Here is a 57671-nt window from a genome sequence, read left to right as displayed (position 1 = left end):
TTAAACATGCCGCCCTCGCATCGTTCTGGATTGCGGCTCCAATAACACCGCAAACATCATCCAGACTGTGCTTTGTTCCCTGTCCGATAATGCCTACAATTATTTAAGTATTTCTGAATTATGGAATACAAGACCCACGCATGCTGATGCCAACTTAGTCCGTTAAGTACGCTTGCCGAAACGCTTTCCGACGCGGGCAAGCAGTATAACGGGCAAGATTCCGACCACCACAATGGCAAGCGCAGCTATGGATGCCTCCTCGTAAGTGCCACGTGCAGCTTCACCATAAAGATGCGTCGCAAAAGTTTCGACATTAAGCGGACGAAGCAAAAGTGTTGCCGGTAGTTCTTTCACACAATCAACGAATACCAGCAGGCCTGCCGCTACGATAGCTGTTCTCGATAATGGCAGATGAACGGCATAAAATGTTTGAGTCACACTACGTCCTAATGTGCGCGATGCATGATCCAAAGACAAGGGGATACGCTCCAGCCCGGAATCAATGCCCCCTGCGGAAATCGCGAGAAAACGGACGACATAGGCATAGACGACCGCAGCGCCTGTCCCAATCAACACAAGCCCGGAAGAATATCCGAAGACATGCGATGTGAACTGATTGAAAAGGCTATCAAAGCCACCGGCGACCACCAGAATACCGATAGCGATTACTGTACCCGGTGCTGCATATCCCATGGTCGATAGACGGTAAGACCAGCGCGAGATAGCACTTGGGAAGAGCCGGACGGCATATGCGACAAACATTCCGCATACCAGCACCAGAGCAGTCGCGATTGAAGCCAGAATAATGGTATTAAAAGCTTCGCCAATCAATCGTGGCGACAGACCGGCAAAGCGAATGCGTTTGAAAGCTTCCGAAACCAGATAAATCGCAGGCAAGACAAATCCAATAATCACTGGCAGCGAGCACAGACCGAACAGCCAGACAGCCTGACTCCTTCTTACTAGCAACGGCTCGAAGCCACGTGTATGGCGGATATTGGAAGCAAACCGCTGCTTGCGGCGCGCCCAGCGCTCTATAGAAACAAGGGCGACGACGAGAAACAGAAGGGCGAGGGCCAATTGGGCAGCCCCCGGTAAATCCGAGCGCGTTATCCAAGTGGTATAGATTGAAACCGTAAGTGTTCGAACACCCAGAAATTCAGCGGCCCCCACGTCATTTAACGTTTCCATCAGGGCCAAACTGACACCGACCGCTACAGCAGGCCGGGCAAGCGGCAATGCAACCCGCCAGAAAATGCCCTTACGACTTACGCCTAGCGTTCGTGCTGCCTCAATAAGGCTGGCGGACTGAGTGAGAAACATCGCCCGTGTAGGAATATAGACATAGGGATAGAGAACGAAACCCAGAAGAATGATACACCCGGTCATCGAACGGATATCAGGCAATCGAAACTGACGCGGGCTTTCGTATCCTAGCATAAAGCGCACCGCCCCTTGCACCGGACCGATGGGATGCAGGATATCGAGATAGGTGTAGGCAACTATATAGGTCGGAACAGCCAATGGCAGCAAAAGCGCCCATTCCAGTATACCCCGCCCACGAAAATCATAAGCAGTCACCAGCCATGCTGTCGATGTACCAATTACGGCCGCTATGATGCCCACACCCGTGAGCAGAATCACCGTTTCGAGGAAAGCCATCGGCAGGTTGGTGGTTAGCAGATGCTCCCAAAGACCGGCTGATCCCCGCATGGCCTCAATGGCAAGGGCGAGTACGGGAAGCAAAACCAGGATTGCGACCAATGCCGAGAACCACAGCCAGCTGCGCCCGGCCCTTGTGGGTTGCAAAACTCGTTTCCGCATCGCTGCAAAGGCTTCCGTTGGTCTATCTATAGTGCAACGCCGGCACGTGAACTGTACCGGCGTTCGTCTGCGTAGCTCATTCGGCTTTTAGTTATCAAAACCGACTTTGTCGACCAGTTCACTTGCCTGCTTGCGATGGCTGACAATTTCAGACAACGGAACGCTGTCGATCTTCAGTTCACCGAATGACTCCACGATAGGGTCGAGCGGTGCACCCGGCTTGACCGGGTATTCGAAATTGGCCTTGGCATAGATTTGCTGAGCTTCATCCGACACCAGATATTCAAGCAGCTTGACTGCTGCGTCCTTGTTCGGCGCGTTCTTGGCGATAGCTGCACCACTTATGTTGACCTGAGTTCCGCCATCCTTGAAGGTCGGCAGCAAGACCTTGATGCCCTCGCCCCAAGTCTTTTGCTCGTCGCCACCCTTGCCCGAACGCATCAGGCCGACATAGTAAGAATTTGCGACCGCGATGTCACAAATGCCACCAACGATATCCTTGGCGCCGTCACGGTCTCCACCGGCAGCTTTGCGTGCGAGATTGTCCTTGAGGCCCTTGAGCCATTCTTCGGTCTTCTCGGCACCATAATGCGCAATATAGTCTGCGAAGAGAGCCGTATTGTAAGGGTGCTGACCCGCACGAATACAGATTTTACCCTTCCACTTCGGATCGGAAAGGTCTTCGTAATTGATCTTGTCAAGCTCAAGATCCTTGGCCGCATAGACCACGCGAGCGCGCATGGAAAGCGCGAACCAGTTATCCTTAGCATCGCGAAGCTGTTCCGGGACAGCCTCTTTCAGCACCTTGGAATCGACAGGCTGCGTGAGGCCCTTGTCAACGAGATCCACCAGGTTACCGGCATCCACCGTCATAAGAATGTCGGCGGGCGAATTCGCACCTTCCGAGGCGACGCGCTCTGCCAGACCATCCTTTAGAAACACCGTATTGACCGTAATTCCAGTGGACGATTTGAAAGCATCGAGCAAGGGCTGAATGAGACCTGGCTCGCGTGTCGTGTAAATGTTCACTTCATCTGCGTGGGCAGCCCCTGCGAAAAGCGTTGTTGCGGCGAGAGCGAGACCATAACGCGCAAACTTGGACATTTTACCTCCGGATGGACCTGTTTCATTTTGAATTATGAGCAATACAATCAAGTTATACGGGGAGGCTCAATGTTGGTCAATTGCCCATCCAACTTTGATAGGGTATATTTTCTGTCACTTGGGGAAAATCAGCGCCTTATCCCAATGCGGGCATAAAGTAATATTAGTTGCTTCTGCCGGAAGCCGTAGTTCCGTACGCACACGCAGTCGGAGATTTACACCTACCACCTGCACGACAAGTTCTTCGACTTCACCGAGGAAAGTCCGTGATTCAATATGGCCACGCAACGAAGCTTCGCGGACCTCGCCCTCAGCAAGGATCGTAAAATCGCGCGGACGCAGATAGACAAACGCTTCCGCATTTGGTTCAAGCGTTTCGACCGCGACGATCCCTCCAAAGGGAGTGGTTAGCTCACCGTGCTCGATCCGCCCCGGTACCACATTGAAATCACAGAAGAAATCTGCCGCGTAACGGTTCAATGGCCGGTCATGAAGTTCGCATGCGGGGCCACTCTGAACTATTTTTCCAGAGCGCATCAGTACCACTCGATCCCCGGTCGACAATGCTTCTTCAGCCTCGTGGGTTACGATAATCGCCGTTGTGCCGAGTTCTCTCAACAAGGCGACAGTTTCGTGGCGAACTCTGGCACGCAAACCTCTATCGAGGTTCGAAAACGGTTCGTCCATCAACAGCAGATGCGGTTTCGGAGCGAGGGCACGGATAAGAGCAACACGCTGTTGCTCGCCGCCCGACAGCATATGCGGGTATCGGTCCGCCATGTGCGACAGCGACACTAGTTTGAGAAGCTCTTTTGCCCTCTCGTTCGCTTCGTTGCGGGACATTGTGCGCAAACCGAAAAGAATATTTTCTTTGACCGTCAAATGCGGAAACAAGGCGTAATCCTGAAAAACCACACCAACATTCCGCTTCTCGGGCTCAATGAAAACCGATGGGCCCACAAGCATCTTGCCCCCCATCACAAGCGTTCCACAGTCGGGAGCATCAATGCCTGCAATAATGCGCAACAGAGAAGTCTTACCGCAGCCGGAATGTCCAACCAGACAAATGACCTCTCCGGCATGAACATCAAGGGAGACATCGTCGAGAGCACTTATGGCCCCAAACTGGCGGCGAATACCGGACAGAGTCAATGCCGGACCCGAATGACCGGGAACCTGTCTTTCATCGTGCGGGTTGCGTGCGTCCATAAGCAAGAGTGCGTATCCAGATTGCAGTTCAAGCGGATATAGATGCACATTCTTCAGAAAGCTACTAAAACAGGACAGAATACCTCAGGAATATCGTAACTAACCATTCTTAGAGCGGCTTGTCTGGTTGATCACAAACGAAAAGCGCGCCATGTTCTCCATTCTTCCACATACCCAAATCATCCAGTCGCGTTGCAGGAGAATATTGAAATGGGGCCGGTCACGGATAAGGTGGCGACAGCCGAAAGCTTGCCGCAAGAAACCAAAGTTGCCATCATCGGTGGCGGCATCATTGGTGTTTCAACGGCTCTCTTTTTGGCCGAGCGAGGCATTCCCGTCACTCTCCTTGAAAAAGGCAAGATCGCAGGAGAACAGTCCAGTCGCAACTGGGGCTGGTGCCGACGCACTGGGCGCGACAGCCGCGAAATGCCACTTATAGTCGAGAGCATGCGGCTATGGAATGATATGAATAAGCGAACAGGGCGCGAAACCGGCTTCCGCGTTACCGGAATCGCCTATGCCGCTGAAAAAGAAGAGCAAATGGCTCTTTATGCCGAGTGGATCAATATTGCCCGCGAACACGGCATAGAGACCGAGCTGCTCAATGCTGGACAAGCCTCAGCACTTGCACCGGGTATAAATCGGCCTCTCGCCGGCGGTATGATTACACCGCTCGACGGTCGGGCCGAACCGCAAAAGGCAGTTCCGGCTATCGCGGCAAAAGCACAAGAAAATGGTGCCGTCATCCTACAAAATTGTGCTGTGCGCGGTATCGAAACAACCAATGGTCGGGTCACTGCGATTCTGACCGAAAAGGGCCGCTTACGCTGTGAGGCCCTTGTTGTCGCCGGCGGGGCATGGTCACGGCTTATTATTTCTGAATTAAATGCTTACCTGCCGCAATTGAAAGTCCGGTCTTCAGTCTTTCGTACAGCGCCTCTTGACGCCGGTGTGGAACCCGCGATCGCATTTTCAGACTTTGCCTTACGCAAGCGGCTGGATGGCGGCTATACGGTGGCGAGCCTAGGCGGCTCTATCGCCGACATTGTACCAGACAGCTTCCGGTTCTTCCGCGACTTCATACCATCGCTTTCGAGCGAGTGGCGGTCGTTGCGGTTCCGATTTGGCGAACGCTTTTTCGAAGAAGCATTCCAGTGGAAGCTTCGGCCTGCAGATCAGGTATCCGTTTTCGAGAAAATCCGTACACTCGATCCTGCTCCACACAAGGCGACCAATGCTCAGGTGCTTGCGAAGTTGAAGCAGGCAATCCCATCTTTCACATCTGCCACAATAGAACAGGAGTGGGCAGGCCTCATCGACACGATGCCGGATGTCATTCCCGTGATTTCACCGCTGCCGGGCGTCGAAGGATTGATCGTGGCAACAGGCTTTTCAGGCCATGGCTTCGGTATTGGTCCTGGCGCCGGCAAGCTTGTCGCGGATATGGTGACGGGTGAAACGCCGGTTGTTGATCCTGCGGCGTTTCACATATCGCGTTTTTCAGATGGCTCCAAAATCCACATCGAAAACTGGGGATAGGTTGTCGTTCCGGATTATTCGATCACACCGCAGGCCAAGCGTGCCCCACCACCGCCAAGCGGTTTGGGCTCATCGGAATAGTTGTCTCCGCCAACATGGACCATCAAAGCCCTGCCCTTGATTTCATCCAATGTCTTGAGGCGCGGAGCCGTGACGGTTTCCGTTACATTGCCGTCAGCATCGGCCTTGAGAAAAGGCAAGTCACCAAGATGACCCTCGCCTTCCGGCCCCATATGATGCTTGGAATGCGAGGGGTCGAAATGCCCACCGGCAGCCAGGGCCGGAACAATTTTTCCGTCCTGTTCACCGGGTGCACAACTTCCGTTCTCGTGCAGATGGAAGCCATGCTCACCGGCAGACAGGCCTTGCAAATCAGCTTTGAATTGCAATCCGCCAGCAGTTTGCGAAATCATAACGGTGCCGACCTCTTTCCCCGCCCCAGCCGGCCGCGCTTCGTAGAGTCTCACGCTCACATCCGCTGCAACGGCTGGAACTGTCAGAAGCATCATTGCTGAAGCAATCAATAATGGCTGCATTGTTTCCTCCTGATCGCGATATTCTTGACGAGAGAACAACGTACACCGTCAGAAATTGTTCGAAACAAAATGTCGAAAGGCGGGCAGCATGATAAACGATGATCACGCAGCCCGCTCAAAAACTATACCGTTACGAACTGTGCCATCATGCCCACATCCTCGTGTTCCAACACATGGCAATGGAACATGAATGGATGGCTTTTCACTGCCTTCCGATCAAAATGAACGAGGAGCTCAGCCTTTCCGTCGATCAGTGCGGTATCCTTCCACCCTGATTGATGCGCCGGAGGAGCTTTGCCATTCAGAGAAAGAATGCGGAATGATGCTCCATGGATATGGAAAGGATGCGGCATCTCTTTCGTTGTAAGATCCCAAATCTCCCACGAGCCTAGTTTGGCCTCAACATCAATCCGATCCATATCGAAAGGTTTACCCGCGATCGCCATTTCGACGCCCGACGTCAGAGCTTCAAGAGCCAACCCCGCATCGGCGGAACTTCTGGCGCCATGCATATCGTGATCCATTGCGCCGGGCTGCATTGAACCCATGTCCATATCGCCCATGTTATGCCCGGCTTGGGGACCTGTAGATGGCTTGGCCATCATCAGTTGCATATTCTCCGCCGTCCGCTCGTCGAAGAAAAATGAGCGGCGTTTTACGGAAAGTCTTTCATCCGGTGCATCGGGACCGTCAAGACTGCGTGGAAGCGTCGTGATTGTTGCTTTCAAGGCAGTGTCGACGACAAAGCGCATTATATGCAGATCGTCGCCACCACTGTCATTGCCGTAGGTCAGCAGATCAGCCCCCTCACCCTTGGAGAAATCAACAAGAACCTCGTAACGTTCACCAGGGCTGATTGTCAGCCTTTCGACAGGCTCGGGCTTTCCAATATATCCACCGTCTGATGCAATGACGAATAAAGGCCTCTTGTCACTCAGACGAACGTGAAAATTTCGCGCATTTGCACCATTCAGGAGACGCAGACGCACGATGGATGCTGGCACATTTGCTTCGGGTGACACCACACCGTTCACGATAAGCTTGTTACCTCGGAAACCATGCATCAAATCCATGATATCGGGTTGATAAACCTTGTCGCCCTCGATCACCCGGCGATCCTGAAGGACCAGTGGAATATCGTCCACACCGTAATCTTGAGGTAGCCCGCGCTCACTATCCCTGCCATCGGTAACCACCATCAAACCGGCGATACCCATATGCGCCTGACGAGCGGTATTTCCATGTAAGTGCGGATGGAACCAGTTGAACGAAGCGGGCTGATTAACCGTGATTTTCGGATTCCACTCCGTGCCCGCTGCAATCAGATTATGAGGCCCACCGTCGAGAACGGATGGAACAAATAGTCCATGCCAATGGAGGGTGGTTTCTTCATCCATGCCATTTTCCACGGAAAGGGTGACCGTTTCCCCGTTCTTCAAGCGCACGAGCGGGCCAAGATAGGCTCCATTGACACCCGCAGATGCCGCTTCGCTCCCTTCTTCAAAACTATGCCGCCCCGTCTGTACTTTCAGTTTAACGACACCTGCCGCATCGGGTTCGATCAGAGGCGGCAAGGGCAAAGGGCGACTGGTGCGAGCAGTTGATGGGGTGGCGGCTCCGTGCCCCATATGTTGATGAGCACCTTGTGCCCGGATGTCAAAAGGGCGAATGGCAGCAATAAAGGCTGCCCCTGCCCCAAGGGCCAGCAGGCGGCGGCGTGTAATTCCAGACATGGTAAGTCTCCAGACATAGTCGTAATGGCCGTCAAACCTTTGACGGCGATTTCCAGATCAGGCCGGAATCGCTATGGGAGGTCGCAAATCCCTATTCGGAAACTTGCCGCTCAACACCGCAACAAGCGGCGGCAAGCCGAAATCCTGTGAGGAACCAGACGCGCGCAAGTTCGTTGCCAGTTGAACTACAAAGCCACATGTCATCATGATACAAGTATTGGGTGCTTTGGCACCGTGATCCATCGGTGCAGCCTTGCCCTTTTCTACCGATATAGACGATCCTTCCATGTGATGCGGCATATTCACATGACTTTCGGCAACAACCTGCACAGACTGCGTGTCATGCGCCATCGTGTAACAAAGCTGCGCGGAAACCAGAAACAAGAACGAGAGCAAAGTCACGAGTACACGAGAAGGCAAACGCAAGACCGCACGGCTTCGCTTTATACTCCTAACCCTGAAATCGTACTTTGCCCGATGCATCTTTGTTTCCAAACAGACGACAAGGGAAATCTAGTCGGACGTCACGGCAATTGAAAGACCAGGCTGATCAATGACACGAATTTTATTCGCTTTCGCTTTTCTTTCCAAAACAGCTCATCCGAAATCATAAAATTGCTTAAAAGCCTTTTTCTGCTTGCGATTCCATACTCTGCGGTTCTAAAGAAGCCGCATCTTGGGCTTCCCCCCTAATTTAGACGGCCCACAAATATTGGATCTGAAATAATGACTGTCGCTATAGCGGTTTCCCCGCAGAAAAATTCCGCGCGCCGCGTTCTGGCCGCGAGCATGATCGGCACAACGATCGAATTCTTCGATTTCTATATTTATGCAACTGCTGCGGTGATCGTATTCCCGCATCTGTTCTTCCCTGCGAGCGACGGCAATTCCGCTCTTCTCCAGTCTCTTGCAACCTTTGCGATTGCCTTCTTCGCCCGCCCGATCGGCGGTGCGCTGTTTGGCCACTTTGGAGACAAGGTCGGACGGAAAGCGACGCTGGTTGCTGCGCTTATGACCATGGGGATCTCCACAGTCGCCATTGGCTTCCTGCCAACCTACGACTCGATCGGTGTCTGGGCAGCTCTTCTGCTGGCTATCTGCCGCCTGGGTCAGGGACTCGGCCTCGGTGGAGAATGGGGAGGTGCAGTGCTGCTTGCAACCGAGAATGCACCGGAAGGCAAGCGCACCTGGTACGGCATGTTCCCGCAGCTCGGCGCTCCGGTTGGTTTCATTCTGGCAACGGGCATCTTCCTCGTACTGGCTGAGGCCCTCACTGAAGAACAGTTCTTCGAGTTCGGCTGGCGCATCCCATTTATAGCCAGTGCTCTTCTGGTCGGTGTTGGGTTATTCATCCGACTGAAAATCGCTGAGACGCCAGAGTTCCAGAAAGCAATCGACAAGGCTGAACGCGTCGAAGTGCCGGTCGCAACCCTGTTCACACAGCATAAGATGAGCCTTTTCCTCGGCACCATCGGTGCGGTTGCCACGTTCGTCCTGTTCTATCTGATGACCGTCTTTTCGCTCGGTTGGGGCACGCGCGCGCTTGGTTACAGCCGGGAAGAATTTCTTATCTTGCAGATGATCGGCGTGATCTTCTTCGGACTCATGATCCCGGTGGCAGCTTTGCTTTCTGACCGCTTCGGCATGCGGCCGGTCATGATTATCGTCACCGTTCTGATCGGGCTCTATGGCTTCATCATGGCGCCGTTGTTCATGGCTGGCACGGCTGGCGTTCTCGCGTTCCTCATTATTGGCTTCGGCTTGATGGGCCTTACCTACGGTCCAATCGGCGCCGCTCTGGCCGAGCCGTTCCCAACTTCGGTCCGCTATACCGGCGCTTCACTAACCTTCAATCTGGCGGGTATCCTTGGTGCTTCGGTTGCGCCCTATATCGCGACATGGCTCGCAACGCATTATAGCTTCGAGTATGTCGGTTATTACATGTCTGCCGCAGCGGTCATCTCGCTGATCGGCTTTGCATTCATCTCGTTCAAGCGCGGCGAATAAGAACCCATACCAAACAAAAAGCCCGCATGAATCGATCCATGCGGGCTTTTCTGTTTAAGGAATTTGCCGCTCTTATTCGGTGTCTGCAGCTTCCAGCGCAATCGCTACCGACTGAATGATCGATGCAAAACGCACGGCGGTCTGGACGGTTTCTGACATCACGTTTGCCTTGCGCAGGACATCCTCATGCGCATCAATGCACATGCCACAGCCATTGATCGCAGACACAGCCAGCGACCAGAGCTCAAAGTCGACCTTGTCGACACCCGGATTACCAATCACATTCATACGCAGCTTTGCTGGCATGGTGCGATAGTCCTTATTGGTCGCAAGATGCACAAAACGATAATAGACGTTGTTCATGCCCATGATCGACGCAGCAGACTTTGCCGCCTGAATAACGGAAGCATCAACCTTGGCGGCCGCTTCGGCGACAAGTGCCTTACGTACATCGGCATTGCGGGAGGCAATACCACAGGCGACGAACAAGCCATACTTCTGTTGCGGCGTCAGAGTTTCATCACTTGCCATGGACGAAAGATTGAGACGAACGTCCTTGGCAAAATCCGGGATCTTGGACTTCAGATCATCAATGGACATGGAACCCTCTTTATGTGTCATTTGGATATCAGATAGAAGAAAGGCGGGCCTTGACCCGCCTTTCTGCAAACCAATCAGGGCTTATCAGGCAGCCTTGAGCGTCTCGCCACCGACTTCACGGTTGCATGGGCAGAGCTCATCGGTCTGCAGCGCATCGAGAACGCGCAGCGTATCTTTTGGAGCGCGACCAACATTGAGGTTGGTTGCGTAAACATGCTGGATCGTGTTGTCCGGATCGACAACAAAGGTGTAGCGGTATGCGACGCCGTCCGGCGAACGAACACCGAGGCCATCGACCAGCGAACCGTTGGTGTCGGCAAACGACCAGATCGGCAGCTTGTCGAGGTCCTTGTGATCGCGACGCCATGCGAGCTTTACAAACTCATTGTCAGTCGAGCCGCCAAGAACGACTGCGTCACGGTCTTCGAAATCCGAAGCAAGGCGCGCAAACTCAGCGATTTCAGTCGGGCAAACAAAGGTGAAATCTTTCGGGTAGAAGAAGATAACCTTCCACTTGCCCGCGAAGCTTGCTTCGGTGATTTCTTCAAATGCCGAAACGCCGTTTTCTTCGTGATGGTTGAAACCGGGCTTTACGCCGGTGACCTTGAAGGAGGGAAGCTTGTCGCCGATACCGAGCATTTTATACCTGCCTGTAAATTCAACTGTGGTGCGGAATTTTCTGAATTTTCAGAATTTTCCATCTGCAAATCCTATATAGAGATTCTTGTTAAATCGGTCAAAGCGATTATAACGATCAAATCCATCGATTTTACCGATGATGAGGCGTCGACAAATTCAATGCTCAACATAAGCGTCCGTCAGCTCCATTACTTTATGGCCCTCGTCAAAGCAGGATCGTTTTCGCGTGCAGCGGAGGCCGCTGGGGTTACCCAGTCAACATTGAGCGCAGCGATTCAGGCACTCGAGACAGAGCTTGGCGTAATACTGATTGATCGCTCGGGCAGACGAATGCAACTTTTGCCTGCCGGTGAAGATTTTCTGGTCCGCGCTCGCGCGATCATAGCCCTCATAGAAGAACTGCCCGAACACGCACGGCAGGCTGAGCGCCCGCTGACGACCAGACTGCGAATGGGCGTCATCCCGTCGATAGCGCCTTTTCTGCTGCCTAAAGTCCTACCTGCAACTGCAAATGCCTTTCCCGAATTGCAATTGACCATTCGCGAAGGTCTTACGCGCTCATTGCTCGACAGCTTGCGTTCAGGTTCACTAGATGTAGCCCTCGTTGCCCACCCCTACGATCTCGGTGAATTTGAGTTAGCCGAACTTGGTCGCGACATCTTCTATCTGGCGGTACGACGCGATCATGCGCTGGCCAACCGCGACCAGGTCGATGCGGAAGACTTGCAGGACCAACCGTTTCTTTTGCTGGAAACCGGACACTGCCTTCGCGAACACGTTATGGCCGCAATTGGCTCGACTCCGGCGCAAGCGAGCGGCGACGTTCACGCCACATCCATTATGACCTTGGTACAGCTTGTCAATTTCGGGATGGGGGTTACACTATTGCCGGAAGTGGCGGTCAAAGCCGGAGTTGCAGGCGGAACGGAGCTAAGTATCGTTCCGTATGAGGGCAAAAGCAATTACCGTTCACTGGTTCTCGTCTGGCGATCCAATGCCGCCCGCCGCAACGAATTTCAGCTCTTCGCTGACCATCTCCGCAGCAAGTGCATAAAACCAGTTTAAAGTACTCCCCATGCACGGAACCGTCCCCGCCCGGTTATTTCCCTGAGACTGAGTTCCGAAATCAACTTCAGCGCGCCCTGCTGTGTAACCAACAGTTCCTTCTCCACCATCTGGCTGGAAAGAACGGGGTTACGCAGGGCCATCTCCATCAACTGCGGTAATCGTGAATTTGACCTGCGTCCTTTGAGCTTACGCTGCATCTGTTCACGCGCCAGAAGCAGCCGGTCATGCTCTTTCATGGTCACGTCGGCTGCATCTTCGATACTTTTGAGAAATGCCCTGAGACGGACCAGACGGTTGGGCGAACGCCGTTCATCCGGTCGCTTTGCGCGGAGACCGAGACTGATAGCAGGCAAATGACCCGTTGCAAGACCGCTCTGGCGCAGGAAGGCCGCAGTCAGCAACCGACCAATCCACGAGGATCGCTGCACAACTTCCAGAGAAAACCACGCATCGTGGATCAATGCAGCGCACATGAGCGGCGGCAGGTGCCTTGTCGCTGCAAGACAATCCCGCCATTCCTGCATACGCGCATCTTCATCCCAGTCATCGTCGTAAAGTAGCGCATCCCGTGCAGTCGCATCCGGTTTGGACTTGCGCTGATTTCCGCCATTCAGAAGTTCTTCTGTCCGTGCAAGCAAATTGTCAATATCATTGAGTAGCGGATCGACTTCGTCTTCGGGTGCCTCTGTCCGCGGAGCTTCAAGCGAGGTTGTGCCGACCGTTCGACCAAGCAATTGTTGAATGCCGGTCGGGCCAAGAGCCCAGTCAGCCGGTCGTCCAGCAATCTGTCGGCGCATGCGTAATACCGCATGTGCTATGGTCAGTGCGTGGCTTGGCATCCGACTGTCCATCAAGGCATCATGTAAGACCAAGTCTTCCATATGCACAAGTTCGCCTTCCAGCCACATCGAAGCGACAGCATCATGCATATGCATCCGCGCGACTATACCTTCGCGAATGGGCGAGCGCGAAAGCCGTTCGTCCAGCCGCACCAGAGCTGCCGTAGCCTTGCTCACGGGGACGAAAAACTCTTCAAACGGCAAATCATCGATCTTGTAGGCCATGCTCCGCATATCGCAGCCGATTGCGGAAAAAGGCAAACAAAATTACCACCTTATCCGAGAACTTCCGCAACTTTGACAGTGCGCCCCTCCCTTGCCGACCGGAGTGCCGCTTCAGCAAGAGCCAGAGCTTGTAATCCGTCTTCTGCCGAAGGATGCGGGGCTTTGCCGGTAGCCAGCGCATCAATGAACGATGCGATTTCAGCTGCATAAGCGGCGGTATAGCGCGTCATGAAAAAATCGTGCAGCGGCGGACGGTTATAACCATCGCTTGAAGCGATTTCTATCGAGACTGGGCGTTGGTTTTCTGCCGAAACAGCGCCGAGGGATCCATGGACCTCGATACGCTGATCGTAACCATAGGAAGCGCGCCGCGAATTGGAAATGATGCACTGGCGACCCGATGGAGTTGTCAGGATGACGCTCGCACTATCGTAATCGCCGAGTTCTCCGATCTTCGGATCGACAAGCACCGACCCCGAAGCTGATACGCTCTCAATCTCCTCGCCGAGGAGGAAACGAGCCATGTCAAAATCATGGATCGTCATGTCGCGGAAAATGCCGCCGGATACCCTGATATATTCTGCAGGTGGCGCACCGGGGTCGCGGCTTGTGATCGTTACCATCTCAACATTGCCAATGCGCCCATCTTCGATGGCTTTGTGCACTGCAGCAAAATGTGGATCAAAACGGCGGTTGAAGCCCAGCATCACTTTCGCGCCAGTTTCCCGAATGACGGCGAGACAAGCTCGAACGCGTGCAATATCGAGATCAATGGGCTTCTCGCAAAAAACAGCCTTGCCGGCCTTCGAAAACCGTTCGATAAGATCGGCGTGAGTATTGGTCGGCGTGCATATCAACACAGCATCTATATCGTCTGACCTTTCGATTTCGTCGATGGTCCGAACTTCCGCATCTGCAGAATCGGCAATTGCTTTCGCCGCAGCCTCATATGCGTCTGCGATTGCGACCAGTTTGGCACGCTTGTCTGCAGCGATTGCGCCTGCATGAACCTTACCAATACGGCCCGCGCCGAGCAGTGCTAAACGTGTCACCATTGCCTTATCCTCCCAGGAAACGGCCATCCTCAGTCATCGAAGATACAATGTAGAATATTTATTCCATTTTGCTAGAATGTGACATAAAGATTGTCAAGAGACCATATGAAAGGCCGACAATGGATTCCCCTTCCCCCTCATCAATCAGCGTTCCGACGAATATCAAGGAATTCGAAGCGAAGCTGCTAGAGGTTTCCGATCGCTTGCCGAAGAGACTCAAACAATGTGCTGATTTCGTTGCTGCCAATCAGGATCGCATTGCCGTGTCAACCGTGGCTGAGATGGCTGAAGGAGCAGGAGTACAGAGTTCCGCCTTCATGCGCTTCTGCCAGATCATGGGTTTCTCCGGCTTTTCGGAAATGCAGAAGCTTTTTCGAGATTCCTATGCGGGAGGCTGGCCTGACTATTCAACCAGATTACAGCACTTGCGCGAGACCGCAACGGGCAGCGCACCTGCCCTTCTTGCCGAGTTTGTCGAAGCAGGGCGCACATCCCTTGAAAGCTTGCTTAAAAGCATAGACCCAGAAGCACTGGAAAGGGCCGTCCATCTTCTGGCTGGGGCGCAAACGATCCACATCGTCGGTATTCGTCGTGCTTTTCCTGTCGCGAGCTATCTGGCCTACGCGCTAGAGAAAATGCAAGTGCCCGCCATGCTGCACAGTGCGGTCGGCAAACTGGAGAATCTGCATGCCATTCGCGAAGGCGACGTGCTTTTGGCGATCACGTTTTCTCCTTACTCCCCGGAAACAGTCGCCATGGCCGAAACAGTTGCCGCACGCGGTATCGACGTCGTTGGCATCACCGACACATTTGTCAGCCCTATGAGCAAATCGGCAAAACAGATACTGCTTGTTTCCGAGGTGGATTTCGGCGCTTTCCGTTCACTCTCCGCAACACTTTGTCTCGCCATAGCGCTCGCTGTCGCCGTAGGCACCGCGCGTAAACGCGACTGATCCTTCCTGCGTATATTCCATTTTTCAGTTGAAATGGAATAATAAATCCATTTTAATCGAAAATGGAATAACTGCTATGCGTGCAGGATTCATGCACAGCGTTGCAGAAAAAGGAAATAGCGAAGGAGGATTGTATTGAAGCGGCTCGACTTGATCACAATTGGCCGATCTTCGGTTGACCTGTATGGCGCGCAGGTTGGCGGTCTTCTGGAAGACATGGCCTCCTTCAACAAGTATGTGGGTGGTTCGCCCACCAATATCGCGACCGGAACCGCGCGGTTGGGCCTCAAATCGGCGCTGATCACACGTGTTGGCGACGAGCATATGGGGCGTTTCCTGCTGCGCGAACTCGAACGCGAAGGTGTAGATACGCGCGGCATAGTTACCGATCCGGCACGCCTGACCGCTCTCGTCATTCTCGGCATTCGCGACCAGCAGCACTTTCCGCTGATATTCTATCGCGAGAATTGTGCCGACATGGCTTTGTGCGAAGATGACATAGATCCAGCCTTCATAGCCGAGGCGGGCTGTGTTCTAGCTACCGGCACACATCTGTCCCACCCAAAGACGGAAGCAGCAGTTCTGAAAGCACTCCGCCTTGCCCGTGAAAATGGAAGCCGGACGGTGCTGGACATAGACTATCGCCCCAATCTATGGGGGCTTTCCGGCCACGGCGATGGTGAAAACCGTTTTATCGAATCCGCAGCCGTTACTACCAAGCTGCAATCAACGCTCCATCTGTTTGATCTGATTGTCGGAACAGAGGAAGAGTTCCATATCGCAGGCGGCTCGACAAATACGCTTCAAGCACTGAAAACAGTGCGGGCAGTGACGAGCGCCGCACTGGTTTGCAAGCGCGGCCCCATGGGGGCAGTGGTTTTCGAAGGCCCGATTCCTCGAAGTCTGGAAGAGGGACAGACTGGCGAAGGGTTTCCGATCGACGTCTTCAACGTACTGGGTGCAGGCGACGGTTTCATGTCCGGGCTTTTGCGAGGCTGGCTGAAGGACGAAGACTGGCCGACTAGCCTCAAATTCGCCAATGCCTGCGGGGCCTTTGCAGTCTCGCGGCACGGATGCACACCAGCTTATCCGAGTTGGGAAGAGCTTCAATATTTTTTCCGTACAGGCATTCGCAACAAGGCTTTACGCAAGGATTCCGCTTTGGAGCAGGTCCACTGGTCCACCAATCGCAACGGTCACTGGCCACATATGCGCATTTTCGCATTTGATCACCGCATCCAGTTAGAAGAAATGGCCGAAGAGGCGGGTGCCTCGTTGGATAAGATCGGCGAGTTCAAACAGCTCTGCCTGAATGCAGCCTTGCGAGTTGCAAACGGCGCTGAAGGTTACGGAATACTGTGTGATAGTCGACTGGGCCGTGATGCTCTCTACCGAGCCGCTGGCACGGGCTTGTGGATCGGGCGTCCTACTGAATGGCCCGGTTCGCGCCCCCTCAAACTGGAACCGGAACTCGGACCAGACTGTGGCGGGCTGGTCGAGTGGCCTGTCGAGAATGTCGTGAAGTTGCTATGCTTTTATCACCCGGATGATACAGCTGAGCTCAAGGCAGAACAGGAAGAAACTGTTTTACGTCTTTTCGCAGCCGCCCGGCGTAACCGACTGGAATTCCTGCTCGAAATTATCCCTTCCAAAGCAGGACCAATCGATGACAATACGACAGCGCGTGTTATCGAGCGGTTTTATGAGATCGGAGTCTATCCCGACTGGTGGAAGCTCGAGCCAATGAAAACCAAAGCAGCTTGGGCCAATGCCTGTGACGCTATCACACGTAATGACGCAAACACACGTGGCATTGTTGTTTTGGGCCTGGACGCACCTGCCGAAGAACTGGAAGCCAGTCTTGCAGTTGCTGCCGGGTTTGACCTCGTCAAAGGCTTCGCGGTGGGGCGCACAATCTTTGGTGACGCGGCACGCAAATGGTTGAACGGTTCGATTAGCGACGAAGAAGCAATCGCCGACATGGTTACGCGCTACCGTGGCCTTTGCAATATATGGGACAGTCTTCGTACATTTTGAATTCGTTTGCCGGGAGGAAGCTGGAGGAGCTATGAGAACCGTTAGATTGACCGCTGCGCAGGCATTAGTGCGCTACCTCGCCAATCAGATGACGCCGGATGGTGAAACTTTTATCGCAGGGGTTTGGGCTATTTTCGGCCATGGGAATGTGGCCGGGCTAGGCGAGGCTCTCCATGGCATTCGCGAAGAACTATCCACATGGCGGGGTCATAATGAACAGACTATGGCCCATGCAGCCATCGCTTATACCAAACAACTTGGTCGCAAACGCGCTTGCGCCGTCACCTCCTCCATCGGCCCTGGCGCAACAAATATGGTCACGGCTGCAGCCCTAGCCCATGTAAACCGTCTACCTGTCCTTCTCATTCCCGGCGATGTCTTCGCCAATCGAGGACCTGATCCCGTCTTGCAGCAAATCGAAGACTTCAACGACGGAACCATGACCGTGAATGACTGTTTTCGTCCGGTCAGCCGCTATTTCGACAGGATCACCCGGCCAGAACAGCTTCTCACCGCCCTGCCTCGCGCCTTCCGCACAATGACCGATCCCGCGGACTGCGGACCTGTAACGCTTGCATTCTGTCAGGATGTACAAGCCGAGGCCTACGACTGGCCGGAAGAGTTCTTTGAACGAAAAGTCTGGCACTGGCGTCGGCCACCACCCGATGAAAATGAATTAAATGCCGCGGCGGCAGAAATCAGGGCATCGCGTAAACCGGTCATCATTGCAGGTGGTGGAGTGCATTACTCATGTGCTCACGAAGCCTTGCGCAATTTTGCCGAAACGCACGGCATTCCGGTGATCGAAACACAGGCTGGTAAGTCAGCTCTGCCGTGGGATCATCAACTGAATTTCGGCCCGGTTGGGGTAACTGGAGCAGATAGCGCCAATGCTATCGCAGCTGAAGCCGATCTGGTGATCGGTGTTGGCACGCGCTTTCAGGACTTCACGACCGGTTCATGGGCGCTGTTCAAACACCCTGGGCGCAAACTTCTCTCACTGAACGTCCAGTCCTATGACAGCTCCAAGCACGGTTCGCTTCCATTGGTTGCCGATGCAAAAATTGGTCTTGAAGCGCTCTCGAAAGCGGTCGACGGCTATAGACGCCAACCCGTGGAAACCGCGTGGAAAGAGAAATGGTTCGCGGCGGCGGATCGGTTTACGGCAGCCCCAAGCGACGGTAATGCCTTGCCGACTGACATGCAGGTGATCGGCGCAGTGCAACGTCAGGCACAAGCGAACACCGTCGTCATGTGCGCGGCAGGCACGATGCCCGGAGAACTACACCAACTGTGGAAAGCCGGTCGTCCCATGTCCTATCACATGGAATATGGCTTCTCGTGCATGGGTTACGAAATCGCCGGCGGTCTTGGCATCAAAATGGCCGAACCGGATCGTGACGTCATCGTGATGGTGGGAGACGGGTCCTACATGATGGCCAATTCCGAACTCGCCACCGCCGTCATGATGGGGCAGAAGATTACGGTCATTATCACCGACAATCGCGGTTTTGGTTGCATCAACCGGCTGCAAATGGCGACCGGAGGGGCCGAGTTTAACAACCTGCTTGACCACTCAAGCCATGCGACCCCATCACACATCGACTTCGCTGCCCATGCTGGAGCTATGGGCGCAGATACGAAGAAAGTGGGCTCTATCCGCGAGCTGGAAGAAGCTTTGGCGGAAACCCGGAACAACACGCGAACCACTGTCATCATTATCGATACCGACCCTTATCCGACCCCTGACACTGGTGGATGGTGGTGGGATGTCGCTGTGCCGGAAGTTTCGGAGCGCGAACAAGTGCGCGCTGCGCGCAAAGATTATGAAGCTAAGCTTAAAGAAAGAAACTGACCGATGATCCTCTACGGCACCAATCCCATCGCCTGGTCGAATGACGATGATCGCAGCCTTGGCGCGCATATCACCCTGGATCAATGTCTTGATGAAGCTGCCGAAATTGGCTTCGACGGAATAGAAAAAGGTCACAAATTCCCGCAGGAACCAGCAGCACTAAAAGCCGTGCTTGAGCCTCGCAAACTCCGCTATGTATCGGGCTGGCATTCGATTAACCTGCTGGTGAATTCGGTGGAAGATGAAAAGAAGGCGATGCAGCCAGCGCTCGATTTTCTGAAGGCAATGGGCTCGAAGGTCATCATCGTTTGCGAAACCTCGAACGCCATTCACGGCGACAACGACAAACCGCTATCCGAGCGTCCGGTGCTGGAAGAAGCGCGCTGGGAAGAATTCGGCGCGGGCGTAGAAGCACTCGCTGAATATGCCGCCCAGCAAGGAATAGCTCTCGTCTATCATCATCACATGGGAACGGTGGTACAAAGCGAGGATGAGATAAACCTTCTGATGCAGTATACCGGACCACATACGAAGCTTCTTCTCGATACCGGGCACTGCCTGTTTGGTGGGGGTGACCCGGAGCGGGTTGCGAAAAACCATATGGGGCGCGTCGGGCATATCCACGCCAAGAACGTTCGCCCGAAGATAGCCAATGAAGTACGCGACCAGAACCTTTCGTTTCTGGAGGGGGTCCGTCGCGGCGTCTTCACGGTTCCGGGTGATACAGATGGCGGCGTTGACTTCGTGCCTGTGCTGAAAGTTGCCGCCGACAATGCCTATCAAGGCTGGTTGGTGATCGAAGCCGAGCAGGACCCGGATATTCGTAATCCATATGCGTATCAATCGCTCGGTGTGAAGTCGCTGAAATCTTTCGCACGCGAAGCAGGACTCGATAAAGGAGACTGAGACATGGCCAATTTGTTGCGCAAGCCCAATGGCGCTCATGGCAAGGTTCACGACATAACCCCGGAAAGCGCTGAATGGGGCTATGTCGGGTTCGGACTTTATCGTCTCAAATCCGGCGAGAGTGTATCCGAAAAGACAGGATCAACCGAAGTGATCCTCGTTCTTGTTGAGGGCAAGGCAAATATCTCCGCCTCCGACGAGGATTTCGGCGAGATAGGCGCACGGATGAATGTGTTCGAAAAGCTGCCGCCGCATTGCATCTATGTGCCTGCCGAAAGTGAGTGGCATGCGACGGCTACGACAGATTGTGTGCTGGCAGTTTGCACCGCGCCGGGCAAGCCAGGCCGCAAGGCACAGAAGCTTGGGCCGGAAAGCCTTTCACTTGAACAACGCGGAAAAGGTGCGAACACCCGTTTCATCCATAATATCGCTATGGAAGGCCGCGATGTTGCCGACAGCCTTCTTGTTACAGAGGTATTCACACCGCAGGGAAACTGGTCTTCCTATCCGCCCCATCGTCATGACGAAGACAATTTTCCAGATATGACCTATCTGGAAGAGACCTATTATCATCGTCTCAACCCGGCGCAAGGCTTCGCTTTTCAGCGTGTTTTCACCGAAGACGGAAGCCTTGATGAAACCATGGCTGTCTCCGACGGAGACGTCGTTCTTGTACCCAAAGGCCACCATCCATGTGGCGCACCCTACGGCTATGAGATGTATTACCTCAATGTGATGGCAGGTCCTTTGCGTAAATGGCGGTTCAAGAACCATCCCGACCACGATTGGATTTTCAAGCGCGACAACCCCTGACCCAGCCCCCGCCTGGTCCTTATCTGACTTCGGAGCGAACCCCGCTTACTCGTCGCGCCTGCAGCTCCGAAACCAGTCCACATGTTGCACTATAGACGGGCAACCTTCTTGAGATCATCAATTGCACCGGGCGCAGCCACGAAAACCTTATTGCCCTTCGTTAGCTTTTCTCCGTCGACCGGGAAAGGGTGAGCATAGCCGCCCGCCTCGCGCACAAGACAAAAGCCCGCCATGCAATCCCAGGCATGCATGTAAGGCTCGTAGTATCCGACTAACCTCCCCGCCGCGACATAAGCGATCATCAGCGCACCGGAACCATTGCGAATGAAGGTTCCGCCTGCTTCAAGCAGGTCTTCCACGATTTTCGCCACCGCCCGCGGTGTCACATAGTTGTTAGCGCCGATACCCGTCACTGAATTACGGATCGTGCGGCTCGGATCGAGAGCCAGCTTTTTGCCGTCAAGTGTAGCACCCAAGCCTTTTGCAGAAGCGTAGAGCTCGTCGAAGCATGGGGCCTGGATCACGCCGATGACGGGCTCGCAGTCCTTCAGAACGGCGATGGAAACACACCAGTTTGGCATACCGTTGACGAAAGGACTGGTGCCATCAATAGGATCTACGACCCAAGTGTAACCTGAAACACCTTCATTCAGCCCGTATTCCTCACCCAGAAAGCCATCCTGGGGAAAGATTTCTGACACACGGCCACGGATAAGCTGTTCGACATCCCGGTCAGCAATAGATACCACATCCTGCCGATCGCGCTTAGTTTCGATGACCAGCGTTTCACGTCGCTTGAAATAGTCGAGAGCCTTGGCCCCCGCTTCACGCGCGATCTTCTCAGCAAGCGCCAGACGCGCTTCTAGTTCCTGGCGGGAGTAGGAAGTCATGATGATTTTCCGATAAGAGACAAAGAAAGGCGCGACGTTTCTGCGCCTATTGATTGATAATGGCAAGTCCGCGCGTTTTGAACTCAATTGAGACATCGGTTTGTGGGGGTAGAGCTTCTTCGACCGCCGGATCGACAATAAAAAGCTTGCCATGTTCGGTCTCGATTTCATACTCGATATGATCGCCGAGATAGGCCGAATGCGCGATACGTCCGGGGAAGTTACCGCCGGTCTTTGGCTGCAACGTAACCGCATTGGGACGGATCGCAAGTTGTGCAGGCCCCGGTCGGGCGTTGCGCGCGGAAATCCGGTGGGTTAGACCGCCGACACGAATAACCGCTTCGCCTCCATCCGCCGTCATCACTTCACACGGCACAACATTCGCCTCGCCCATGAAGTCCGCGATAAAGGCTGAGGCCGGTGTTTCATAGAGATCACGAGGGCTCCCCTTCTGCGCGATATTCCCCTCTTTCATGACGATGATCGTGTCGGAGACGGCGAGCGCCTCGTCCTGATCGTGGGTGACATACACGGCGGTAAACCCGAGCCGCTGCTGTAGGTCGCGTATTTCGGTGCGGACCCGACGGCGCAGACGAGCGTCGAGGTTTGAAAGTGGCTCATCCAGAAGCAAAACCTGTGGCTCGAGCACCAAAGCGCGAGCCACCGCAACACGCTGCTGCTGGCCACCCGACAGTTCTGCCGGAAGGCGATGCCCCATTCCTGCGAGACCGACGAGTTTCAGCCCCTCCTCCGCACGCTCGCGTGCTTCCGCCTTTTTCAAGCCAGAGGATTCCAGGCCGTAGGCCACGTTGTCGAGTGAGCTCATATGCGGAAAGAGCGCATAGGACTGGAAGACCATCGATACGTCCCGCTCATTGGCAGGCAGATTGGTCACATCCTTGCCGCCTATCAGTATACGGCCAGACGTAGGATGCTCGAGTCCTGCCAGCAGCCGCAATGTCGTCGTTTTGCCGCAACCGGAGGGTCCAAGGAGCGTCACCAGCGTTCCCGGCTCGACGGTCAGGGATAGGTCGGGCAAGGCGGTAAAATTACCGAATTTCTTAGTGACGTTTTCAAATGTAACGGAGCCGGGACGGATCGCAGTCATGCGGTTTTCTCCTGACGAACAGTTTTGATGGGCTTGACAGCGGCAACACGGTTCTCGCGCCTGAGCTTGCGTTCACCCACGAGAAGCTGAAAGCCCGTAATGACCACGATCATGACGACAATCAGCATTGATGAATATGCAATCGCGACACCGAACTCCCCATTTTCAACGAGGCCAACGATATAGGACGTCGCCATGTTGTATTGCGCCGAAACAAGGAAAATGACCGCGCTAATGGATGTTATGGCGCGCACGAAGGAATAGACCAGTGCAGCTGTGATTGCAGGACGCAACAGTGGCAGAATGACTTTCCGGATCGTGCGGAAACTGTTCGCTCTCAATGTTAAGGAAGCTTCGTCGAGACTCTTGTCGAGCTGGCTCATGGCTGCGATCCCGCCCCGTACGCCAACAGGCATATTGCGAAATATGAAACATGCGATCAGGATTAGCGCAGTACCGGTCATTTCAAGCGGTGGCAGATTAAATGCCATAATGTAGCTCACGCCAATGACCGTTCCCGGGATGGCAAAGCTCAACATCAAGGCAAATTCGAAGACGTTGCGTCCGACGAAACGCTGGCGAACGATCAGATAGGCAGTCAGCAATCCAACTGCTGCAGTCAGTGGTGCCGAAATCAGCGAGATTTCCATCGTCGTCCAGAACGAATTCCATGCTACGCCGGTCCATGCAAGACCATCCTCGGTCCAATTGATCGAAAAGGCACGCGCGTAGTGTTCAACTGTCAATGTATTGTCGAGCCCCCACTGCCGCACGAAGCCACCTATAAGGATCATCGCGTAAACAACGACGGTGAAAAACATCCAAGGAATAACAAGGGCATATACGCCAATCTTCAGCCCGCGTGGTAACCCCGCGTGCATGCCGGAATCGCCCTTGCCAGTTACCGTCGCGAAGTTTCTCCCCGAAAGCCAGACGCGCTGGATGAGAAACGCGGTCAACGTAAAGCAAAGCAGAACAATGGCGAGAACTGCCGCACGTGATGGATCGTTTTGCGCACCCACTACAGCAAAAAATATTTCGGTCGAAAGCACGCCATTACTGCCTCCAAGCACCATTGGGTTGCCGAAATCCGCCATACTTTCGATAAAAGCGATGAGAAATGCATTGGCAAGGCCCGGCGCCATCAGTGGTAGTGAAACCCTGCGGAACGTACGCCAGCGATCAGCCCGTAAAGTTTGCGACGCCTCTTCCATCGACGGTGACACGCCTTCTACAACGCCTATAAGCACGAGAAAGGAAATCGGCGTGAAAGACAGCACTTGCGCGATCCATATGCCGGTAAGACCATAAAGCCACCGTCCAGGTTCCACTCCGAATATATTGGAAATCTGTTCCGTCACTACGCCTGCGCGGCCAAAAAGCAGCGTCAACGCCAGACCAACAACGAAGGGTGGCGTGATGATCGGCAATATGGTGAGAAGCCGTAGACCTTTCTTAAAAGGGAAACCTGTGCGGGTCGCAACCAGTGCAAACGCGAGCCCCAGCATTGTGGATCCGGTTGCCGTCATCAGCGCTAACCACAATGTACGCCAGGCAACGCCGCACCGCCCTTCGCCGATCACGCAGGCCACACTCCAGATCGATGAATCTTGAATGTTGCCGATGAAACCCTCAGGTTTGAAGGAGCCATCAAAGTCCTGCATCGATCCGGCAAACATGCTGATAACAGGATAGAAGACGAATACAGCCACCAATGCGACAAGCAGGGTAATGGAAGAGACGACGAAAGCGTCCCCCTTCATTACGCCGCGTTCTGCAAGACCAAATGAGAAAATCAACAGAAAGCATAGGCCCGTCGTAATCGCTCCGGCGCCAAAGGCAGGCTGACCGTCAGAAAGCGCACCGAACAGGTTTTCACTGATTGTCCAGTTCCAACCGGAAAAGCCAATAGCCAGCCCCTGCAGGCAAAGGAAAGCCACGCCGATGATACTTGTCCAGATCAGAGCGCCGCTCCGACGTTCACCAGGCGACAGGAAGCGGGCACCAAAACAGAGAAGCATGAATACAGCGACAGCGCTTAGCCAGGGGCGATCAAAGAAAACTATCTGCCAAAGGCCGGGCGCCGTTGCGCCATCGCCAAACATTCCAGTCAACCAGCCGAAACCCAGAAAGCCATCTTCAACACGATACCACGGCAACAAGACCAATGCCGCGAATGCCAGTGCCAGAATAATATCCAGTCTGCGATTATGCTGTTTCATGGATGTCCGCATCCCTCCAGATTGGGGATTTCCAAGGAATGGCTAGAGTCTCCGGCTCCTGCAGCTTTCAGGAATGCCGCCAATTCGCTCTGTCATTTGAGACAGGTGCGTCGCGCGACGAGCGCCGCGCACCAGATTTTCAAGCCATTGGAGAATCAGTTGGCGTGCGCACCAATTTCCTTATCCCAGCGCTCGAGCAACTCTTTGCGCTTGGCAGGTTCGCCATAGGTCTTGAAATCGTAATCGATGAGCTTGATGTCCTCGAAGCGCGGTGATTCCTTTGGAACCTCGGCTGATTTGTTCGACGGCAACTGGAAAGATTTTGCATCCTTCATATGTGACTGCACTTCGGCAGTCAGCGCCCAGTCGTACCACTTCTTGGCATTCTCGAGATTCTTGGCGCCTTTGATGATCGACATCGAACCGATTTCATAGCCAGTGCCTTCACACGGCGCGACCGACTTAACCGGGAAACCTTCAGCCGTCATTGCTACGGCATCGTGCATGAAAACGATGCCTATTCCCGTTTCGCCACGCGCAGCCGACTTAACAGGGGCCGAACCGGACTTGGTGTACTGCGATACATTTTCGTTGAGTTTCTTCAGATAATCATAAGCTTTGTCTTCACCCATGATCTGGACCAGCGTTGCCAGCGCGGTATAGGCGGTGCCAGATGAATTCGGATTGGCCATCTGGATTTCGCCCTTATAGGACGTATCGAGCAGATCGGCCCAGCATTTTGGCTCTTTCAGGTTCTTCTTGGCAATGATATCGGTGTTGTACCCCCAACCGAGCGCACCGGCATAAACGCCAACCGTGCGGAAGCCGGAGCTTTCAGCCTGCTTCTTGGCCCAATCATTCAGTTGGTCAAGCATCGGCGATTTATATTCGAGCGTCAGCCCTTCAGATGCTGCCTGCAGGTGCGGATCCCCTGTACCAGCCCACCATATATCCGTCTTTGGATTGCGCGCTTCGGCTCGTACCTTGGCATAGGTTTCACCCGAAGATAGCCGCACCATATTGACGTTGATGCCCGTGTCCTTCTCGAACATCTTCGTCATCTGCTCACAGATAACCACATCCGCAGAACAGATAAGATTGAGATTACCTGCGGCTTGCGCAGAAAAGGCCAATGAAGATACGCCCGCGGCCAGCGCCGCAACCAGAAATGCCGTACGCATTGTTTCCCTCCCTCTATACGGCGCCTCCACGCCGACGCTTTTGCAAACGTGTGCACAGTGTTTGCCTTTTATGAAAGCCTGTCAATGCCTTTGTAAATTTTATTCTGAATTGCTCAAAAACAGTCCAATTATTCTGTTTTTGAACGCCATTTGCACAGCCATGCAACCTTAAGCCGATAAAAGAAAAAGGCGGCTATAGCCGCCTTTTCTGTTCTCTCGGTCTAAAACGGATCAGCCGATCGCCATCAAGCTGGCATTGCCACCAGCTGCCGTAGTGTTGATTGAAGTCGAAACCTCTTCCAGCAGCCAATTCAGACAATAGGCATCCGGGTCGTTCGTCAGTTCTTCCGTGGAAGCGGCTTGAGTCAGCACCAACGGTCCGGGAAGCGTTGCGAGCTTCTTATTTATCTCGATGATACGCCCAGCATCCCCTTCAACCAGCGCTCCTGCGAAAGGTGCGTCGGCCTCCCAGTTATCCGTCCAGATTGTGCGCGCAGCGATAGAAGCAGGAATATCCTTCAGCACGCTCCGCAAGCCCGACGCCTCGTCGATATACACAGTGTTGCCTGTAGCAAGAGCGGCCGTCATCTGGCGATACAGACCTGTTTCGGTCTGCGGCACCAGCAGGATATTTCCTCGTGGATGCAACGCATAAAGATTACGCTCGCCGACCGGACCCGGCAATTCAATATCCAGACCAAGGGCCGAAGCACTGCCAGTATCGCGCGCGGCTTGAGCCAGATCGTTCATGCCACGCTGACCAAGCCATTTTGCAAAATCCTTCAATGCCGGATCGGTGTGAACCGAGCTGTGGCGTGGAGGGATCGGCGCTGTTTCGACGAGACGTCCAAGGTAAAGCGGACCGCCGGCCTTGGGACCGGTGCCGGACAAGCCGCGCCCACCGAAGGGCTGTACGCCTACAATCGCGCCGATAACGTTGCGATTGATATAGACGTTGCCGACACGGATACGATCCGCGACATTGGCGATTGTCTCATCCAGACGCGTGTGCAACCCGAAAGTAAGCCCATAACCAGTGGCATTTATATCGTCAATCAAGCGCTCCATGTCATCCCGCTTGTAGCGCACGACATGCAGAACAGGGCCGAAGACTTCCCGTTTCAGATCGCGAAGCGAATTGATCTCGATGATTGTCGGCGCGACAAAAGTTCCGTTCCGGGTTTCAGGACCAAGTGGAAGCTGTTCTACTTTGCGACCAAGATCACGCATACTCTGAACGTGCGTTTCGATAATATTCTTGGCTTCTTCGGTAATAACAGGTCCAATATCGACTTTCAGCTTGTCGGTCCGACCGATGGATAGCTCCTTCAGCGCACCCTTGAGCATTGTCAGGATTCGATCAGCGACATCCTCCTGCAGGCAGAGAACGCGCAGCGCCGAACAACGCTGACCGGCACTATCAAACGCCGATGCGATCACGTCGAATACAACCTGCTCGGCCAGCGCAGACGAATCCACTATCATCGCATTCTGACCGCCGGTTTCAGCAATCAACGGGATCGGCTTGCCATTCGGCAACAGACGCGAGGCAAGCTGCGCCTGAATGAGACGCGCTACTTCGGTTGAGCCCGTGAACATGACACCGCATGTCTCTTCGGCAGCCACAAGCGCGGCCCCTATGCGACCATCACCCGGCAGAAGCTGCAGCACGTCAGCCGGAACACCGGCTTCATGCAGGATACGTACCCCTTGCGCGGCGATCAGCGGGGTTTCTTCAGCAGGTTTCGCCAGGACCGGATTACCTGCCACAAGTGCTGCTGCAATCTGGCCCGTAAAGATCGCTAACGGAAAGTTCCACGGGCTTATACATACAATAGGCCCCAGCGCCTTGTGAGCAACGCCCAGCGTACGACGCGTCTGCTCTGCATAATAACGCAGGAAATCAATCGCTTCGCGTACTTCGGCAATCGCGTTCGGCATAGACTTGCCGGCTTCGCGCATGATGAGGCCGAGCAAAGCCGGCATATCACGCTGCATAATATCCCCTGCGCGCTCAAGACAAGCAGCACGTTCGGCCGGTGTAGTTGCCGACCAGCTTGCCGTTGCGTTCTTTGCTGCCTTCATGGCTCTGGCTACGTCTGCTTCGGAGATTTCTGTCACCGTACCGACAACATCGTTCCGATCGCCGGGGTTGAGAACCGAACGGCTGGTGCCTTTAACCTTGGCTGCGGCTATTTGCGGTTCGGATGTCCACACGCGGTCAGCGCTATCCTTCAGAACCTTGCTGAGTTCGGCGAGCGTGACTTCATTCGAAAGATCGAAACCGTCAGAGTTCCTACGAACACCATAGAGATTTTTTGGCAGCGCAATCTGGTCGTGCCGCGCACCGATGACCGCCATTGAGCGAACAACCTCAACTGGATCCGCGATCAATTCATCGACGGAAACACTTTCGTCACCGATGCGATTGACGAAAGAGGAATTCGCGCCGTTTTCGAGAAGTCTACGAACAAGGTAGGCCAGAAGCGTTTCATGCGTACCAACAGGCGCATAAATGCGGGCCGGGCGACCAAGTTTTTCAGCACCGACAACTTCATCATAAAGCGGTTCGCCCATGCCGTGCAGGCACTGGAACTCGAACTTGCCGGTTTTGAAATCTGGACCGGCCAGATGATAGATGGTGGCCAGCGTCTGAGCATTGTGCGTCGCAAATTGCGGGAAAACGACATCAGTCGCCGCAAGCAGCTTACGTGCGCACGCAATGTAGGAAACGTCGGTATGTACCTTGCGGGTATAAACTGGGAAGTCTTCCAGACCGTCAACCTGCGCTCTTTTGATTTCGGCATCCCAATAGGCGCCCTTCACCAAACGAACCATGACGCGGCGCTTGTTCTGACGAGCCAAATCAATGATGAAGTCGAGCACGAATGGGCAGCGCTTGCCATACGCCTGCACCACGAAGCCGATACCTTCCCAATCTGCGAGATCTGGATCTTCGATAAGGCTCTGTAGCAGATCAAGCGACAACTCCAGACGATCAGCTTCCTCGGCATCGATGTTGAGACCGATATTGTAGGACTTGGCAATAACGGCCAGAGCCTTTACCTTCGGCAGCAACTCCCCCATCACGCGTTCGCTTTGCGCACGGACATAGCGCGGATGCAAAGCCGACAACTTGATCGAAATGCCGGGGCCGTCATAGATGCCGCGACCAGCGGAAGCGCGACCAATGGCGTGAATAGCGTTTTCGTAATCCTTGTAATAACGCTCGGCGTCGGCAGCGGTGGTGGCGGCTTCGCCCAACATGTCATAGGAATAGCGGAAGCCCCGTTCTTCCAGTGGTTTGGCGCGTTTCAGCGCTTCATCAATGGTTTCACCAGTAACAAACTGCTCGCCCATCATCCGCATGGCCATGTCAACACCGCGACGAATGACAGGTTCACCGCAACGGGCAATCAGGCGTGTCAAGGCAGCCGACAGGCCGCGGTCATTGACCGTGTTGGTCAGCTTGCCGGTAACAACAAGCCCCCAAGTCGCAGCATTAACGAACAAGGAGCGCCCGCCCCCGATGTGTGACTTCCAGTCACCGTTCGAAATCTTGTCACGGATCAGAGCATCCCGCGTTGCCATGTCCGGAATGCGCAGCAGCGCCTCGGCAAGGCACATGAGCGCCACGCCTTCCTGGCTCGATAATGAATATTCATGCACCAGTCCTTCGACGCCGGTTCCCTTATGCTTGGCGCGCAGTGCTTCTATGAGCTTGCGAGCCGTGGAACGGATTTGCTGGGCAGTTTCTTCTGGCAAGGCGGCCTGTGCAGCCAAAGCCGAAACACATTCAGCCTCCGGGCGGCGATACGCGGCAGTAATCGCTTGCCTAAGCGCACTTTGCTCGCGGATCGGTGGCGCGAAATTCTGGAAAACTGCATTGGTAGGTGCGGGTACTTTGTCGGTCATGGTGCAATGCTCGCGATTGAAACGGCCCCGAGCGTCTTTGCTCAGTTTAGCTCTGCTTTATATCGGCGCACACTATCATTTGTACAAATTGCATTCTGCCTTCATTTGTTCCATATGAAGGAATATCGATCTTATTATTAATGCTTTAGAAGGCTAGATGAATGCGAAAGATAGATTCTGTAGACGATCTGGATCAGTTCGATAGGCGCATTCTGGAGGTACTGAGCGAAGATGGACGCATTCCCGTCACGGAACTCTCCAGAAAAGTCGGCCTTTCCAAGACGCCATGCCAGGCGAGGCTGAAAAGGCTAGTCGACGAAGGCTACATTGTCGGCTTTCGCGCCGCTATTGATCCTGAAAAGCTCGGCCTCGATCATATCGCCTTCACGACGGTCAAGCTATCCGACACACGTGAAGCCGCACTTGAAGCGTTCAATACAGCCGTTCGCAAGATACGAGAAGTCGAAGAGTGCCACATGATCGCCAGCTCTTTCGACTACCTTCTGAAAGTGCGAACACCCAACATCCGGCGTTACCGCGAGGTGCTGGGCGAAAAAATTTCGAGCCTGCCCAATGTAGCAAGCACATCCACTTTTGTTGTGATGGAGTCTGTAAAGGACAACCGCCCTGTCAGGGTTTATCCAGGCGCCTTGTAGTTTCAGTTATAGTGGCTCACCTGCCAGATAACGCTCGAGCGTTTTGACAGTACCATCCTGCCAAATGCGCAGCAGTGCGGACGAAAAAGCCGCCACATAAGCTGGATTTGAAGCGAGCGAGCCGAATATATCATCCATCGCAAGCCACGCCGCGGGATCGTTTTTTGCAAGAGCCGCCTGCTTGATCAGGCGATCCCATGACGGATCGTTCGGTTCAATAATCGAACCGCTATCGGTTGTACCGTAGCAATAGCGGCACCAGAACGCGGAAACGAGCGCCAGCCCTGTCACCGACTTGCCTTCTGCCACCCGATCGGAAGCAGTTGGCAGAATGAATTTTGGCTGACGATTGGAGCCATCGAGGCACAGGCGGCGGATCGTATCGCCGATGCTTGGATTGGCAAAACGTTCGTCGATGAGGATACGATAGGTTTCCAGATCTGTATCCGGCACGGGCGGCACTTCCGGAATGATCTCATCCCTGGTGAGCTTTTCCAGATAGCGCCGGATCAGCGGATGCTCCATGGCCTCGTGCACGAAATGAATGTCGAGCAAGCCGCCCGGATAGGCGATGGCCGCGTGACCGCCATTCAGGATGCGGATTTTCATCAACTCATAAGCGGCGACCTGATCGGTGAAGGTAACGCCGACTTTTTCCAGCGCCGGGCGTCCGGTCGGGAAATTATCCTCCATCACCCATTGCTTGAAAAATTCGCAGAACACCGGCCAGCCGTCATCGACGCCGAATTCCTTCGCAGCAATCTCGCGTTCGCGCACGCCGGTCGCGGGCGTGATACGGTCCACCATGGAATTGGGGAAAGCGACATTGGAGGAAATCCAGTCGGCGAAAACCGGATCGCTCAGCCTGGCAAGCCCCGTCACGGCGTCTTCGGTTACATGCCCGTTGCCCGGAATATTATCACACGACAAGACCGTGAAAGGCTGGACGCCCGCCGCCTTGCGCAGTTTCAGCGCCTGAACGATCAGGCCGAACACGGTTTTCGGGTGGTCTGGGTGCGCGGCGTCCGCCACAATATCGGGATGGGCTGGATCGAAGCTCTGGCTTGCCGGGTCGATGTAATAGCCGCCTTCGGTGATGGTCATCGAAACGATGCGCGTATCGGCTGACGTCAGATAAACCATCAGGGCCCTGCGCTCTTCCTCACTCGAAATAGTTACATAATCGACCATTGATGCGGTGATGCGCGCACCCGCATGGTCGGCTTCCTGCTCCACAACCGTCGTCAGCCAGTCCTGCGCCTTGAGCGTATCGCGCATGGCGTCGTCGCTGCCACGCACGCCTGCTCCCACCAGCGCCCAGTCATGCCCCTCGCCGGTCGCAAACAGATCGTCCAGATAGACGGCCTGATGCGCGCGGTGAAAATTGCCGACGCCGAAATGCACGATACCCGGCTTCAGCGTGGCTGGGTCGTAGCCGGGCTTGTGCACCTTATCGAAGCTTTGAAGCGTTGCGCGCGATAGCTTGGTCATGACGATTTCCTTCAATTCAATCGGGTACGAACTGGACCTTCATCGTGGCTGGATCGCCACTGTGCTTGGTGAAGAACGGGAGAATTTCACTGAGCGGCAACCGGTGCGAAACGAGGCGTGCCATCGAGCCTCCATTTGCGCCGGAAAAGTCCTGTTTCAATATGTCCAATGCCTGCGGAATGTTATGGTTCAAAGAATGCGAACCGGCGATCCTGATCTGGCGGCGGAAAATCTCGAACGGCGCAACCGCAATCCGGGCGTCGGGCGCGCAAACGCCGAAGACCAGAACGGTTCCGCCATCGGCGGTGAAACCGACCATGCTTTCCACCACCCCCGCCATGCCGGTGGCGTCAGCGACAAAATCGAAGCTGCGCTGGCGCTTGTCCAACGCTTGCGAGCCGGGCGCGACCGGCTCAAGCCCAAGGCTTTCAACAAAGGCCAGCCGGTACTCGTTGATATCGGCGACTGCCACCTGCGGCACGCCCTGCGCTTTCAGCGACAAAGCCAGCAACAGGCCGATGGGTCCTGCCCCGAACACCAGCGCATCTTCAACGCCGCGCGGGCCGGCTTTCAACTGCGCCGCGCCAAGCCCGTTCAGTACGCAGGCGAGCGGTTCCGCAAGCGCTGCTACGTCAAAGCGGAGATCGCCGATCGAGTAGAGATGACTGGCATTGACTAGGCTCATGCCTGCAAAGCCGCCATTATGCGTGACGCCATAGGCTTTCAGATCGGAACAGAGATTGGTCAATCCCTTGAGGCATGCGCGGCAGTTTCCGCATGGGATGTTCGGATCGACAGCAACACGGTCGCCCGGCTTTACAGTCGTCACATCTTCGGCAATCGCAACCACGGTACCCGCATATTCATGCCCCGGCACCAGCGGGAATGCGCTGGAACCATAGCGACCATGCAGCACATCAATGTCAGTGTGGCAGAGACCTGCTGCCCCAACCTCGATAAGGGCATGCCCCGGCTGCAATGCCGGTTCTGGCAGATCGGCCAGACCTGCTTTGCCATGGCCCGTAAAACAGATCGCTTTCATTGCACTTTACGCCATCCAGTTGCCGCCATCGACGCCAAAGGTCTGGGCAAGAATATAGTCGCTATCAGATGTGGCAAGGAAAACGGCCATGCCGGTAATATCCTCCGGCCTAGCGAAGCGACCTATCGGCACGGACTTCGCCACGGCAGCTTTTTTCTCGCCGGGCTTCAAGCCTTCCCATTTTGCGAAATTCGCATCCACCACGTCCCAATGTTCACCGTCGACCACGCCCGGTGCAATTGCGTTGACATTGATACCATGCTTGATAAGCGCGAGAGCTGCCGACTGGCTGGCGGAAATGATAGCAGCCTTAGATGCGCAATAGAGCGTCACCAACGCCTCGCCGCGACGCCCCGCCTGGCTCGCCATATTGATGATCTTGCCGCCGCGCCCGCGCTTGATCATCACATTCGACACCGCCTTCATCATGAAAAGCGGCCCCTTTAGATTGATGCCAAGCACACGCTCATAACTATCCTCGGTCAGTTCGTTTATAGGAGCCATATCGAAAATCGCGGCATTATTGACAAGAATATCGATGCCTCCATATTCCGTATCAATCTCCGCAACGACCCTGTCAATCTGACCAATGTCAGTCACATCAAGTTTTACCGCCTTAACCGATAGGCCTATGCCGCGTGCGGCCACTTCTGCCCGCTCAATATTAATATCGGCAATAATAACCTTCGCACCCTCGCGCGCATATGCCTCAGCAAAGCCAAGTCCGATACCGCGCGCAGCACCAGTGATGAGGGCCACCTTGTCTTTCAGTCTCATGGGGATACTCCGGGATTTTGCAGCCAACAGTCACAGGTGCGTTTTCTTTTCCGTCAGCAATAATGGATGCCGTTCAAAGCGCTCCAAAGCCTTGCCGTCGGGTGTAAACAAATGCGCGTCAGTCGGATCAAAACCCAGCTTAGCTGCTTCGTGTGCACGCGCAGCGCTTCCGCCGCCCGCCTCCGCCACAATCAGTCCGGTTGCACTTTCATTTTGCACATAGAGATAGGTCTCACCGCCCAAGCGCTCGACGACCATGATCTCGCCATCGAGGATACCATCGGCTGCAGGATGAAGATGTTCCGGACGAATGCCCAGAACCAGCGGCGCCCCAGCAGTTACGCTCTCGCTTTTGACAAGCGCTTTGACGGAACGGCCATTTGCAAGCTGCACCGTCACCCCATCGGCCTCAATGGCACCGGCTTTGACCTCGATAAAATTCATGGTCGGTGATCCAATAAACCCAGCCACAAAACGGTTTACCGGATGGTGATAAAGCTCCAGCGGCGATCCCACCTGCTCCACCTTCCCGTCGCGGAGAACCACGATCTTGTGTGCAAGCGTCATCGCTTCCACCTGATCATGCGTGACGTAAATCATTGTCGCATTGAGCCGGTCGTGCAGACGAGCCAATTCGATACGCATCTGCACGCGTAGAGCAGCATCGAGATTGGAAAGCGGCTCATCGAACAGGAAAATCTTCGGTTCGCGTACCATTGCGCGTCCAATGGCAACGCGCTGACGCTGACCGCCGGAAAGCTGTTTAGGCTTCCGGCCAAGCAACTGGTCAAGCTGCAGCGTTTTGGCAACCTCTTCCACCTTGCGATCACGCTCCGTTTTTGCAACGCCAGCGAGTTTCAGCGCGAAACCCATGTTGTCGCGCACATTCATATGCGGATAGAGCGCATAGGTTTGGAAAACCATGGCAAGGCCACGCTCATCAGGCGGCGTGTCGTTGATACGTTCACCGTCGATCGTGAGATCACCGCTGGTAATTTCCTCTAGCCCTGCAATCATGCGCAGAAGCGTTGACTTGCCCGAACCGGATGGCCCAACGAAAACTACAAACTCGCGGTCTGCAATGTCTAGATCAACGCCTTTGATGACATCAATATTACCGAAGGACTTGGTGGCGCTTTTCAGTGATAATGTAGCCATTTCGTTCCCTTTATTTCACTGCGCCGAAGGTGAGACCGCGCACAAGCTGGCGCTGCGTGACCCATCCAAAGACAAGAATTGGAGCGATGGCCAGCGTAGAAGCCGCGGAGAGCTTTGCCCAAAACAGCCCTTCCGGTGACGAGAAGGACGCTATAAAGGCGGTAAGCGGGCCTGCTTGCGAAGCCGTCAGATTGAGACTCCAAAAAGCTTCGTTCCAACACAGAATGATCGAAAGAAGCGCGGTGGACGCGATACCTGGAAGGCTCAGCGGCAAAAGCAGATAGCGTATCTGCTGACCGACTTTCGCACCGTCCATACGGCTTGCTTCGAGGATTTCTCCGGGCACTTCCTTAAAGAAGGAATAGAGCATCCAGACCACAATCGGCAGATTGGACAGCGTGAAGATGATGATGAGGCCCGTGCGCGTATCAAGAAGCCCAGTATCACGTGCCAGCAGATAAATCGGCACCAGAACGCCGACTGCGGGTAGCATCTTGGTGGACAGCATCCATAGAAGAAGGTCTTTGGTGCGTTTACCGGGAAAGAAGGCCGCTGCATAAGCCGCAGGCACAGCGATAATGAGCGAAAGAATGGTCGCCCCCAGACTTTCAATGATACTGTTCATGGCATAGCGGAAATAATCAGCACGCTGATTGACCGCGACAAAGTTCTCCAGCGTCGGCTCGAAGAACAGTTTTGGCGGAGCCACCGCATCGATTTCCGTCTTGAATGCAGCAAGCAACATCCACAGGATCGGAAAGAACATCAGTAGTGCCACCACCCATCCAACGATCCCGGCCGAGACGGCAGCCTTGTTGAACTTGCATTTTGCAGCCATCGGTCTGGCCCTCCTAATTATCCAGATTTCGTGCAACAGTCCGGATCAGGAATGCGGCAACGATGTTGGCAAGGATGATGGCGATAACGCCAGCTGCGGAAGCACCACCTATATCCCATTGCAGGAGCGCTTTCAGATAGATGAAATAGGTCAGCGTGGTCGTGGCAATACCCGGCCCACCCGAGGTGGTTACAAGAATTTCGGCAAAAACCGACAGAAGAAAAATCGTCTCGATCATAATGACGACCGAGATCGGGCGAAGCAGATGCGGAAGCACGATATAATAGAACATTACAGGGCCTTTGGCCCCGTCGAGGCGCGCCGCCTCCATCTGTTCCCGATCAAGAGACTGCATTGCCGTCATGAGGATCAGTGTCGCAAATGGTACCCATTGCCAGGACACGATCATGATGACGGAAACCAAAGGGAATTGTGAAAACCAGTCAACGACCGGCAATCCAAAACTGCGTGAAATGAAAGCGAATAGCCCATTCACCGGGTGCATCAGCAGATTTTTCCAGATCAACGCCGAAACTGTCGGCATAACGAAGAAAGGCGCAATGACAAGAAGCCGCGCGATGTTCTTGCCCCAGAAATCCTGATCGAAGATAACTGCGAAAAGCACACCCAAAACTATCGATATCACCAAAACTGATACAACAAGTATCAGTGTCTTGGCGATTGCCGACCATAAGGTGGGATCGGATAGAAGGAAGGAATAGTTCGAGAAACCGGCAAAGCCAGTAATGAATGGGTTGATAAGATTGTAATACTGAAACGAGAACCACAAGGTCATCGCCAGTGGAATGATCATCCAGAGCAAAAGCAGAATGACTGCTGGAGCGAGCAGCGGACCGGTGCGGACACTGCGACGCGACTTGGCTGCAAAGCGTGATTTTGTGCCTGCGGCCAACGCATGATTTGCTGGCATTCGGATCTACCCTCCCCTTCCCGTTTCGGGTTCGCTGCGACGAACCTCTACGAAAATCGGGCCTGCCACCCTCCTCCTACTGAAGGTGGCAGGCCTTTATTCATGGTTACTTGATATAACCCGCTTGCGTCATGATCTGCTCAACCTGACGCTGCGCCCCATCAAGCGCCGCATCGACGCTCTGCTGGCCGGCGACAGCCGATGAGATAGCCTGCCCAACCAACGTACCTATGGCCTGGAATTCTGGAATGGCCACAAACTGGATGCCGGTATAAGGAACCGGGTCCTTGGTTGGTTTTGTCGGATCTGCAGATTCGATCGCTTTCAGCACCGTATCGGCGAAGGGAGCGGCCTTCTTGTATTCCTCATTGGAGTAGGTGGACTGGCGTGTGCCCGGAGGAACCGCGACCCAACCTTCGGACTTACCGACCAGCTCAATATATTCTTTTGAGGTCGCCCATTTCAGGAACGACTTCGCGGCTTCCGCCTTCTTGCTTGATGCCGGAATTGCCAGGTTCCAGGACCACGCCCATGACGAACCGTTCGGCGTGACCTCAACCGGGGCTTTGGTAAAGGCAACCTTGTCGGCAACCTGGCTCTGCTTCGGATCATAGATACGTCCAGCCGCCGACGTGGCGTCAATCCACATGGCGCAATGACCGGTCGAGAACAGGGCCTGATTTTCGTTGAAGCCGTTTGACGTAATTCCGGGAGGGCCAGCTTCCTTCATCAGATCGACGTAGAAGTTGATCGCCTTCTTCCACTCGTCCGAATTGATCTGAGGCTTCCAGTTTTCATCGAACCATCTGCCCCCGAAAGTATTGACCAGTGTGCCGAGGTAAGCCATGTTTTCGCCCCAGCCTGGCTTTCCACGCAGACAGAGACCATATTGCTCTTTCGATTTGTCTGTGAGCTTTGTCGCGAAATCCTTGATTTCCGCGTAGGTCGGGGCATCAGGCATCTTGAGGCCCGCCGCATCGAACAAGTCCTTGCGATAAAGCGTAAACGAGCTTTCGGCATAGAATGGCACGGCGTAGAGCTTGCCATCGACCGTCAGACCGGCACGAACTGGCTTGATGAGATCGTCATAGCCGTAATCATCGCCAAGATCATCGACCGACAGAAGCCAGCCAGCCTTGCCCCAGATCGGCGTCTCGTACCCGCCGATGGTAAGGATATCAAACTGGCCACTCTTCGTGGCAATATCGGTCGTAACGCGCTGACGCAATACGTTTTCTTCAAGTACGACCCAGTTGATTTTATTACCGGTGGCTTTTTCCCACTCCGGCGACAGTTTCTGCATGATGATCATATCACCATTATTGACCGTCGCGATGGTGAGCTCTTCGGCCCACGCAGCCCCGGCCATAGCTGCAACACCTGCAGCAGACGCAATAAGCCCTGCAACATAAGACTTGGTCCGCATTTCGTCTCCTCCTTTACGAATGCATAGCAAAATTCTTACATATGTAAAATTTATGGCGCGAGCGTCCGTAGCTTGTCAAGGACGGTTTTCAATTTTGCATTGCGAGGAGAAACGACCGCTGTTGTAAACAGTTCTGAGGGCTGGAATCGCAGACATTTCCACCTGCCAAATTCACGCACCGATGTTTTAGCATATATGTATATTCACCGCATCATTCTCTGCGAACACATTTGTCTGCTTGACGTTTTGCCCCGCCTTTGACAGTTTGACTGAACTTCGCCTGGAGAAAAGCAAAGGCGAGCGGAGTTGGAGGAACATCCTGAAATCGTTGAAGAAGCGGCAACCGGGGCCAGATTTTGTCCTGAGAAATCAGCACATTCCAGTTTATGCGGCGGCTTCGCAAAAAACAGCATCGTCGTGTGCATCCAGCCCGCGACAACTGACGAACAGGACGTAAGACGTGCGCAAGACAATACGCACCATGGAAGATTTTTCAGCGTTTGTTGGGCTTTCCCGCCCAACTGTTTCCAAATATTTCAGCGATCCGTCATCCGTCCGTCCCAAGACCCGGGAACTCATCGAAGCAGCGATAAAGCAATCCGGCTTTCGCCCCAATCTTTTCGCAGTGAATCTCAATCGACGTCGCACGACAATTCTGGGTGTAATTATCCCTAACCAGCTTGATCACTTCTATATGGCGATGACGAAACGATTGCAGTCGCTCGCAGAGCAACGCGGTTATCTTGCGATTGTTCTGTCATCCGATGGCAAACCTGAACTGGAAAAACAAGCGATTGAAACGCTGCGCTCACTCAATGTCGCAGGCGCTATCATCGCACCGCTTGGTGAAGAATCGCAACATTCGACACTGGCGCGCCTCGCCGAAGACGTTCCGATTGTCTATGTCGACTCTCCGCTCGACGGCACCTCGCCCTTCGTCGGCACCGACAACCTCAAATCCTTTCATCTAATCGTCGATTATCTGTGCCGTTCGGGCAGTGAACCCTGTTATTTTTCAATGCCTATGGTCAATAACAACGCAATCAAACGGCAAGAAGCCTATCGACAGGCGATGGAAAAGCTGGGCTATGAGCCGCGCATCATTGACCTCGAACACAGTCGGAGCTGGGATTTCGAACGTTATGCCTTCGAGCAAACCGCGCGAATTCTACGGGAAAAAGGCCGCCTTCCAACAAGCACTGTTCTATGTTCGAACGACCGCATCGCCTTTGGCGTTACCAGTGCGCTCTGGCAGGCTGGCCTTAAAATTGGCAGGCTCAAGGAGTGCGACGTTCGCGTTGCTGGCCACGACAACAACCCGCTATCAGAATATACGTGTCCACCACTCACCACAGTCGCTCAGGATTACAATGAAATCGGGCGGCTTGCGATTGAGCTTTTGTTTCGAACATTGGGCGAAGCAACGGATAATCGAATGGAACTGCCGGAAACTCAGCGCATTCTGCTCAATGCCGAAATCAAACTGCGCATGAGTGCTTGAAAATGGCGGGTTACCCCGCCATTTTATTTTCGTTCCTTAGTTCAAACCGAGCGTGCCGCGCAACGTGGAAAGATCCTCGGCAAGCGCGGTCACAGGACCGGCAAGCGCCTTGCGATCATCATCCGACAGCTTGTCATAGGATTCGTACCCATCACCCTTCTTGTACTTCGCGAGAATGCCGTCAACGGTCTCAAAGTTGGCTTCCACCTTCTTCATGAGATCAGGATTCTCCTTTTCTAGCAAAGGCTTGAAGAGCTCTACGATCTTCTGGGCGCCGTCGACATTAGCCTTGAAGTCCCAAAGATCGGTGTGGCTGTAACGATCTTCCTCACCGGAAATCTTGGTCGCAGCTACTTCTTCCAGCAAGGCAGCGGCACCACCGACGACCTTTTCCGGTGGAACGGTGAGGTCTTTTACACGCTTCTGGAGCTCCAACACGTCAACGTAGAGCTTGTCGGCAACCTGAGCGAGCCCTTCGGTCGAGTTTTGCGCAAACAGGCCATATTCGATGCGATGAAACCCGGTGAAGTCTTCCGACTTCTCACCGTCTTCATGGTCGTCGGCGCGGCTGTCGATCGAGGCGTCAAGATCTGCAAAAAGCTCGGCAATCGGTTCAATCTTTTCGTAGGAAACGCGCGATGAAGGATATAGCTCCTTTGCCTTTTCCAGATCGCCTGCCTTGACCGCATCGGTGAAGGCCTTGGTATCCTTTACCAGAACGTCAAGGTTTTCCTGCACATAGACTTTGTAGTCAGCAATCGGCTGAACGAGGTCCAGCGGTGAAACTTCGGCTTTGGCTGCGCCAAAGCCGAGTGTGAAAGCGACGGCACATGCCGATGCGAGCAATGGCAGACGATACTTCATATTTAGCCTCTCCAGATAAAGCGCATTACGAGAAATACGCGTTAGATCAAAACTTGAGATGCGGCCCTCACCCACGGGCATTTTGCGGACCGCTTGCCTCCAAAAGTGCGCGCGCGTAGTAGTCCTTTTGATCCTGAACACCTGGCAGCGCGAAGAAATATCCGCCCCCAATCGGTTTCAGGTATTCCTCCAACGGCTCGCCGTTGAGCCGGTTCTGAACCGTGATAAAGCCCTTCTCCAAATCGGCCTGGTAGGCGATGAAGAGCAGGCCCATATCAAGCTGCCCTGATTTACTGACACCATTTGAATAGTTGAATGGTCGACGCAGAATGAGGTGCTGCTCGGAATTGGCATCGCGCGGATTTGCCAAGCGGATATGCGAGTCGAGCGGCGTCACCTTACCATCCGCATCTTTCGCGTAATTCGGAACATCTGCTTCGGTCTTACCGTCAAACGGCGCACCGCTATCCTTGCGGCGTCCAAAAATCGCTTCCTGCTCCTGAAGCGGCGTCCGGTCCCAGCGTTCGACAAAATTGCGAATAATGCGTACAGCCATGTAGCTGCCATTGGTCGCCCACTCTGGCTCTCCGTTTTGCTTCTGAACCCAGACAATACGGTTCATCAGTGCGTCATCCGTGGAATCCGGATTGGCAGACCCATCGCGGAAACCGAGGAAGTTCCGCGCGCTTTCTTTTGCTCGGGGCGAATGCGGCGGCTGCACTGGAACCGTGCCTTCCTGTTTCCACCGAACCATCAGAAGATCAGGCATGTTCTTCATGATGTCGCGAAGCGCGTGGATATTCGTGTCAGGCGTATTGGAACAGAACTGAATCACAATATCGCCGTGACACAAATCCTTCTGCAAGGCATCGTTGGGAAAGCCTGTCATGCGTTGGAGCAATCTTGGTTTCAAGGGCTTCAGACCGAAACGGTCATCAAACAACGAGGAACCAAGCGCGACCGTAATCGTAAGATTATCCGGCGTAACGACCGGTCCGAGAATGCCTGAATCCGCTGGTGGGAACTTCGCGTCGAGCTCCGGTGGCTCCCCACCCTTCATCAAGAACTCGGTTCGCTCAGTCAGCAGCTTGAACATGCGGTCCAGTGCATTGCGATCACGTGCCAGCACATCAAAGGAAGCAACAAGACCGGCAGCGGGTCGCGGCGTAACGATACCCGGCTGGTGCCTCCCGAAAAAAGGCTGGCTTTCGTGAAGCTTTTCGCTTTCCGGCGCATTGGTCACGCTTTCCGAAGAAAGAGCATGGGCCGTCTGCGGGGCAAGCACGCCTGCCACAGCTCCGGCAACCCCGGTTGCACCTGCCCCAAGGAGCAGTGCGCGGCGGCCGGCGGAAACAGGTTCTTCGGTGGCAATCTTATCAGTTTTAAAAAATTTTCTGGTCATCAATCTACCCCAAGCTGATCGCGGAGTTTCGTAAACTGTGCGGCAAGTTGAGCCGCAGCTTCCCTAATTTTCGCCTGTTCATCAGGCGACAGAGCATTATACGCCTTGTAGCCATTGCCTTCAGCACCTGCACCAAGCAGCGCCTTAATTGAAGCCGCATCCTTGTCGATGCTTTCAAAGGCCTTCGGATAAACCTTTACAACAATGGGGCGTAGGACATCGGCAGTCTTGCCTGAGCCTTCGAGAAGACCAGACAAAGCCTGCAGATCAGTGTGCGCATAACGGTCTTCATCAGCATCCGGTGCAGTCGAAGCAAAACGGTTCAATGCCGAAGCAGTGCCCGCCATCATGCGATCGGGAGAGATGCGAAGCCCGCGAATGCGCTCTTTCAATGCAGTGGCATCCTGCTCAAGCTTGCCAACGATAAGCGCCAATCCATCAACGGACTTTTGCTCGAAGAGAGCATATTCGATACGATGCAAACCACCGAACGCGGGGTCTTGCTCACGCTTTTCAAAATAATCCGCGCGCGCATTGATAGCTGTATCAAGATCGGAGAACGCTTCCGAAACGGGAGCAATACGCGCATAGGCTTCGCGCGCTGGGCCGTAGGTCGCTTGTGCGGCCTCAAGATTTCCGCTCGCGATTGCTGTGGAAAGCGCTGCAACAGCCTTTTGGAATCCGGCAACCTCAGTCGAAAGATAAATCTGATATTCGGCCAATGCACCAATGAAAGCTGTAAGCGGAAGTTTGCCCTTTTCCGCTTCGCTGGCGGCGGTCGCAGTCACGATCAGCTTGCCACGCGGATTAGAAAGGAGCCCGCATGTAATCTGGTATTCACCGGGCGTCAGCTTTGCGGCGATCGTCTGCCTGAAGCCAGGTGCAATATTCTCGCGTTCTTCAACAACCATCACGCCGTCAAGTATTTCCCATTCGACCGTACGGTCGGATTTATTGACAATTTCGAATACCGAGCGTCCAGCCGGAACAGTCAGTTCATTCGGCTCGCAACTTTTTGCGTTGATCGCGACCTGTATTTTGTCACCTGCTTCTGAATGGCGAGCTTTGTCCGACACGCGGGATGCATAATAAAATGCAGCACCGGCAGCGAGCAAAAGCAGCACGGCAAATACCAACCCAAAGCGGACCAGATTGCGTGATATGGGTTCAGCGGGCTTCGGATTCGTCATTATTGAAATCTCTTTTACTGTGCGCTTGTTTTGGCATGGCTCGCCGTTACCGGTGTACTTGTCGGCATCAGGAACAGAATGAGCGCTGGAACAAGGAAAGCTACATAGGCAACCACTTCACTGACGGTGGGCGTTGCGATGTAACCGAAAACACCCGCGAGAACCGAGCCAAGAGTGCTATCCAGTGGCAGAACATCACTCATATCGAAGACGACCGCTTGGAAATGATTCCAGATGCCAGCTTCGTGCAGCGCCATGACAGAATTGGCGAGAATGCCCGCCGCGATAATCAGAATGAAAACGCCGGTCCAGCGGAAGAAACGGCGAAGGTTCAACTTCAGGCCACCTTTAAAGATGCCATAGCCAACTGCTGCGGCCAGCAACACGCCAAGAAGCGCACCAAGCGGTGCCGCTACCCCTTCGCTCTGTTGGAAAGCAGCCAGTAGAAAGAAGACAGATTCAAGCCCCTCGCGCGCGACAGCAAAGAAAACCATCAAAATGAGGCCGAAGCCTTTGTGTGTCGGTGTCTGAAAGGCTGCATCAATGGATTGGTGCAGTTCCGATTTAATAGAGCGCGCAGCTTTGCGCATCCAGAACACCATCGACGTCAAGACGAAAACGGCAATGAGACCAATAATGGCTTCGAAAAGTTCCTGCGCTTTTTGCGGGAATTCTGCGCTCAAAAGCTGCAGGATAGCGCCAACAGTGAGCGACATGGCCAGAGCAAGCAGAATGCCGATCCATACTACCGGCATCCATGCGCTGCGCCCGGTCTGGTGAAGGTAACTGGCTATGATGCCGACGATCAGCGCAGCTTCTACGCCTTCGCGGAACATGATAAGAAAAGGTACGAGCATTCCGACTATCCCAAAGACAGAGAAATCGGCCCTTCCCTCGGTCGCTTCTCTTCAAACCCGGCATGAAGCCTTCGTCATTTGGTCATCTTTTATATCCGCAGAGCCAGCGCTGCAAGTTAAATGAAGTTGACAAACATAGGAATGTTTTAGAATTATTCTAATTATTTCAGAAGCTTATAGCCCCGTTTGTTCGCGATGTGTGATAGTATGCCAAGTTTTTAGATGATCGCATAAGTCTTTGAAAATGCACCAACGCCGTGATCGGAGCATTATAGTACAGGCCAGCCTTGTTGATGCTTCACGCAACGGGAGAAATAAAGTGAGGCGATCATCTGTATAAAAATCGCGCCAATTTCGATATGGAACAATCACTATGAATGTGCGCCTTGGCACATCATCGACGAGAATGCCGCGCTTAAGCGCTCCACCAAGAGAATGAATTAAGAGAAAACCCAAAGCCCGGTCCTAAGCAGATACAGCCGGAAGTCCATTAAATCTCTCACCCGCAGCAATGCTGGCAGGGTCCGAAGACATCCTGGCCTGCAGAGAGTGCGAGTACATCCCAAAAACTTAGCGAGCAAACTTATGAGTCGGGACCAATTTGCCTTTGGTAATGGAGGATCGTTTCGATCTGGGTCATGCTGAAGCCGCCGCAGGATACAAATCCTGACCAACTAGCCCGAATATACAACCGAAATCCAAAAAAATTCAGAATTTTCCGAAATGGTCAAAAATTTCGTGTTTCAGGGGTTGAAGATCGGAGCAAGGTGATACATATCACAGTCACTTACCGCTGTGCCTCCTCCCATTGCGCGCGGTAAGTGTTCCCCTCTGGAGGTTTGCCCAATGTGGCACCTTCAAAACTTAGCCGGACTTCCCAGTCCGGCTCTTTTTTTGCCCAGATTTCAGGCAACGTCTCTTTTAAAGAAAGGCGTGCAACACGCTGTTTTAAAAGCTCTATTTTACTAAACCTTTGCGTTCAGAGCTCGTCTTTTTTGCGTGTTAACTCATTTTCGGTTAATCAGAGAAATTCGGGCGGCGCCATATGAAAAAGCGCCGCGTTGCGGCGGCGCTTTCCATTGCTTGAACTACATTTTATCTCAGCCATAGACCGCTACTGGCGGGCAAGAACAGATGAGATTTCTGTCGCCACCCACATTGTCAACGCGACTGACCGGAGGCCAATATTTAGCCGTCGTGTCAAAGTCACCACTCAGCGCACTTCCCGGGAACACAGCTTCCTCACGCGTGTAAGGATGCGTCCATTCCGTTACCAACGTATCGCCTGCCGTGTGCGGTGCATTGGCAAGCGGATTGTCATCCTTTGGCCAGACCCCATCGGCAACCTTCTTCGCTTCTCCTGCAATGGCAATCATCGCATCGCAAAGACGGTCAATTTCCGACTTCGGCTCAGACTCTGTCGGCTCGATCATCAGCGTTCCCGCAACTGGCCAGGACATGGTTGGCGCATGGAAACCATAGTCGATGAGACGCTTGGCCACATCTTCCACGGTCACGCCTGCGCTGTCTTTAAGCACACGCGTGTCAACGATACACTCATGCGCCACACGATCATGCGCGCCGGTATAAAGGATCGGATAGGCATCCTTCAGACGATGTGCAATATAGTTGGCGTTGAGTATCGCAGCCTCAGTCGCCTTCTTCAGACCTGCGCCGCCCATCATGCGGATATACATCCACGTGATGACCAGAATGGATGCGCTGCCAAACGGCGCTGCCGAAACCGCGTGCTTTGAGCCGAGGTCAACATGGCCTGGCAGATAAGGCACCAGGTGCTTGGCAACACCAATCGGACCAACACCCGGGCCGCCGCCGCCATGCGGAATGCAGAAGGTCTTGTGCAGGTTCATGTGGCAGACGTCAGCACCAATATCGCAAGGACGAGCAAGGCCAACGAGCGCATTGAGGTTGGCGCCATCGAAATAGACCTGACCGCCATTGTCATGGATGATTTCGCAGAACGCCTTGATACCTTCTTCGAACACGCCATAAGTCGAAGGATAGGTGATCATAAACGCCGCAAGATTATCGCGATGCTTCTCAGCCTTGGCTTTCAGATCATCAATGTCAATATCACCGTCTGGACGGCAATTGACAACAACAACGCTCATCCCAGCCATCGAAGCACTGGCAGGGTTGGTGCCGTGTGCAGAGGATGGGATCAGGCAGATGTTGCGATGGCCTTCGCCACGTGCCTGATGATAGTGACGAATTGCGAGAAGACCCGCATATTCGCCCTGACTACCAGCATTTGGCTGTAGCGAAACGCCAGCAAAGCCGGTGACTTCACAAAGCCATGCTTCGACGTCAGACGTCATCTTGGCATAGCCTTCGGTCTGTGCCGCAGGAGCAAACGGATGCAGGTTTGCGACCGTATTCCAGCTCACCGGCATCATTTCTGCTGCCGCGTTGAGCTTCATGGTACACGAACCGAGCGGGATCATCGCACGGTCAAGCGCCAGATCCTTGTCTGCCAGACGGCGCAGAAAGCGCATCATCTCGGTTTCCGAACGGTGCGAATGGAACACATCCTGCGTCAGGAAACCTTCACCGCGTCCCTTGGACGGCACGAGCAGACCATCATTGCCGACCGGCTTTGCACCAAACAGAACGGCAAGCGCTGCAAGATCGTCTTCAGTCGAGGTTTCATCAAAAGTCACACCGACTGTATCTGCATCAATGATACGGATCAGACGACCGCCATTATCGGCTTCTGCGGCAATATTTGCGGCTTTGCCCGGAACTTTGATGGTAACGGTGTCGAACAGGCTGTCGCCTGCAATTTCAATGCCAGCGGCCTTGAGGCCTGTTGCAAAGCGCGATGCAAGACCTGCGACACGCGTTGCAATCGCCTGCAAACCAGCAGGACCATGCCAGATGGCAAAACACGCAGCCATGTTGGCAAGCAATGCCTGCGCAGTGCAGATGTTCGACGTGGCCTTGTCACGACGGATGTGCTGTTCGCGGGTCTGGAGCGCTAAACGATAGGCCGCGCGGCCATGCGCATCGACCGACTGGCCGACAATACGCCCCGGAATGATGCGGGTCAGAGGTTCAGACACAGCCATATACGCAGCATGTGGACCACCAAAGCCCATCGGTACGCCAAAGCGTTGCATGGAACCGACAGCCATATCTGCGCCCCACGTTGCAGGGGCTTCCAGAATAGTCAGCGCCAGAGGATCGGCAACGGCGATCACCAGAGCGCCCTTGGCCTTTGCATCAGCGATAACAGCGCTAAAATCACCATAAACGCCACGCGTATCCGGCCAAGGCACAATGACGGCAGCAGTGTTGTCGTCAACCACACTACCGGCTTCAACCTGCCAGCCAAGCGGCTCGGCGCGGGTGTTGATCACATCAACCGTTTGCGGATGCAGTTCGCCCGCAAGCAAGATACGGCTGCGCTTGTCGCGGTGATGCCGAATGGCAACGCCAACTGCTTCAGCCACGGCAGTCGCTTCATCCAGCAGCGATGCACAGGCCACCGGAAGACCGGAAAGCTCGGCAACAAGCGTCTGGAAATGGAACAGCAGCTCCAGGCGACCCTGACTGATTTCTGACTGGTAAGGCGTATAAGCCGTGTACCATGCCGGGTTCTCGAACAGGTTGCGCTGGATGACCGGCGGCGTCAACACGCCGTGATAGCCCGCACCGATGAAGCTCTTCTTCACCACGTTGCGGTCCATAATTTCATTGAGTTCCGCAAGTGCTGCGTGTTCGCTCAAAGCTGCTGGCAGATCGAGCGCGCGGTTGAGCCGGATCGACGCCGGGACGGCCTGCGTGATCAGCGTTTCCATGGAAGGAAGGCCGAGCGCTGCAAGCATTGCGCGCTCGTCTTCCAATCTTGGCCCGATATGACGGGCAACAAAGGGAAGAACAGTTACCGTCATTTGTTTATCCTACAAGTTTGTCGTAACCGGCCTTGTCGAGCAGGCCGGAGAGCTGGCCTTCGTCGGAAAGCTTCAGCTTGAACAACCAGCCTTCGCCTTCTGCAGCCTGATTGATGAGTGCTGGATCGCTCGACACGGCGTCGTTGACTTCAACCACTTCGCCATCAACTGGAGCGTAAACGTCGGAAGCAGCCTTGACGGACTCAACAACGACGATGCCCTCGCCCTTGGAAACGGTGCGACCGACTTCCGGCAGATCAACAAATACGAGGTCGCCGAGCTGTTCCTGTGCGTGGATCGTAATGCCGACAGTGGCAACGCCAGCTTCGACGCTGATCCACTCATGATCTTCGGTGAACAGGATATTGGCCATGGAATTCATCCTTTGCGATAGCGATGTGGTGTGAAGGGAAGTGCTGAAACGTCAACGGGAACCTTATTCCCGCGTACTTCAGCGAAAATGCGGGTGCCCGGGACTGCGAGGCTTGCCTCGACATAGCCCATGGCGACCGGGAAACCGACGGACGGACCAAAGCCGCCCGAAGTGACGGTGCCAATCTGACGGCCGCTCTCGTCAAAAAGATCAACGCCTGCACGCACTGGCTGGCGCCCCTCGGCCTTCAGGCCAACGCGTTTGGCATCAACGCCCTGCTCAAGTCTCGCAAGAACGGCTGGCGCACCGTTGAACGCAGCTTTTTCCCGTACTGACTTGGAAATTGCCCAGGTGAGCCCAGCCGAAACCGGATCGGTCTCCGGCGTGATGTCTTGGCCATGCAGGCAAAGTCCGGCTTCAAGGCGCAAGCTGTCGCGAGCGGCAAGGCCGATCCATGCGACGCGCGCATCGGCGAGGAGTTTCTTCACCAGTTCACGCGCTTCATCGGCAGGCAGGCCAATTTCAAAACCGTCTTCGCCGGTATAGCCTGAGCGGGTCATGAACCAGCCGGCCTTTGGCTCAAAACCGTTCATGAAAGAAAGATCGGAACCAGCAAGTCCCAAATCCTTAATCACGCTATCTGCTTCCGGCCCCTGAATGGCGATGAAAACACGGTCAAGCGGATTGACCTTTACGTCTTTGCCAGCAGCTTCTTCCTGAAGATGCTCAATATCAGCATCAGCATTGCCAGCATTGGCGACAACCATATAGCGATCTTCGCCAAGACGAGTGATGATCAGATCGTCGAGAATGCCGCCCTTTTCGTTGAGGAAGAAAGTGTATTTTGACTGGCCGGTTTTCAGAGCCGACGGATCAAGCGGACAGGTTTCTGTCAGCAATGCGATTGCATCCGCGCCCGCAACTTCAATCAGCTTCATATGTGAAATATCAAAAAGGCCGACATGCTCACGCGTATGAAGGTGCTCCTTCATCACGCCGAGCGGATAGGTGATGGGCATGTTCCAGCCAGCAAAAGCACCAAAGCGCGCGCCAGCTTCTTCATGCAGATCCTGCAAAGGCAGGGTATTCAAATGTGCGGTATCGCCCATAACAACTCCAGAGTCGCACGTGTACCTCCGCAAAATGCGGCTGCTTCGTGCCCCTCTGTCTCAGGCCTGAGAGACTCGCATGGCTATAAAGCCATACTTACACCTTCGGCGCAGGGTTTCCCCTGACTTTCCAGAGTTGCCTTACCTGTCTGCGGTTCATGGTACCTGAGAGATTTCGGGCGATTTCCCCTTCGGTGGCCAACTTGCGTCAGCTCTCTCCCGCAGACAAACAGTGCAAGCTTGTTTTGTTTAAACGCAACACTCTTGCACACGACATGATTGACTTAGCTCAATCCGCTTTAGGAGTCATGCAGAATTGTTGTCTCTAACCGACGATTTCCCGGACTTTTGCGACAAAAATTAAGGAAGACAGAAGGCTCTGACTTATACTTCATTATACATGCTTATTGCGGCATAGAGGAGACGAGCATTTATCGGCAACCGAAGCCGAGGACGCGACCGCTCTGCGGCCCATTCTGTGGACCTATTTTCCGATCGGTTAAATTTTAATGAAGTTTTAACCAGTTAGCTTCCCAAGCGGCCTGAAATCAGCCGATTTGCCTAACAGGGCATCAGATTGTGATCGCATGATGACCAAGCTGCGCAAAAGACGTGCAACTGACAAGCTTTAACGCATTGCAGCTATGCAAATCTGTCTCTCCAATTCGAAATGCTTCGAGCCTATATGCTGTTTGCAACAAAGAGATAAGATTTTACTAGGTGAGAGAAATGAACCTGATCCGCTCGTACAACAACTGGCGCCGTTACCGTAACACCGTAAACGAGCTGAGCCGTCTGAGCCCACGTGAACTGAACGACCTCGGCATCCTGCCTTCGGAAATTCCGTTCGTCGCCCGCAAGGCCGCTGCTCGCTAATAGCGCCGCCGGAAGGCATCCGCCTTCTTCAAGGATCGCGAAACCCCAGAATTGCGCGGTCCTACAGTTTCAAGAATATCACCGGGGGCTTTCTCCTCCTCCCATTCCCTCGGTGATTCAAGACCGGATACCCTCCTCCCAGTCCGGTCTTCCCCATAAAACACCCGCCGCTTCCTCCCGCGGCGGGTGTTTTCGTTTGGAGATTACCGCGCGGCGGCGACCTCGATCTCGACCTTGAATTCCTCGCGCGTGAAACCGGAGACGATCATCAGCGTGGAAGCGGGCGCTGGCTCGGGAAACAGCCTGTCGCGCACGTCCATATATGGCCGCATGTAAGCGCGATCCGTCACGTAGGCGTTGATGCGCACTACATCGGCAAGGTCCATGCCGCCGTCACGCAGGATACGCCGGATATTCTCAAAGCAAAGCTCCGCCTGCGCCCCCGCATCCTGAGGAACATTGCCATCCGGCGCGATACCCAGCTGGCCGGAGCAGAAGATCATTTCCGCGCCAGTCTTTACTTTCACACCATGGCTATAGGCGGCAAAGGGAGCCGCCATATCCTGCGGCAGCAGATGTTTCAAAGCGCTCATCGTATATCCTCAAGTTTTCGGCGCAGCAGCCAACATTTCTTTCAGCCGTGCTGCCCCGGCGGCAATATCAGCCTCAGTCGGATTGATCCCTGCCGCCAGCAGGCGGCGCGCGATCATATGATCCGCTGGGCGATTGATGGAATCGACAGCCACAAGCCTGTCACCGGCGAAATGAAAGATGGAGAACGCATTTTCTTCCGGGTTCCCGGAAAGCACATGCAGATCAGCATCGAAGGATAGGCCTGCGGTCTGCAACTTCATATCGCCCTGATCGGACCAGAACCAGGCTACTTCCCGAAACGGCGATTCGCGTCCGACAATAGTCCGCGCCACATGCTTTGCCTGGTCTGTAGCATTCTGCACCGATTCAAGCCGCACCCGACGGCCGGCGTGAAAATGATCGTAGCTCACGCAATCGCCAATTGCGTAGACATGGCTCGCGGACGTGCACAGATTCTCATCCACTACAATGCCGTTGTCGATTGCAAGCCCGGCCGTTACTGCAAGTTCCACGTTTGGCACCGCGCCCGTACCGATCACAACCATATCCGCCGAGAAGATGGTTCCGTCCGCAGCTTTAACGCCTGTCACGCGGCCATTCTCACCCTCAATCGCCATCACGCCGAGATTGGTCAAAACCGTGATACTGGCGGCGCGGCTGCGCGCTTCCACATGGGCGGAGATATGCGTTGCCACCGAGCGCCCCAGTACGCGAGGCGCAGCCTCGATCAGAACTGTCTTTTTGCCAAGCGCGATTGCGCTATGAGCCATTTCGAGGCCGATGAAGCCGCCGCCGATAATAACCACATTCTCAACATTGGGCATCGCCGCCGCGATACGGCGTGCATCTTCCATCCGGCGCAGCGTGAAAACACCGTCAAGCTCGATACCCGGCACATCGGGAATGCGGGCACGCGCACCGGTCGCGAAGATCAATTCGGACCAACCCAGGGCCTGCCCGTCATCGAGCGTGACCGTCTTGTCTGCAAGAGATACGTCATCGACGCGACGGCCAAACATCATCTCGATATTATTGTCGCGGTAGGCCGACTCTGGACGCAGAACCAATCCTCCACCTTCGGGCGCTTTCAGATAGGACTTGGACAGCGGTGGCTTATGGTAGGGAATATCGGTTTCGTCGTTGATGAGAATGATTTCGCCTGCATAGCCTTCCTGTCGAAGGCTGATCGCGGCCTGCGAGCCAGCATGACCAGCTCCAATGATAATGCATCTATCGTCCATAGGACCTCCAGAAATTTCCGCACATCATAAACCTGTCGCGGCCCGTCACGTGACCAATTAGCCACGGATTCACACCTTAATTGCACGCAATTTGAATATTTAAAACATTTAGTTTGACCGATCGGTCAGATTGTTTAGTAGGATGCGCTAAGTTTGGTTTGACGCGCATCTTGTTCCGAAGGCCGTTTCACACTTTTCGGGATGCGCTCTAACGCCCTTGGCCCGAGCGTGTAGGAGTTGCAATCTTGAAACGATATTGGTCCGATTATACGAGCGAGGCATTCTCCCGCCTTGAGCGTGAAAAGCTCGTGGCAGTTCTGCCCGTTGGCGCAATCGAACAGCACGGGCCTCACCTGCCGCTGGCAGTTGATGCCGCCATTGTCGACGGCATGGTCAAGGAAACGATCGCCCGCTTGCCCGCGACAAGCCACGCGCTTTTCCTGCCGACGCAGGCTATAGGCAAAAGCAACGAGCATAGCCTTTATCCCGGTACGCTGACATTCTCTGCAGAGACAATCATTCGCATGTGGTGTGAGATCGGCGGCTGCGTGGCGGCAAGCGGTGTTCGCAAGATGGCGTTTCTCAACAGTCATGGCGGCCAGATCAGTGTCATGGATATTGTGGCGCGAGAGCTTCGTGTTCGCCACAATATGATGGTCGTGAGCATCAACTGGTTCGGCTTGGGAATGCCGGAAGGGGTCTACAGCGACCACGACGCACAGCACGGCATTCATGCAGGTGACATGGAAACCTCAGTGATGCTGGAAATGCATCCCGATCTGGTTGATATGTCCAAAACACAGGATTTTCGTACCCTTACGGAAATTTTTGCAAGCGACTTCAAGCATCTTTCATTGAGCGGCGGTGCGAAGCCTGCCTGGCAGATTCAAGACATTAATCCCTATGGCGCTGCTGGCGATGCAACGCTCGCAACTGCGGAAAAGGGCCGTGCGACCATCAATTTTGCTGCAGAGCGGTTGGTCGAGGTTCTTGAGGAAATCGAACGAGCACCGCTTTCCTGGCTCGACAATCCACCGGCTTGGTAAGGAAATGAGCGTGGCCCCCAACTCGCAAACTCAACCCTCTCTGATCGAGATAGACGGCGTCTACAAGCAATACGGTACTGGTGTGATGGCCGTGAGCGACATGTCGCTCAAGATTGAGCACGGCCAGTTCGTCAGCTTCCTTGGTCCGTCGGGCTGCGGCAAGAGCACCGCACTGCGCATGATTGCCGGTCTGGAATCGATTTCCGCTGGCGATATTCGCGTTAATGGCCATGCTCCCGGCAAGGGGCCTATAGGCGCTCAGGACATCGGCTTCGTTTTTCAGGAGCCGACTCTGATGCCCTGGGCCAGCGTTTTCGAGAATGTCTATCTGCCGCTGCGCCTTACCGGTATCTCGCGCAAGGGAGCTACCCCGCGTGTTGAAGAAGCTCTTGCACAGGTTGGCTTGTCACGCTTTGCCAAGGCTTTTCCGCGCGAACTCTCAGGCGGCATGAAAATGCGCGTTTCCATCGCCCGCGCGCTGGTTACGCGTCCTCGTCTTCTCTTGATGGATGAACCTTTTGCAGCGCTCGATGAAATGACGCGCTTCAAGCTCAACAATGATGTGCTGCGTCTTTGGCAAGAACACGGCCTGACCGTGATCTTTGTCACCCACAGCGTTTACGAGTCTGTCTATCTGTCGAACCGCGTCATCGTCATGGCGGCGCGACCGGGCCGGGTGGTTGCCGACCTACCGATTATCGGGTCCTATCCCCGCGCTGAGAATTACCGCACGACAGATGCATATGCGAAATATTGCGCCAAGGTTTCCGATGCGCTGACCGCGACGCTTTCCTCTGAAGACATAGATCACTGAGGACATGCAAATGAACCAGATGCAAAACAAACTGCCAGTTCTCAATTCCGAACAGGATCGCCTTGCGCGGCGCGAGCGCACCTTGCGCATCGCCATGCCGACACTGGCAATCATCATCGCACTCGGTTTATGGGAAGGCCTCGTCCGTTACTATCAGGTGCCGCATTACTTGATCCCCGCCCCCTCGCTGGTCGCCGAAACGCTTTTCAAGGATGGTCCATCCCTGATGACTTCCATGTGGTTCACCGTCAAGCTGACGTTGATCTCGCTCGCCTGCGCCATCATTGGCGGCGTTCTGCTTGGAATGATCTTCGCCCTGTCACGTCCGATCGAAATGGCGTTCTTTCCCTTTGCCGTTATCCTTCAGGTCACGCCGGTCATCGCTATTGCACCGCTCATCCTAATCTACGTGCGCGATACGTTTTCGGCTCTGTTGATCTGCGCTTGGATCGTGGCCTTCTTCCCGATCCTTTCCAACACGGTGATTGGATTGCGCAGCGCCGACCACAATTTGCGCGATCTGTTCAAACTCTACCGTGCGTCTCCATGGCAGCGCCTGCGTTACCTGCTGGCACCAAGTGCATTGCCATATTTCATGGCCGCGTTGAAAATCGCTGGCGGCCTGTCACTGATCGGTGCAGTTGTGGCTGAGTTCGTTGCTGGTACGGCAGGTCAGAGCACAGGTCTTGCCTCGCGTATTCTGGAATCGAGCTTTCGCAACGAAATTCCCCGTATGTTTGCGGCACTTTTCCTTGTGTCGCTACTCGGCATCGTAATCTTCCTCATCACAAGCTGGCTTTCGCGCCTTGTCCTCGGGCGCTGGCATGAAAGCGAAATCCGTCGTGAGCGCTAACATGCTGACTGGCGTCGCCATAGCCGGACTTTCCGGACATTACGACATCCAGATCGAAGGTGATCGCATTGCCGCTCTTGTGCCGACACAATCAGTGCGTGGCGGCCTTGTCACCCCGCTCTTTGCGGATATCCATGTTCACCTCGACAAGACGTTCACGATCCAGCGTATTGCAGAAAATGGCAGCGCCAGAGTGAATTGCCTTTTCGACGCTATAGACCTGATGTCAACTGACCGCACGAATTGGAGCGCGGAAGATATCCGTGCCCGCGCGAGCAAAGGTCTTGAGGCTGCGTTTGAACAAGGTGTCGGCGCAATGCGCAGCCACGTTGACTGGACAACACCGGAAATCCCCATTGCGTGGCCCGTTCTGAACGAATTGCGCGAGGAATGGAACGGCCGGATCGACCTTCAGTTGGCGGCACTTGTCCACGGCGATCTCGTGCTGGACGTGGGCTCGCAAATCGCCGCCCATGTCGCGAAAGATGGCGGCGTGTTCGGTGCATTTTTCTATCGCAACGTCGATCTCGAAGCCAAAATCGAAGAGATGTTCCGCCTCGCCGTACGACATGATCTCACGCTCGATTTCCATGTCGATGAGGGTCTGGATTTCGATGCAGACGGGTTTTCGCTTATCGTATCGGCAACCAAACGCCATAGCATGAGTGGTCGCGTATTGTGTGGTCATGCCTGTTCGCTGTCGCTGCGCGAACCGGACGAACTGCAGCGTATCCTTGGCGCTGCCGCAGATGCAGGCACGGCACTCGTTTCGCTGCCCACCACAAATCTCTATCTGCAAGATAGGATCGGCGGAAAGTCTCCGCGCTTACGCGGTGTTGCGCCGCTTAAAGAGGCGCGCGAGGCGGGAATGGATGTCATGCTCGGTTCAGACAATGTCCGCGATGCATTTTACCCTTATGGTGATTATGACCCGCTCGCTGTTCTTCGTCTCGCAGCACCGGTCTGCCATTTAGAACCGCAGGACTGGCTCGACAGTATCACCACTCTGCCCGCCCGCCTTATTGGCAACAAATGCTTGCAGCAGCCACAGGCAGGTGGCGCGGCCAGTTTTGTCTGGCACGACGCAGTAGACCTGAACGATCTCATCAGTCGTCCGCAGTCCCGCCGCACCGTCTGGCGCAATGGCATTGCCCAACCCAACTCAACGGGCCCAATCAACGGGAGAACCACATGAATTCTGCCGCTTCGCAGCGCATTTACGACTGGGCCGCATTCCGCGCCGAAATCGATGGAATCCGCATCTATGACGACCCGAAGCAAGTCGAACTGCGTTCACGCGATTATTTCTGGTACAGCCCGATCCTCACCGAAGATATCGGCCATTATGTCGGCGACCTCGTCGTCATCCCGAAAGATCAGGATGAAGTTCGTCGTGTAGCGGCGGCCGCCGCAAAATTGCGTATTCCTATCACCGTTCGTGGCGGTGGCACAGGCAATTACGGTCAGTGCGTTCCGCTCGAGGGCGGCATCATTCTGGACATGACCAAGATCGACCGTATCGTTTCTATCGAAACCGGCAAGGTTCGCGTTGAAGCCGGTGCTCGCATTTCGCGCCTTGACGATGCCGTACGCGAGACAGGTCAGGAACTGTTGATGTATCCTTCGACCCGCCGCATCGCCACAATTGGCGGCTTTTTCTCAGGCGGTTCAGGCGGCATCGGCTCGCTGCGTCATGGCATGCTGCGTGATGATGGCAATGTCTATTCGGTCAAGGTTTTGACTGTCGAACCGGAACCGAAGATTATTGAATTGACCGGACGTGACATTCATAAAGTCCAGCATGCCTATGGCACCAACGGCATTATTCTGGAATTGGAGATCGGCCTCACCAAGGCAACTGACTGGATACATACTGCAGCGTTGTTCGATAGTTACGAGGCAACGCTCAACTTCTGTCTCAGGGCCCTGGAAGACAATCTTGATTGCTATCTTCTAACCACGGTTGATCGCCGTTTTGCACGCTTTTACACGAAGTTCGGGGATCTGTTCCCATCCGACAAGGATGCGGTTTTTGCCATGATCGCACCGGAAGAAATGGCTCGTTTCGAAGCGCTCGCCAACGAATTTTCCGGCGAGGTTTCCTTCGCCATGACACTGGATGAACTGCATAAAAACGGACTGCAGCCCGCTTATGAATGCGGTTGGAACCACACAACCTTGCAGGCGCTGAAAGCAGAGGAAGGCTGGACCTATCTTCAGGTCGCCTATCCGCGTCCTTTCGATGTCGATGTGGTGACACGCCAGATCGAGCGCTACGGCGAAAAGCAATATATGCATCACGAAATGGCCCGCCTTGAAGGCGAAGTGCAGATTTTTGCGCTTCCGCTTGTCCGCTTTGAAGGCCGTGACGAGATGTACCGCCTGATCAAGGAGTTGGAGAAGGTTGACGGTTGCGACATTTACGATCCCCATGCCTACACCATCGAGGATGGTGGCATG

General features: G+C 54.4%; 48 protein-coding genes and 1 riboswitch (2 of these 49 running past the window's edge). Of the genes, 16 read left to right on the top strand and 32 right to left on the bottom strand.

The features are described from left to right. The 4 genes from FJQ48_RS04655 to FJQ48_RS04640 form a co-directional block, all read right to left on the bottom strand. On the bottom strand, positions 1-8 hold the 5' portion of the coding sequence (locus FJQ48_RS04655) for a bifunctional diguanylate cyclase/phosphodiesterase (protein ID WP_139974036.1). 2353 nt of this gene lie to the left of the window's left edge; the window shows 8 of its 2361 coding nt (coding positions 1-8); the start codon lies at positions 6-8; its stop codon lies off the left edge, out of view. A gap of 154 nt (positions 9-162) precedes the next feature. Continuing rightward, positions 163-1824, bottom strand: a complete 1662-nt coding sequence (locus tag FJQ48_RS04650) for an iron ABC transporter permease (protein ID WP_139974035.1) — start codon at positions 1822-1824, stop codon at positions 163-165. An 87-nt stretch (positions 1825-1911) separates the two neighbouring features. After that, entirely contained in the window at positions 1912-2928 is a 1017-nt protein-coding gene (locus FJQ48_RS04645; RefSeq protein ID WP_139974034.1) for a Fe(3+) ABC transporter substrate-binding protein, read from the bottom strand. Positions 2929-3042: 114 nt separating this feature from the next. After that, the gene (locus FJQ48_RS04640) at positions 3043-4137 is read right to left on the bottom strand and encodes an ABC transporter ATP-binding protein (protein ID WP_139974068.1); all 1095 of its coding nucleotides are present in this window, start codon (positions 4135-4137) and stop codon (positions 3043-3045) included. A 210-nt stretch (positions 4138-4347) separates the two neighbouring features. On the opposite strand from FJQ48_RS04640, the gene FJQ48_RS04635 reads away from it, so the two are divergent. Continuing rightward, a complete protein-coding gene (locus FJQ48_RS04635) occupies positions 4348-5676 on the top strand; it encodes an FAD-binding oxidoreductase (protein ID WP_139974033.1) in 1329 nt (442 codons plus the stop codon). A 14-nt stretch (positions 5677-5690) separates the two neighbouring features. Here FJQ48_RS04635 and sodC read toward each other — a convergent pair whose 3' ends face one another. From sodC to FJQ48_RS04620, 3 genes are all read right to left on the bottom strand, one after another. After that, positions 5691-6212, bottom strand: coding sequence for a superoxide dismutase family protein (gene sodC, locus FJQ48_RS04630; RefSeq protein WP_139974032.1), 522 nt, complete (start codon positions 6210-6212; stop codon positions 5691-5693). 122 nt (positions 6213-6334) lie between these two features. Next, positions 6335-7945 carry a multicopper oxidase CueO gene (gene cueO / locus FJQ48_RS04625; RefSeq protein ID WP_139974031.1) on the bottom strand — a complete coding sequence of 537 codons (1611 nt, stop codon included), beginning with the start codon at positions 7943-7945 and terminating at the stop codon, positions 6335-6337. A gap of 57 nt (positions 7946-8002) precedes the next feature. Beyond that, on the bottom strand, positions 8003-8428 hold the full coding sequence (locus tag FJQ48_RS04620; RefSeq protein ID WP_139974030.1) for a hypothetical protein: 426 nt from the start codon (positions 8426-8428) through the stop codon (positions 8003-8005). A 243-nt stretch (positions 8429-8671) separates the two neighbouring features. Here FJQ48_RS04620 and FJQ48_RS04615 point away from each other — a divergent pair, with 243 nt between their 5' ends. Then, positions 8672-9952, top strand: coding sequence for an MFS transporter (locus FJQ48_RS04615; protein ID WP_139974029.1), 1281 nt, complete (start codon positions 8672-8674; stop codon positions 9950-9952). A gap of 72 nt (positions 9953-10024) precedes the next feature. Here FJQ48_RS04615 and FJQ48_RS04610 read toward each other — a convergent pair whose 3' ends face one another. Together FJQ48_RS04610 and FJQ48_RS04605 are read right to left on the bottom strand one after the other, a co-directional pair. Beyond that, complete coding sequence (locus FJQ48_RS04610) at positions 10025-10552, bottom strand: carboxymuconolactone decarboxylase family protein (RefSeq protein WP_139974028.1); 528 nt, start codon at positions 10550-10552, stop codon at positions 10025-10027. Positions 10553-10636: 84 nt separating this feature from the next. Further along, a complete protein-coding gene (locus tag FJQ48_RS04605; RefSeq protein ID WP_006469087.1) occupies positions 10637-11191 on the bottom strand; it encodes a peroxiredoxin in 555 nt (184 codons plus the stop codon). 159 nt (positions 11192-11350) lie between these two features. On the opposite strand from FJQ48_RS04605, the gene FJQ48_RS04600 reads away from it, so the two are divergent. Continuing rightward, complete coding sequence (locus FJQ48_RS04600) at positions 11351-12256, top strand: hydrogen peroxide-inducible genes activator (RefSeq protein ID WP_139974027.1); 906 nt, start codon at positions 11351-11353, stop codon at positions 12254-12256. Here FJQ48_RS04600 and FJQ48_RS04595 read toward each other — a convergent pair. Beyond that, positions 12253-13323, bottom strand: a complete 1071-nt coding sequence (locus tag FJQ48_RS04595; protein ID WP_139974026.1) for an RHE_PE00001 family protein — start codon at positions 13321-13323, stop codon at positions 12253-12255. The two genes, FJQ48_RS04600 and FJQ48_RS04595, sit on opposite strands and share 4 nt — an antisense overlap. 50 nt (positions 13324-13373) lie before the next feature. Continuing rightward, positions 13374-14378 (bottom strand): inositol 2-dehydrogenase, encoded by a 1005-nt coding sequence (gene iolG, locus FJQ48_RS04590; protein WP_139974025.1) that lies wholly within the window; start codon positions 14376-14378, stop codon positions 13374-13376. 119 nt (positions 14379-14497) lie between these two features. Here iolG and FJQ48_RS04585 point away from each other — a divergent pair, with 119 nt between their 5' ends. The 5 genes from FJQ48_RS04585 to iolB all read left to right on the top strand — a co-directional run bounded on the left by FJQ48_RS04585 (position 14498) and on the right by iolB (position 20942). Beyond that, positions 14498-15331, top strand: a complete 834-nt coding sequence (locus FJQ48_RS04585; RefSeq protein ID WP_139974024.1) for a MurR/RpiR family transcriptional regulator — start codon at positions 14498-14500, stop codon at positions 15329-15331. Positions 15332-15466: 135 nt separating this feature from the next. Further along, positions 15467-17368 (top strand): 5-dehydro-2-deoxygluconokinase, encoded by a 1902-nt coding sequence (gene iolC / locus FJQ48_RS04580; protein ID WP_139974023.1) that lies wholly within the window; start codon positions 15467-15469, stop codon positions 17366-17368. Positions 17369-17399: 31 nt separating this feature from the next. Beyond that, positions 17400-19223 carry a 3D-(3,5/4)-trihydroxycyclohexane-1,2-dione acylhydrolase (decyclizing) gene (iolD, locus tag FJQ48_RS04575; RefSeq protein ID WP_139974022.1) on the top strand — a complete coding sequence of 608 codons (1824 nt, stop codon included), beginning with the start codon at positions 17400-17402 and terminating at the stop codon, positions 19221-19223. Positions 19224-19226: 3 nt separating this feature from the next. Continuing rightward, positions 19227-20129, top strand: a complete 903-nt coding sequence (iolE, locus tag FJQ48_RS04570; RefSeq protein WP_139974021.1) for a myo-inosose-2 dehydratase — start codon at positions 19227-19229, stop codon at positions 20127-20129. 3 nt (positions 20130-20132) lie between these two features. Next, positions 20133-20942, top strand: a complete 810-nt coding sequence (iolB, locus tag FJQ48_RS04565; RefSeq protein ID WP_139974020.1) for a 5-deoxy-glucuronate isomerase — start codon at positions 20133-20135, stop codon at positions 20940-20942. Between the two features lie 89 nt (positions 20943-21031). Here iolB and FJQ48_RS04560 read toward each other — a convergent pair whose 3' ends face one another. The 5 genes from FJQ48_RS04560 to putA all read right to left on the bottom strand — a co-directional run bounded on the left by FJQ48_RS04560 (position 21032) and on the right by putA (position 30258). After that, a complete protein-coding gene (locus tag FJQ48_RS04560) occupies positions 21032-21832 on the bottom strand; it encodes an inositol monophosphatase family protein (RefSeq protein WP_139974019.1) in 801 nt (266 codons plus the stop codon). 46 nt (positions 21833-21878) lie between these two features. Next, complete coding sequence (locus FJQ48_RS04555) at positions 21879-22940, bottom strand: ABC transporter ATP-binding protein (protein ID WP_139974018.1); 1062 nt, start codon at positions 22938-22940, stop codon at positions 21879-21881. Beyond that, positions 22937-25162, bottom strand: a complete 2226-nt coding sequence (locus FJQ48_RS04550; RefSeq protein ID WP_139974017.1) for an iron ABC transporter permease — start codon at positions 25160-25162, stop codon at positions 22937-22939. The genes FJQ48_RS04555 and FJQ48_RS04550 overlap by 4 nt, the downstream gene beginning before the upstream one ends. Before the next feature lie 155 nt (positions 25163-25317). Beyond that, the gene (locus FJQ48_RS04545; RefSeq protein WP_139974016.1) at positions 25318-26343 is read right to left on the bottom strand and encodes an ABC transporter substrate-binding protein; all 1026 of its coding nucleotides are present in this window, start codon (positions 26341-26343) and stop codon (positions 25318-25320) included. 231 nt (positions 26344-26574) lie between these two features. Continuing rightward, the gene (putA, locus tag FJQ48_RS04540; RefSeq protein WP_139974015.1) at positions 26575-30258 is read right to left on the bottom strand and encodes a trifunctional transcriptional regulator/proline dehydrogenase/L-glutamate gamma-semialdehyde dehydrogenase; all 3684 of its coding nucleotides are present in this window, start codon (positions 30256-30258) and stop codon (positions 26575-26577) included. Positions 30259-30419: 161 nt separating this feature from the next. Here putA and FJQ48_RS04535 point away from each other — a divergent pair, with 161 nt between their 5' ends. Further along, the gene (locus tag FJQ48_RS04535) at positions 30420-30914 is read left to right on the top strand and encodes an Lrp/AsnC ligand binding domain-containing protein (protein ID WP_139974014.1); all 495 of its coding nucleotides are present in this window, start codon (positions 30420-30422) and stop codon (positions 30912-30914) included. A gap of 6 nt (positions 30915-30920) precedes the next feature. Here FJQ48_RS04535 and FJQ48_RS04530 read toward each other — a convergent pair whose 3' ends face one another. From FJQ48_RS04530 to FJQ48_RS04500, 7 genes are all read right to left on the bottom strand, one after another. Further along, on the bottom strand, positions 30921-32405 hold the full coding sequence (locus tag FJQ48_RS04530) for a mannitol dehydrogenase family protein (protein ID WP_139974013.1): 1485 nt from the start codon (positions 32403-32405) through the stop codon (positions 30921-30923). A 16-nt stretch (positions 32406-32421) separates the two neighbouring features. After that, positions 32422-33447 carry a zinc-dependent alcohol dehydrogenase family protein gene (locus FJQ48_RS04525; protein ID WP_139974012.1) on the bottom strand — a complete coding sequence of 342 codons (1026 nt, stop codon included), beginning with the start codon at positions 33445-33447 and terminating at the stop codon, positions 32422-32424. A gap of 6 nt (positions 33448-33453) precedes the next feature. After that, complete coding sequence (locus FJQ48_RS04520; RefSeq protein ID WP_139974011.1) at positions 33454-34224, bottom strand: L-iditol 2-dehydrogenase; 771 nt, start codon at positions 34222-34224, stop codon at positions 33454-33456. A gap of 30 nt (positions 34225-34254) precedes the next feature. Then, positions 34255-35382 carry a sn-glycerol-3-phosphate ABC transporter ATP-binding protein UgpC gene (gene ugpC / locus FJQ48_RS04515; protein WP_139974010.1) on the bottom strand — a complete coding sequence of 376 codons (1128 nt, stop codon included), beginning with the start codon at positions 35380-35382 and terminating at the stop codon, positions 34255-34257. 10 nt (positions 35383-35392) lie between these two features. Then, the gene (locus FJQ48_RS04510) at positions 35393-36220 is read right to left on the bottom strand and encodes a carbohydrate ABC transporter permease (RefSeq protein ID WP_139974009.1); all 828 of its coding nucleotides are present in this window, start codon (positions 36218-36220) and stop codon (positions 35393-35395) included. Positions 36221-36233: 13 nt separating this feature from the next. After that, positions 36234-37151 (bottom strand): sugar ABC transporter permease, encoded by a 918-nt coding sequence (locus FJQ48_RS04505; RefSeq protein WP_139974008.1) that lies wholly within the window; start codon positions 37149-37151, stop codon positions 36234-36236. A 106-nt stretch (positions 37152-37257) separates the two neighbouring features. Further along, positions 37258-38577 (bottom strand): sugar ABC transporter substrate-binding protein, encoded by a 1320-nt coding sequence (locus tag FJQ48_RS04500; protein ID WP_180350121.1) that lies wholly within the window; start codon positions 38575-38577, stop codon positions 37258-37260. A 481-nt stretch (positions 38578-39058) separates the two neighbouring features. Here FJQ48_RS04500 and FJQ48_RS04495 point away from each other — a divergent pair, with 481 nt between their 5' ends. Then, complete coding sequence (locus FJQ48_RS04495) at positions 39059-40078, top strand: LacI family DNA-binding transcriptional regulator (RefSeq protein WP_139974066.1); 1020 nt, start codon at positions 39059-39061, stop codon at positions 40076-40078. A 36-nt stretch (positions 40079-40114) separates the two neighbouring features. Here FJQ48_RS04495 and efeO (FJQ48_RS04490) read toward each other — a convergent pair whose 3' ends face one another. The 7 genes from efeO (FJQ48_RS04490) to gcvT form a co-directional block, all read right to left on the bottom strand. After that, positions 40115-40942 carry an iron uptake system protein EfeO gene (efeO, locus tag FJQ48_RS04490; RefSeq protein WP_139974007.1) on the bottom strand — a complete coding sequence of 276 codons (828 nt, stop codon included), beginning with the start codon at positions 40940-40942 and terminating at the stop codon, positions 40115-40117. A gap of 67 nt (positions 40943-41009) precedes the next feature. Beyond that, a complete protein-coding gene (gene efeB, locus FJQ48_RS04485; RefSeq protein ID WP_139974006.1) occupies positions 41010-42344 on the bottom strand; it encodes an iron uptake transporter deferrochelatase/peroxidase subunit in 1335 nt (444 codons plus the stop codon). Continuing rightward, positions 42344-43534 (bottom strand): iron uptake system protein EfeO, encoded by a 1191-nt coding sequence (gene efeO / locus FJQ48_RS04480; RefSeq protein WP_139974005.1) that lies wholly within the window; start codon positions 43532-43534, stop codon positions 42344-42346. Before efeO (FJQ48_RS04480) ends, efeB begins: the two co-directional genes overlap by 1 nt. Positions 43535-43548: 14 nt before the next feature. After that, positions 43549-44391 carry an iron uptake transporter permease EfeU gene (efeU, locus tag FJQ48_RS04475; protein ID WP_139974004.1) on the bottom strand — a complete coding sequence of 281 codons (843 nt, stop codon included), beginning with the start codon at positions 44389-44391 and terminating at the stop codon, positions 43549-43551. Positions 44392-45491: 1100 nt separating this feature from the next. Then, positions 45492-48305: an aminomethyl-transferring glycine dehydrogenase gene (gene gcvP / locus FJQ48_RS04470; RefSeq protein ID WP_139974003.1), complete on the bottom strand. Its 2814-nt coding sequence runs from the start codon at positions 48303-48305 to the stop codon at positions 45492-45494. A 4-nt stretch (positions 48306-48309) separates the two neighbouring features. Further along, positions 48310-48678 (bottom strand): glycine cleavage system protein GcvH, encoded by a 369-nt coding sequence (gene gcvH, locus FJQ48_RS04465; RefSeq protein ID WP_095444272.1) that lies wholly within the window; start codon positions 48676-48678, stop codon positions 48310-48312. A 5-nt stretch (positions 48679-48683) separates the two neighbouring features. Further along, entirely contained in the window at positions 48684-49787 is a 1104-nt protein-coding gene (gcvT, locus tag FJQ48_RS04460) for a glycine cleavage system aminomethyltransferase GcvT (protein WP_139974002.1), read from the bottom strand. A gap of 142 nt (positions 49788-49929) precedes the next feature. Next, positions 49930-50019, bottom strand: a riboswitch (glycine riboswitch). A 497-nt stretch (positions 50020-50516) separates the two neighbouring features. Here gcvT and FJQ48_RS04455 point away from each other — a divergent pair. Next, positions 50517-50663, top strand: a complete 147-nt coding sequence (locus tag FJQ48_RS04455; protein ID WP_002965914.1) for a DUF1127 domain-containing protein — start codon at positions 50517-50519, stop codon at positions 50661-50663. Positions 50664-50866: 203 nt separating this feature from the next. Here the strand turns inward: FJQ48_RS04455 and FJQ48_RS04450 are convergent, their stop codons facing one another. Next, positions 50867-51256: a RidA family protein gene (locus FJQ48_RS04450; protein ID WP_139974001.1), complete on the bottom strand. Its 390-nt coding sequence runs from the start codon at positions 51254-51256 to the stop codon at positions 50867-50869. 9 nt (positions 51257-51265) lie between these two features. Then, positions 51266-52498, bottom strand: coding sequence for an FAD/NAD(P)-binding oxidoreductase (locus FJQ48_RS04445; protein ID WP_139974000.1), 1233 nt, complete (start codon positions 52496-52498; stop codon positions 51266-51268). Between the two features lie 245 nt (positions 52499-52743). Here FJQ48_RS04445 and FJQ48_RS04440 point away from each other — a divergent pair, with 245 nt between their 5' ends. The 5 genes in view from FJQ48_RS04440 to FJQ48_RS04420 are tightly spaced (at most 10 nt apart) and all read left to right on the top strand, a layout consistent with a single transcriptional unit that may run on beyond the window. Next, entirely contained in the window at positions 52744-53544 is an 801-nt protein-coding gene (locus FJQ48_RS04440) for a creatininase family protein (protein ID WP_139973999.1), read from the top strand. Between the two features lie 4 nt (positions 53545-53548). Beyond that, positions 53549-54358 carry an ABC transporter ATP-binding protein gene (locus FJQ48_RS04435; RefSeq protein WP_139973998.1) on the top strand — a complete coding sequence of 270 codons (810 nt, stop codon included), beginning with the start codon at positions 53549-53551 and terminating at the stop codon, positions 54356-54358. Between the two features lie 10 nt (positions 54359-54368). Continuing rightward, positions 54369-55211: an ABC transporter permease gene (locus tag FJQ48_RS04430; protein WP_180350119.1), complete on the top strand. Its 843-nt coding sequence runs from the start codon at positions 54369-54371 to the stop codon at positions 55209-55211. Continuing rightward, complete coding sequence (locus FJQ48_RS04425) at positions 55183-56406, top strand: amidohydrolase family protein (RefSeq protein WP_247870295.1); 1224 nt, start codon at positions 55183-55185, stop codon at positions 56404-56406. Before FJQ48_RS04430 ends, FJQ48_RS04425 begins: the two co-directional genes overlap by 29 nt. Continuing rightward, positions 56403-57671: the 5' portion of an FAD-binding oxidoreductase gene (locus FJQ48_RS04420; protein WP_139973997.1), read on the top strand. Its footprint extends 111 nt past the window's final position; 1269 of the gene's 1380 nt are visible here — the first part of the coding sequence; its start codon is at positions 56403-56405; the stop codon falls past the right edge of the window. Before FJQ48_RS04425 ends, FJQ48_RS04420 begins: the two co-directional genes overlap by 4 nt.

The sequence above is a fragment of the Ochrobactrum sp. CGA5 genome, from assembly GCF_006345815.1.
Lineage (GTDB): Bacteria > Pseudomonadota > Alphaproteobacteria > Rhizobiales > Rhizobiaceae > Brucella.
The sequence above is the reverse complement of the archived record's forward strand: the minus strand, read 5'-3'. Positions and strand labels throughout refer to the sequence as shown.

What these genes read in the sequence shown, in the direction of transcription:
- efeO (WP_139974005.1), bottom strand. Translation starts at nt 43,534, where the DNA reads ATGACGAATCCGAAGCCCGCTGAACCCATATCACGCAATCTGGTCCGC.
- FJQ48_RS04505 (WP_139974008.1), bottom strand. Translation starts at nt 37,151, where the DNA reads ATGCCAGCAAATCATGCGTTGGCCGCAGGCACAAAATCACGCTTTGCA.
- FJQ48_RS04530 (WP_139974013.1), bottom strand. Translation starts at nt 32,405, where the DNA reads ATGACCAAGCTATCGCGCGCAACGCTTCAAAGCTTCGATAAGGTGCAC.
- FJQ48_RS04425 (WP_247870295.1), top strand. Translation starts at nt 55,183, where the DNA reads ATGAAAGCGAAATCCGTCGTGAGCGCTAACATGCTGACTGGCGTCGCC.
- FJQ48_RS04510 (WP_139974009.1), bottom strand. Translation starts at nt 36,220, where the DNA reads ATGGCTGCAAAATGCAAGTTCAACAAGGCTGCCGTCTCGGCCGGGATC.
- FJQ48_RS04600 (WP_139974027.1), top strand. Translation starts at nt 11,351, where the DNA reads ATGCTCAACATAAGCGTCCGTCAGCTCCATTACTTTATGGCCCTCGTC.
- iolD (WP_139974022.1), top strand. Translation starts at nt 17,400, where the DNA reads ATGAGAACCGTTAGATTGACCGCTGCGCAGGCATTAGTGCGCTACCTC.
- sodC (WP_139974032.1), bottom strand. Translation starts at nt 6,212, where the DNA reads ATGCAGCCATTATTGATTGCTTCAGCAATGATGCTTCTGACAGTTCCA.
- ugpC (WP_139974010.1), bottom strand. Translation starts at nt 35,382, where the DNA reads ATGGCTACATTATCACTGAAAAGCGCCACCAAGTCCTTCGGTAATATT.
- FJQ48_RS04635 (WP_139974033.1), top strand. Translation starts at nt 4,348, where the DNA reads ATGGGGCCGGTCACGGATAAGGTGGCGACAGCCGAAAGCTTGCCGCAA.
- gcvP (WP_139974003.1), bottom strand. Translation starts at nt 48,305, where the DNA reads ATGACGGTAACTGTTCTTCCCTTTGTTGCCCGTCATATCGGGCCAAGA.
- FJQ48_RS04640 (WP_139974068.1), bottom strand. Translation starts at nt 4,137, where the DNA reads ATGGACGCACGCAACCCGCACGATGAAAGACAGGTTCCCGGTCATTCG.
- FJQ48_RS04560 (WP_139974019.1), bottom strand. Translation starts at nt 21,832, where the DNA reads ATGACTTCCTACTCCCGCCAGGAACTAGAAGCGCGTCTGGCGCTTGCT.
- FJQ48_RS04550 (WP_139974017.1), bottom strand. Translation starts at nt 25,162, where the DNA reads ATGAAACAGCATAATCGCAGACTGGATATTATTCTGGCACTGGCATTC.
- FJQ48_RS04545 (WP_139974016.1), bottom strand. Translation starts at nt 26,343, where the DNA reads ATGCGTACGGCATTTCTGGTTGCGGCGCTGGCCGCGGGCGTATCTTCA.
- efeB (WP_139974006.1), bottom strand. Translation starts at nt 42,344, where the DNA reads ATGACCAGAAAATTTTTTAAAACTGATAAGATTGCCACCGAAGAACCT.
- FJQ48_RS04650 (WP_139974035.1), bottom strand. Translation starts at nt 1,824, where the DNA reads ATGCGGAAACGAGTTTTGCAACCCACAAGGGCCGGGCGCAGCTGGCTG.
- cueO (WP_139974031.1), bottom strand. Translation starts at nt 7,945, where the DNA reads ATGTCTGGAATTACACGCCGCCGCCTGCTGGCCCTTGGGGCAGGGGCA.
- FJQ48_RS04645 (WP_139974034.1), bottom strand. Translation starts at nt 2,928, where the DNA reads ATGTCCAAGTTTGCGCGTTATGGTCTCGCTCTCGCCGCAACAACGCTT.
- FJQ48_RS04520 (WP_139974011.1), bottom strand. Translation starts at nt 34,224, where the DNA reads ATGAGACTGAAAGACAAGGTGGCCCTCATCACTGGTGCTGCGCGCGGT.
- FJQ48_RS04605 (WP_006469087.1), bottom strand. Translation starts at nt 11,191, where the DNA reads ATGCTCGGTATCGGCGACAAGCTTCCCTCCTTCAAGGTCACCGGCGTA.
- FJQ48_RS04430 (WP_180350119.1), top strand. Translation starts at nt 54,369, where the DNA reads ATGAACCAGATGCAAAACAAACTGCCAGTTCTCAATTCCGAACAGGAT.
- FJQ48_RS04445 (WP_139974000.1), bottom strand. Translation starts at nt 52,498, where the DNA reads ATGGACGATAGATGCATTATCATTGGAGCTGGTCATGCTGGCTCGCAG.
- FJQ48_RS04535 (WP_139974014.1), top strand. Translation starts at nt 30,420, where the DNA reads ATGCGAAAGATAGATTCTGTAGACGATCTGGATCAGTTCGATAGGCGC.
- FJQ48_RS04435 (WP_139973998.1), top strand. Translation starts at nt 53,549, where the DNA reads ATGAGCGTGGCCCCCAACTCGCAAACTCAACCCTCTCTGATCGAGATA.
- FJQ48_RS04555 (WP_139974018.1), bottom strand. Translation starts at nt 22,940, where the DNA reads ATGACTGCGATCCGTCCCGGCTCCGTTACATTTGAAAACGTCACTAAG.
- FJQ48_RS04495 (WP_139974066.1), top strand. Translation starts at nt 39,059, where the DNA reads ATGGAAGATTTTTCAGCGTTTGTTGGGCTTTCCCGCCCAACTGTTTCC.
- FJQ48_RS04455 (WP_002965914.1), top strand. Translation starts at nt 50,517, where the DNA reads ATGAACCTGATCCGCTCGTACAACAACTGGCGCCGTTACCGTAACACC.
- iolG (WP_139974025.1), bottom strand. Translation starts at nt 14,378, where the DNA reads ATGGTGACACGTTTAGCACTGCTCGGCGCGGGCCGTATTGGTAAGGTT.
- putA (WP_139974015.1), bottom strand. Translation starts at nt 30,258, where the DNA reads ATGACCGACAAAGTACCCGCACCTACCAATGCAGTTTTCCAGAATTTC.
- FJQ48_RS04610 (WP_139974028.1), bottom strand. Translation starts at nt 10,552, where the DNA reads ATGTCCATTGATGATCTGAAGTCCAAGATCCCGGATTTTGCCAAGGAC.
- FJQ48_RS04620 (WP_139974030.1), bottom strand. Translation starts at nt 8,428, where the DNA reads ATGCATCGGGCAAAGTACGATTTCAGGGTTAGGAGTATAAAGCGAAGC.
- FJQ48_RS04450 (WP_139974001.1), bottom strand. Translation starts at nt 51,256, where the DNA reads ATGAGCGCTTTGAAACATCTGCTGCCGCAGGATATGGCGGCTCCCTTT.
- FJQ48_RS04595 (WP_139974026.1), bottom strand. Translation starts at nt 13,323, where the DNA reads ATGGCCTACAAGATCGATGATTTGCCGTTTGAAGAGTTTTTCGTCCCC.
- FJQ48_RS04585 (WP_139974024.1), top strand. Translation starts at nt 14,498, where the DNA reads ATGGATTCCCCTTCCCCCTCATCAATCAGCGTTCCGACGAATATCAAG.
- gcvT (WP_139974002.1), bottom strand. Translation starts at nt 49,787, where the DNA reads ATGGGCGATACCGCACATTTGAATACCCTGCCTTTGCAGGATCTGCAT.
- efeU (WP_139974004.1), bottom strand. Translation starts at nt 44,391, where the DNA reads ATGCTCGTACCTTTTCTTATCATGTTCCGCGAAGGCGTAGAAGCTGCG.
- iolB (WP_139974020.1), top strand. Translation starts at nt 20,133, where the DNA reads ATGGCCAATTTGTTGCGCAAGCCCAATGGCGCTCATGGCAAGGTTCAC.
- iolE (WP_139974021.1), top strand. Translation starts at nt 19,227, where the DNA reads ATGATCCTCTACGGCACCAATCCCATCGCCTGGTCGAATGACGATGAT.
- gcvH (WP_095444272.1), bottom strand. Translation starts at nt 48,678, where the DNA reads ATGGCCAATATCCTGTTCACCGAAGATCATGAGTGGATCAGCGTCGAA.
- FJQ48_RS04500 (WP_180350121.1), bottom strand. Translation starts at nt 38,577, where the DNA reads ATGCGGACCAAGTCTTATGTTGCAGGGCTTATTGCGTCTGCTGCAGGT.
- efeO (WP_139974007.1), bottom strand. Translation starts at nt 40,942, where the DNA reads ATGAAGTATCGTCTGCCATTGCTCGCATCGGCATGTGCCGTCGCTTTC.
- FJQ48_RS04525 (WP_139974012.1), bottom strand. Translation starts at nt 33,447, where the DNA reads ATGAAAGCGATCTGTTTTACGGGCCATGGCAAAGCAGGTCTGGCCGAT.
- FJQ48_RS04615 (WP_139974029.1), top strand. Translation starts at nt 8,672, where the DNA reads ATGACTGTCGCTATAGCGGTTTCCCCGCAGAAAAATTCCGCGCGCCGC.